This is a genomic window from Parapedobacter sp. 2B3, from assembly GCF_041925275.1.
In the GTDB taxonomy this organism is placed as follows: Bacteria; Bacteroidota; Bacteroidia; order Sphingobacteriales; family Sphingobacteriaceae; genus Parapedobacter; species Parapedobacter pyrenivorans_A.
In genome coordinates this window covers 115,344-173,014 of sequence record NZ_JBHEUZ010000001.1, presented here as the reverse complement: position 1 = coordinate 173,014, position 57,671 = coordinate 115,344, and the positions used below count along the sequence as shown (strand labels likewise).

Sequence of the window (57,671 nt, the reverse complement as noted above, 5' to 3'; positions counted from 1 at the left end):
AATTTGGCGAAAGCGTATACAAGCGCTTCCTGATTCTGTATCGCCAAGGCTTGCCGCACATACGTCGAAAAATCATATGAATACTTGGCGGGAAAGTAATATAATAAGCCCATGGCCACATAAATAACGCCAATCATGCCGGTAAAAGCAACTGGTGTGGGTAGCTGGACGGTAAACGCCGATCCAAAAAGCATGAATGCGATACCTATCAAAATGATCAGGGCGGCCATTACAAAACCAACAATTGCTAAAAATTTACTCCATTTACTGATTTCGGACAAAAAAAGACGGATTTCGTTGCTTATCACCAACGATGGTTCCGGCGGTACATTTGCGATGGACGTTACATGGTTGTTCTCTTCCATAATATTAGGCGTTGTTTGTGATAAAGGTACTAATTTATGGAGAACCCGCGAACCATGATGACAAAAAATCAGCAGTTCACCTACTTAGCTTTTCGAGTACCCATTTGCCATGGTTAACCAGTGCAGCAGTGGTCGAGTCGGGCGCTGCTTTGATACGGAACTTGGCTAACTCGTCTTCGAGCATCTTCAAGTTATCCATATCAGATGCCAGTACGAATTTTTCCCGTAGTATCCTTATCTTCTCGGCATCCTGAACACCTTCACGTATGCGCTCAAACCGGATTGAGCTCCGTCCGTCGGGGTAGATTACATAGGTATCGCCAGCCGGCCATGTACGGAACCGCGAATCGATCAGTGGGTTTTCCGTCCACGAATTATACGACCAGTGTAAATAACCATCTAGACCGGAAGCACGCGTATACCATCCCATGAAGACGGCTTCGGAGGGGTCGGAGAACGTGAACACATTCGGAAATTCGTCGGCGCAGCATACGTAATACGTACTTGTGAGTCCGTTTTCTTTTCTGAAGGCCAGATCTTTTTCGTCAAAGTCGGCACCGAATGCCACACAGATGTCGTTGAGCATGGGGTATTGTTTGTAACTCTTGTGGTTGTCGGCCAGCGCTACACCTAGTTCCGGCACAACTTTTTCCAGCAGAGCCAGTGCAATCTTCATTTCTTCGGGCGAGCGCTCATCCATGGCGATGTTGGTAAACGCCAGCCAGCCCTTCGTTTCCAGATGGTGACGGAATGACGTAAGGAAGGGCGTCCAAAGCTCCGTGAATTCGGTGCTTCCCGGTTTTGCACTGATGTTGACCGTGTCGCCCGATGCTTCGTCGATATAATGGATTTCGTGGTTCCAGGGAAGCAACGAATAGCAATTGATGAGTTTGTTTACCCCCAGGTCCAGCATGAAATTGACCCAGCGGTCAAAGATGGCATAGTCATATTCCCATTGGCCGTCCGCTTTCTTCGTCCAGCGGATCATGTCTTCATAAGGATCGAAGCATTGGTTGTTCCATGGGTCCTTGTTCAAATTGGCTGTGATGACTTTCTGTCCCGCGTCGGCGAGCATTTTCATCGGCGTCTTCATCAGCTCCCAATGTTCCTCGGACCATACTTCCACGCCATGTACCCGTGCTACGGCCGACGGATGCTGCCAGAAGTCCAAGTGGAACGCCCATTCGTTTGGTGGCGGGAGGGTCTGTGGGAGCACTTCGATGGAAAGAGGTAGCTCAGCGGTCTTTTCACCCCGTGCTTTCAACTGCACGGTGCCATTGTATATGCCCGGCGAAGCATTTGAAGGGATATCGAAGCTCAGCCAGACGGGGAGTGTGGTGCCACCTGCCATGTCGAAACGTTCTACGTTGTCCAGCACGTCGGCGGCTAAGGATACCGGAAAGTCTTCCGGTTTACGATGACCGCATCCAGGTGCGAAAATGTCGGTAAGTACATATCGGACAAACCGCGCCGTGCCTATAGGTCCTTCCATGGTCGATCCGTCTTCGGCGGTGAAAGGGGAAAATTCAAATTCAATTTCATTTACCGGCTGGCCTGACCAAAGGACCAGCTGCGCCGATATGCGTTCGCCGCGCCAACCGCTGCCCCGCCACGCGGTAGACGGCGCGAGTGTGGGGATAGCGGATTTTGCATACCGCTTATCGATGGAACCGAACGCGTAGTTCAAACCGTTTATGGCCGACCAATCGACAAATGCGGTGTCGGGGTCGGGCGCTTCCGCATAAGTGTCAACAGATTTCGCAGGTTGCGAATGGCTACATGCCGTTAGCAACGCCAAGCTGGATAGCAATAGGAGATAATTCTTGTTCATTTGGTCCAATAATCTCCTCAATACTACGGAATGCATGTGGGTTTTGCAACGTCTTCGGGCATGCAATCGATTGTGTGATTTTCGCCGATGGGCTAACCGCGCAAGGAGGCAATTGCATGGGGCAACTCGGTAATGGCCCGCGTTGCTGGCACGACCGCCATTCCGGCCGCAAACAGTCGGTCGCCTGCCAATCCATGCAAATAACAGCCCAGTATTGCGGCCTCCTGTGGTGTGTAGCCCTGCGCCAGCAAGGACACCACCACACCGGTTAATACGTCGCCCATGCCGCCACTGGCCATCGCCGGATTGCCGGTAGGGTTGATAAGGACGTTGCCATCGGGTAATACGATGAAAGTGTATCGATTTTTCAGTACAATGATTAACTGGAGTGCCGAGGCCTGCTTGCGCGCGCGCTGTACCCGGTCCCACCAGCTACTGCTCGGACCGAACAATCGGTCAAACTCTTTCATGTGGGGTGTAAGGATGCTCAGCTTCGGTAATTTTCGAAGTAGCTTTGGGTTTTCGCTAAGAAAGGAGAGGGCATCTGCATCTACAACGAGGGGTTTTGAAGGGTATGTAAGCATGGCGGGCAAATGGATACTTGCGCTGCCGAGACCGGGCCCTATCGCTACAGCATCAAACCGATTCCATGCTTCGGGCAGCCTTTCCCGGGAACAATACATGACTTCGGGATGACGAGCATTCAACGCAACCAGGCCTTCCGGGGGGATGCATGCCGAAGTGAGCCCCGCCCCCACATATACGCTGGCGCCGGAAGCCAGTATCGCTGCACCCATGGTATTCACCGACCCTGCTACGATCAACGCATGGCCGTACGTGCCTTTGTGGGAGAATCGCTCCCGGTGACGATACATATCTTGGATATCGGCGGTTTCCACCACCCGGTAGTTGCTTGGTAAACGTTCGATGAAACCTTCGTCCAGCCCGATATCGACCACATGGAAGTCGGCCATCGCCTTGGCCGATTCAGGGAAAAAGAAGCTGAGTTTGGGGCGTTGGAACGTAATCACATCGTCAGCGTGGATAGCCTCCTCCTGTTCGGACACGATCCCGTCGGCCCGCAGGCCGGATGGGATATCTACCGAAACCGTGCTGCGATGGGCTTGGTTGAGGTGTTGAACCAGCCGTAGCCAATCGCCTTCGAGTGGTCTGTTCAATCCCGACCCCAATAGTGCGTCGATGACGACGTGTTGTTGGATTTCCGGAAACTCATCCGCTGGAAAGAATTCAGTAACGGGGATGGGTGTGTGGTGCAGCCGGGCGATGTTTGCAGCGAAATCGTCACTTTCCCGATCGGCGAACCGTGCAACCCACACAGCGATATCGTCATAACCCCCCGCTTGCAACAGCCGGGCGATTGCCAGGCCATCGCCGCCATTGTTTCCTGTGCCGCAACATACCAATATGCGGGTATGCCTGTTCGGATGGCGCTGAATGAATGCCGTAACGAAAGCCGTTGATGCATTTTCCATCAAGTCGACGGACGCTATCGGTAAATGTTCGATAGTGTAACGGTCAGCATCGCGCGTTTGCGCTGCAGTCATGATTGTTTTCATCTTTCCAGCTCTTCGCTCGGTTAAAGATACGGTTTTATGGGGTGAATGTCAAGAATGGCGGGCGATGCGATGAAGTCACAGGAATATGTTAAATTTGTTGTCTTACAACAGGAGGAGAGCCATGATTGTCAATGACCCGTTACAGTTGGCCCCGGCCATCACCGCTGCGTTGGAAACCGTTTTCGACCCGGAAATACCCGTTAACATTGTTGAACTGGGGCTGGTGTATGAGCTGATTACCAAAGAGGGCGGTATAGCCAAGGTGGTGATGACGCTTACCGCGCCGGGATGCCCCGTAGCCGGTGATATTATCGACGAAGTGCAGCGTAAGGTTGGCGATGTGGAAGGTGTGAGCCAAGCCTTGGTGGAACTCACGTTTGATCCCGCTTGGGATAAAAGCATGATGAGCGAGGTGGCCCGCTTGGAACTTGGGTTTATGTAGCCTGATGTCGTGCACTCACGCGGCTAGTCGCCCAACGAGTGGACAATCTGTGAGCGGTATTGCGTATCTTTTTCCTGGAACTCGATGGTCTTCTTGTACGTATCGTACGTGAAAAAAACTTCCCCGGGCACCTTTGCATCTGGGGCAAAGAATAGTTTGAAGCTATAGGTAAACGGCTTGTCGTGATCTACCGCAGCACGGTTGGACGAGAATACCAGCGGTTCAACCGGACCCGGTTTCATCTGGGTTACATCGCCAACGTTCCACAATGCTCCCAATGCCGCCACGAAACGATCGCTCTCGGGACCGGACCGCGTAAAGGTAATCAGGCCGGTAGTGAATCCCGTTTCGTTATTTACCGAGCCATCCGGATTGATTCCGGCGGCGATTTGATGGTTCAACTCGATGTGAAAGCCTACGGTATCCCCCTTGTACAATCCCTGCGCAACGTAGGATACGGATGTGTCGTTATCCGTACGGCCCACCAGCCGTAGGGCAACATGCTTTGGGTGTTCAGGGTTGTTGACGATTTCGAACAACGGAATGGCATCCGATTTTTTATCGCCTGAATTGGATGTGTTACCGCAGGAAGCGAGTAAGATCGCTGCCAATGAAAGGATGGAAATATGTTTCATGACGATGATGGTTTATTTTCGTTATCGGAAGCTTGCCTTTCCAAGTCACTCAATGTCTTGACTGGTTTTTTCTCCACATTGCCTTTGCCAAACAAGGCGTTCCAGATAGTGCGCGACTCTTTGGTGAGCAACGGGGCAACGATGGATAATATGAGTACATAGACGACCACGAACGATTGGATAACGGGCAGCAGTTTGCCCGCTTTGCCAATATTGGCCATAATGATCGAAAATTCGCCGCGAGCGGCGAGGGTGAAGCCGATATCGACCGAATTCCGCTTCTTCAGGCCCGAGAAACGGGAAGCGAAATAACCCGAGGCTACGTTGCAGATGACGGTTACCACCGCAGCAATGGACGCCCATAGCACCGCACCGCTCAAGGTGGTCGGATCGATGGAAAGCCCGAAACTGAAGAAGAACATGGCGCCGAAGAAATCTTTGAAGGGGAGGACGAGCTGTTCGATACGTTTGATGTATTGCGAATCAGCTAGGACCAGGCCGGCCATCAACGCTCCGATGGCCTCTGCCACATGGATGGTCTCAGAGAACCCGGCAACAATAAATAGGAGTGCAAATATGACGAGTACAAACAGTTCGGACGTTTTGTCTTGGAGAACCCTGTCTATAGCCGGCACCAATTTACGACCGAGGATGAGGAAGGCAAGGATGAACCCGAGTGCCAACAGCGAGGTGCCGGCCACTGTCCAAAAAGAGCTGCTACCTGTCAATATCAACCCCGAAAGGAACGAAATATGCATGGCGATAAACAGGTCGTCAAACATGATCATACCCATAATCACCTCCGTTTCGGGATTGGCTGTCCGTTTCAGGTCTGTCAGTACTTTGGCCACGATGGCCGTTGACGAGCTGGTCATGATACCGCAGAGCACCATCACCTCCTTGAAAGGCAGCCCCATCAGCCACCCGATCAGTAAACCCGAACAAAAATTGAGCGCCACGTAGAAGCTGCCCCCGGTTACGATGGATTTCCCCGACTTGATGAGCCTTCCCACTGAAAACTCCAATCCGAGGTAAAACAGGAGGAATAGCACGCCCAAACGACCCATGAAGTCGATAAACGGCTTGCTTTCCGTAAAGGTAAGGTCGATGTTCCCAAATGTTGGTGCGTGTTGTCCGAGCACCATCCCGATCAATATGAAAAAGGGGATAACCGAAAATCGGAGCCTGTTGGAAATCAATCCGACAAGTGCTACCAAACCTACGGCAATGCCAATTTCAAATATCAGGGTGTGTGACGTCATCCGTTTTTCTTATGCTATAGTATCTCCTTTATCAGCTTAATATGGTTTCGCTTGCCCGCCACCACCATGGTGGTATCTGCACTCATCACATAGTCTGGCCCCGGGTTAATGATGCTATCCCCTTCTTTTATCGCGGCGATAATCGAAGCGCCTGTACGTTTGCGGACTTCTAGTTCACCGATCGACTTGCCAATACTCGGTGAATCCCTGCGCACTTTTATCCATTCGATGCTGAGGTCATCTAGTGCAACCTCGATGGTCTCGAGCGCCTTGGGTTTGTAGGATAATCCGCCGATGATGCCAGCTACTTGGCGCGACTCTTCGTCAGAAAGCGTCATTACACACTTGGACTCACTTTCTTCTTGGTCGTAGCGATAGAGTTCCCGCCGGCCATCGTCATGGATGACCACCACCATGTTATCTCCAGCTTCCGTTTCGATCTGATATTTTTTGCCGATACCGATCAGGTCTGATTCTCTTACAATTGACATAGTTGTCTCTCCCTAAGTTAAAAAATCATACAAAGATACGATTTTATTGGATAACCGATTCAGTTGCTCATCAGCACTTCGCACCGTAATGCCGAGTGATTTTTCTGGCTTTGATTGCTAGTGACGTTATGACAGGTTTTTTCTTCGTAAGTCATTGATTATTAATGGGTAATGTTTGTTGTATGAAGCTTGATGGCCATCCTTTAGGTAAATGATATAATCATTTTATAATCAATTTTTTATTAACTATTATATGAACTTATTCTTCTTAACGGATTATTGCGTATCGGCCGTTCGATCGACCGGTGGTGGTGGGCATAAAGAACGAGCTGTGTGCCGAGGGCGGTTTATTGATTTTCCGGGTGGTCCGCTGCTTCTTTCTCGTCTTTTTCGTTCCGGATGGTAACGAGTCGCCTAAAGAATTCATGGAAGGTGTAGAACTCTTGCCGATAGACCAAGCCGAGTGCACTGACGTAATTTTCATTGATTGTGAGCGGGAGGAAATTCCGGCTATTCAGTCGGTTGGAGCCTCGTAGCACAAGCCTCCCGTCTTTGCGGATCAAGTACCGCAGTTCCGCGTCGGTGACAATGCGGTCGCTGAATACATTGAGGTCGTTGACATTTCGCATATCGGCGACGCCGCCTGTGAAAATCAATCGATCATTGAAAAGGCGGAGCGATGCGCTGGCATCGTTGAGCGACCGGATATTTAAATCGACGAACTTGATATTCAAGGATTGGGAGATCAAGTTATTCAATTGATTGAACGCCAGTTCGGTGCCCGCGCTGAGTAATGTGTTGTTTAATTCGCGGCTGAAATCGGTTGCCGAACCCGGTGCGAAACTCCGTCGGACAATCAAGCTCAATGCCTGTTGGTTTACGTTGTTTGCATCGCTCAGGTAGCTTTGTAGCTCATCGTTTACATAGGGATCGTTCGGGAAGTTGAGTCCGAACGTGATGTCGGGCCGCATAAGGTTGCCGTTGAGGTTCATGACTGCATGGGCAAGCACTCGCTGTTCGACGGTTTCCCGCCCAGCCGCGTTGTACAAAGCAGCAAGGCTGGTGCGTTGGCCGTATACGGCCGCCAGGTTGATCGTGGCGTCGGTAGGCTGTCCTGTCCAACGGATGGTTCCCCCTTCGTTGATCTCGAATATCTTGTTGATGAAATCCTGTGCGGTGAATGTGAACTTACCGGTATTGATTGTATAATCACCGAACATCTCGAAATCACCTAAACTCGACATACGCAGGGAGAGCGTACTTTCCCCACGGCCAGTAAGCTCACCCAGATCGGTATAAAGGCTAGTTTCCGCATCGGGTGTAATCTGCAGGTCCATGTTCATGCTCAGCCCTTGGAATAGGCGTGGGCGTGCTTGCGGCGCATCCAAGGTGTCATGGCTGACGAACCGGATGAAATCGTTGTCGCTCACCGTGCCGACGGCGTTGAGCGGTATATGGAATCGCGTGCCTGCATCGGTGCGCGCCTGGATGTTGATCTGCATCGCATTCGTAGGGCCGTTGAAGGAAAACCTACCGGTTCCATAGGCTGTGCCGTAGTAGGATGGGTTGTCCCGAAAAGTCGTGTTTAGTACGAGGAAGTCAGCAGCATCCACAGTCACCTGGACGTCTGGAATCAACGGGTTGCGCATGTCCACATGCCCATTGGCGGTGGCGTTGCGGTTCCGTGGATCGGTGATGACCAAGCCGTCCAGGTGGATGGTGCTGTTGGTCAGTACGAACTCGTCGTCTATCCGATAAGGTGCCTGTAGGTAGTTGACGGTGAACCCAGCGTTATGCAACCGGCAACGGCCATTTATTTGGGGCGCTAATACGGAGCCGGTAACCTGCAGGTCGGCGGAGACCGTTCCGCTGACATCGGATACGAGTTTGCCGAGCAGTGGCTGGAAGAGAATCAACTCACTGTGATTGAAATGCGCGTTTACGTTGAGCTTGTCGTTCTCGGCCGTCGCATCGTACGTACCCACGGCGCTGAGGGTTTTCCTCCCCCCGCGTTCGGCTTCCACGTTGACGTTGACCAGTTCGCTGACACGATCAAAGTCTGCCCGTAGTATGGCGTCGCCTATCGGCGTTTGGTTGAGGCGTACGTTGGTTGCAACCATATCGGCTACCGCAAAGGGACTCTTCAGTAGCGACGATACCTCCATATGGCCATCGAGGATGCCATCGAGTTTAATCGATGACGATGCCATCAATGGATTAAACGTGCTGAGGTTAAAGTTCTGGAACGTAAACGAGACCTCGCGGTCGCTTTTGTCCGAAACAATGCCTTCCAAACGAGCCGTTTGCCCTCGATTGGATATCTCTAGGCCGTGGATATCGATTTCGCCATCGCTTACATAAGCCAGGGCATTGTCATCGAGTTCCCACCGCTCATCATTGAGCACCAATGCAGAGGGGAGCATGTGTATCCGTGTGGGCAACCCCCGTTGGAAATTCACCATGCCATTCAGGTCTAATTGGTTGCTTGCCGTGATATCCGACAATTTCAAATTGAAATGCAGGCTATCGCCCGCCATTACATTAGACAAGTTTACGTTATTGATGTACAGGCTATCCGTCACACTGATCCGGTCTGCTGTGACCAAAAGGCGCAAAGCACCGTCGTTGGCCGATTCATCCACGATCAAGCGGTTTAAACGGATCATGCCGTACGAGAGATCCGGCACGATAAGGTTGATGGCTGCCGTCCCGTCTGCCGAAGAGAACCGGGCATTCACCATCGCTCCATCGCCCAGCGCAAGCTTGGGAACTACCAACGCCGCGACCGGTTCGATGTCTTTGAGCTGCAAACTGAAGTCGAAGGCTTGTTTGCCCGTTGGCCCGATTGCCAGCGCGAGGGAAGGGGCATACTGCATGGCTACCGATTTGAAATAGTTGTGCAGGGTAGTTAGATCCATTTCACCGTTTACCGTGGCATCTGCAAGGTCCGAGCGTAGCGTAACTGTGCGGTGCGCCTCGTTGCCGCTGGCTTCGAGAACCAGTGAGTCAACGGCATAACGCAACGAATCGCTTAAAAAGCCAATCTTATAAAGTGCCAGATTGCCCTGCATATTATTTAGCGCATTGCCATTGAAGTTGGTTGCAATCGTTGCACCTTCTATGATGACTGGCGTTTTGCTGTACAGGTGGAGGTTGTGTAGGTGTGCATAACCCACGGTGGCGTCAAACGCATACTCGGGGCGCTCCGGATTGAAGTTGATGCCACCGTCAAAAAGTAACTGTAAATTGGGATCATCGACCTCAATATTTCCGGTAAACTGCATTTCAGAAAACTCGCCGGCTAAATCGATGTTGGTGTAGCGATACCCCTTTACGTCCAGGTAAGCTACGTTGCCCGCCACGTGGCTGTTGAGGCCGCGGGGCGTGAAGCCGTCTCCGGCAATATCGATGTCGAAACCGCCATGCCCGATTTGGGGATATTGCAGCAACGTGCCCAGGTCGAACTGGGGGGTCGTGATTTTTCCCGAGTAATGGCCGCCATCACGGATGCTTAGGTTGACGGCGGTATGGGCCGCACCGAGGGTGGTTTCGAGTACGCCGATGGCCTCGAAGTTATAGTATGTGCCCACCAGCGTACCTTCGTAAGCAAGGTCACCCATCCGGTCGAATATCGCCGGTAACGCAAGTTGGCGGTTATTTCCCAATTGGCCTACTAGTGATTCAATGTCTGCACGGTTCGTGGCTAGCCGATGCAGCTTCATGTCGAAGATGGTGTGTTCGATGTCGGGCAAGCCACGGATATCGAAATTACCCGATAAGCGTGTACGGTCGCCTATCCTGAGCACGGCGTCTCGTGCCGAAATATCCGATACGTTTCCGGTGAATAAGCCTGATAGCACAACGTCAAACTGCGTTATCGCCACTTCGGGTGCGAAGAACTCGATATCGCGGGAGTTGACCCGGGCACGGTCGAGCTTCAGCTCGATGGTCACTGCTTCCATGAAGTTTGCGAACGCGGAAAAATCCGTATATCCGAACCGGAGATAGTCACCTAGTTGGCTCCGATTGGTTTCGAGGTAGAGGTCTTCCAACTCGAGGTAATTGGTATCTATCACGGCGACCGCACGCATTTCGCGAAGATGGAAACCACTCTTTTCGCGGAAGGTAAGGCCCTCGATAGTGGATTTAAAGAGATGGCTGCCAAGGTCGATATCGCTAAAATGGCCGCTAAGCCCGGTCAGGCGGATATCGCGGTAGTCGATACCCTTGGTCGGACGGCTTTCGCCGTACCGGTAACGGAATGAAATATCGGCCAAGTCGACCGTGCCAACATCGAGTACGATCTGCTTTCCTTCCTTTGATGCCTTGGGGGCAGTGGCCGGCCGGAAATAGTCGACGATAAACGCGAGGTTGCTGCTGTCTCCCTGCCGGTTGAGGAAAAACGACCCGCCAGAGAGCGCCAGTTTATTGATGGTAACCTGGCCGTCACGTATTTTCCAAAGGTTTACCGACGCCGTCAATTCACTAGCGTAGAGCAGGGTATCGCCCGTTAAGTCGGCCACATACAGACCGCGGAGTACCAGTGAGGAAAACGGTTTGAAATAAACGCCATCCAACGATACGGTGGTACGGAGTTTATCCGATAGGTAATTGGCGGCACGTTTTGCAAAAAAGGTTTGGACAGGCTGGTATTGGAGGGTATAGATGAGCCCTATTAGCAAAAGTAACAGGGTGACCAGTGTCCACAACGATATTTTTACTATTTTTTTGATATCCTTCCGCAATAAAATTTTTCGCTCAGTTTTTTATCCGGCGCAATTTTAGTTTGTATTTCGGAGCAACTTTATCTAAGTTTGCTTTCGTTAAAAACGCGAAATATTGACTGCCATGCCCATCATCCTCGGCATTGAATCTTCCTGTGACGAAACGTCGGCTGCTATCAGCGTGAACGGAACAATCTGTTCAAACATCATTGCAAACCAGACCGTCCATGAAAAATTCGGCGGTGTGGTACCCGAACTGGCATCACGTGCCCATCAACAGCATATCATTCCGGCCGTCGAACAGGCCATCCGCGATGCAAAAGTACATAAAAATGATATAGATGCAGTGGCGTTTACGCGGGGACCCGGACTGCTCGGGTCGTTATTGGTGGGTACATCCTTTGCCAAGGCATTTGCGCTTGCCCGGAATATCCCGCTTATTGAAGTGAATCATATGCAAGCGCATATTCTCGCGCATTTCATCGACGAACCTGTGCCCGAGTTCCCCTTCTTGTGCCTCACGGTCTCGGGGGGGCATACGCAGTTGGTATTGGTGAAAAGCCACTTCGAGATGGAACTGCTGGGGCAAACGCTCGACGATGCCGCGGGGGAGGCGTTCGACAAGACCGCTAAAATCCTGGGGCTCCCTTACCCCGGTGGGCCGTTGATCGACCGCCACGCCCAGCATGGAAACCCCGATGCATTTTCGTTTCCCGAACCGCAGATCCCACGCCTTGATTTCAGCTTCAGCGGATTGAAAACAGCCATCCTCTATTTCGTGCAGCAAAAGCAACGCGAGCAAGCCGATTTCCTTGAATTGCACCTGGACGATGTATGCGCATCGGTACAGTCGCGCATTGTTTCCATTTTGCTCAATAAGCTGCGGCGGGCAGCCCGTGAAACAGGTGTGACCCAGGTGGCGATCGCGGGCGGTGTATCGGCCAATTCCGGCTTACGGAACGGATTGGTAGCGTTGGGTAAGCAGGAGGGGTGGCAGGTATTTATCCCACGTTTCGAATACTGTACAGACAACGCGGCGATGATTGCCATTGCCGGCCACCATAAATACCTTGCCCATGAATTCGTAGGGCAGGATGTAGCCCCGATGGCGAGGTATGCGATTTGAATTACGGATGCAAACATACGATACTATGAATTGGAAACCCGATCCTAACCGTTACAATAGCATGGTCTATAACCGCTGTGGTAATAGTGGGCTGAAATTGCCCGCCATCTCCCTTGGTTTGTGGAATAACTTTGGACACGACATACCGCATGGCACCAAGCAACAGATATGCCGCCAGGCATTTGACCTGGGCATTACCCACTTCGACCTTGCCAATAACTACGGCCCGCCACCAGGTAGTGCGGAATCGGCTTTTGGCCGCATACTGAGAGAAGATTTCGCGGGCTACCGGGACGAGTTGGTCATCTCTTCGAAAGCCGGGTACGACATGTGGCCGGGACCTTACGGCGAATGGGGAAGCCGTAAATATTTGGTGTCCAGCTGCGACCAAAGCCTCAAGCGGATGGGGCTCGATTATGTAGACATTTTTTATTCCCATCGGTTTGACCCGCAGACCCCGTTGGAAGAAACCATGATGGCATTGGATCACATTGTCCGGTCGGGTAGGGCATTATATGTGGGCATTTCCTCCTACAATACGAAGCGTACGCGGGAGGCGGAGGCTATTTTGCGTGAGTTGGGTACACCCTGCCTGATTCACCAGCCGAGCTATTCCATGCTCAACCGGTGGGTGGAAACGGATGGCCTGCTCGATACGCTGGCCAATCTGGGTATGGGATCGATCGTATTCTCGCCGCTGGCCCAAGGGATGCTCACCGACAAATACCTGCAGGGTGTCCCGGCCGATAGCCGGGCAAAAAAGAGGCCTTCTTTCCGTTCCGGTTTCTTGAATGACGAAAACATGGAGCGTATCCGTGCATTGCACGCCATTGCACAGCGGCGGGGGCAGACATTGGCCCAAATGGCGATTGCTTGGGTACTGCGGCGCGGCCGTGTAACCTCGGCATTGATTGGCGCGAGCAGGCCCGAGCAGGTGGTTGATTGCGCCGGCGCGCTAGCCAACCTTGATTTTTCCGAAACGGAACTGGCAGAAATCGACAATTACGCAAAAGACGGCTCGATCAACATATGGGCAAAATCGGCAGAACTCGAGTGATTACTTGCTTTGCTCTTTCCATTGCTGGCTGAATGATTTCTCAGCGACGTGTGGAAGTTGGCGTTGCTTGCCCCATGCTTTCCTGAAAAAAGTCCGTAGTAAAAAATTCTTGAACTTGCCACCGAAAAAATCAACGAGCCTACGCTTGGTGATGGCGTAGGTAAAGCCTTTCCACGCAAGCCGTTCCGTTTTGGAGGGAAGTCGGGCAGCTACGGCATCACGTCTGTTGAGCAGGAGCATTTTGTGGATATCGATTTTGACCGGGCATACTTCGGAACATTTGCCGCAAAGGCTCGATGCGTAGCTGAGATGTTTAAATTCAGCCATGCCCCGGAGGTGCGGCGTGATGAGCGATCCGATGGGGCCGCTGTAAGTGGTGTTGTATGTATGGCCACCTACATTTTTGTAGATGGGGCACGCATTGAGGCAGGCGCCGCAGCGGATACAGTATAGTCCCTGGCGTTGGTCTTTCTGGGCCAATAGCTCGGTGCGGCCGTTGTCTAGCAGTACCACATACATTTCCTCGGGCCCGTCCGTTTCACCCTCTTGCCGTGGCCCACTGACGATGCTGTTGTACACCGTGAGGCGTTGTCCGGTACCATGGGTCGAAAGCAGTGGCCAAAACAGGTCCAAGTCGTTCAGTGAGGGGACGATCTTCTCGATGCCCACGATGGCGATATGGATTTTCGGAAAAGTGGTGGAAAGCCGGGCATTGCCTTCATTTTCTGTGATCGCCACGCTACCGGTTTCCGCGATCAGGAAATTCCCGCCTGTGATGCCTACATCGGCTGTGGTATATTGTTCCCGAAGGAGTTCGCGGGCCTTCAGCGTCAGCTCTTGGGCCGTAGACTCGGGCGGCGTGCCGAAATGCTGGTGGAATAGCGCCTGTATATCTGCCAGGCTTAGGTGCATGGCGGGTGTGACGATATGGTAGGGCTTTTGCCCCAGCAATTGCACAATATATTCGCCAAGATCCGTCTCGATGGCTTTGATGTTGTTTTCTGCAAGAAATTCGTTGAGCTCGATTTCTTCCGTGGTCATTGATTTGGATTTGACCACCGTTTTGGCACCGGCTTGGGCTAGGATCTTGCCGATTTCTTCACGTGCTTCCGCGGCATCGTTCGCCCAGATAACCTTGCCCCCCTTCCGTAGGAAATTCGACTCGAACTCGGGCAGCAGCTTATCCAGGTTTTCCATCACCCGCCACTTGATGATATGGGCCTTCCGTTTTGAGTTTTCGAGGTGGTTGAACAGCGGAAGCCCCCGGTTGACCGCGTCGTCGTACTTATCTATATTGTAATTAATGATTTCCCGGTGACGGGGTTCAAAAGCCTTGGCGGCACTTTCTTTGAGGAAGGTGGCTTCTTGTGCAGACGACATACGCAACGTGTTATTATATCAATAACGCAGAAATAGCTGAACTGTTGTGGCGCTAGCGCAGCGCGATGCTCAATTCGGCCAGCTGTGCTTCCGCGATTGCCGACGGTGAATCGATCATCACATCGCGCCCGGCATTGTTCTTCGGAAACGCGATTACATCGCGGATGCTGTCCAACCCAGCGAAAACAGCGGCCAACCGGTCAAAGCCGAAAGCAATGCCGCCATGGGGAGGGGCACCGTACGTAAATGCTTCTAGCAGGAATCCGAATTGCTTCTGCGCTTCCTCGGCTGTAAAGCCCAGGTGTTTGAACATCAGCGATTGGAGGTCGCGGTCATGTATCCGTATGGAGCCACCGCCAATTTCGGTGCCGTTGATGACCAGGTCATAAGCATTGGCGCGGACACTGCCCGGCTGTGTCTCCAGTGAAGGGATGTCTTCCGCTTTCGGCGATGTAAAGGGGTGGTGCATTGCGTGGTAGCGCCCCGACTCCTCATCCCATTCCAGTAAGGGAAAATCCGTTACCCATAGGGGGGCATACGTGTTTTTATCGCGCAGGCCCAATTGTGAAGCAACTTCCAGCCGGAGTTCACTCAATTGCTTTCGTGCGCGGTCCGTATTGCCGGCCATGACCAGCATGAGGTCGCCCGGCTTGGCATCAAAAGCCTGCGCCCACGCCGCCAGTTGCTCGGGGCTGTAGAATTTGTCGACAGACGACTTCAATGTGCCGTCTTCGTTGTATCGTAGGTATACCAAGCCCGATGCTCCTACCTGGGGTCGTTTCACGAAGTCCGTCAATGCATCGAGTTGCTTACGGGTGTACGAAGCGCAACCCTCGGCATTGATGCCTACCACGAGCGCCGCTTGGTCAAATACCGGGAAGCCAGCACCTTGGAGTACCGCATTGAGTTCGACGAACGGCATGCCGAAGCGGATGTCGGGTTTGTCTGAGCCGTATAGGCGCATGGCCTCGTCGTAAGGTAGGCGGGGTACTTCCCCTAGATCGATGTTTTTTATTTGCTTGAATAGGTGTTTTATGAGGCCTTCGAAGAGTTGGAGGATGTCTTCCTGTTCCACAAAGGCCATTTCGCAGTCTATCTGTGTGAATTCCGGCTGTCGGTCTGCCCGCAAATCCTCATCGCGGAAACATTTGACCAACTGGAAATAGCGGTCAAAGCCCGATACCATCAAGAGTTGTTTGAACGTCTGCGGTGATTGGGGGAGCGCATAGAACTCGCCTGGATTCATCCGGCTTGGTACCACGAAATCGCGGGCACCCTCCGGTGTGGACTTGATGAGTACCGGTGTTTCCACTTCGAGGAAATGGTGGCGATCCAGGTAATTGCGAGTTTCCTGCGCAAGCCGATGCCGTAAAACGAGGTTGTTCCGCACCGGGTTGCGGCGGAGGTCGAGGTAGCGGTATTTCATTCGCAAATCGTCGCCACCGTCCGTATCGTCTTCAATGGTGAAGGGGGGGAGCTTCGCGGAGTTGAGCACTTCGAGTCGTACCACTTTTATTTCAATCTCGCCCGTGGACAGCTTCGGATTCTTGCTCTCGCGTTCAATCACCTTGCCTGTCACTTTGATCACGTACTCCCGGCCAAGGGCGCGGGCTTCGGCCCGCAACGACTCGTCGTCGGCCGGATCGAACACCAGTTGGGTGACACCGTACCGATCCCGTACATCGATAAATGTCATCCCGCCCAAATCACGGGATTTCTGTACCCAACCACTAAGTACAACCGTTTTACCCAAGTCCGAGAGGGTCAGCTCTCCGCAAGTATGTGTTCTATGCATGCTCTTTTATCTAGAACGGCAAAAATAGCGGTTTTTTCCGAACTAAGGAGAGCGGTTTAGGGAGTTTTTCCAAACTGATCCACTAGCACAGGCTTCCCATATAAGCGCGGCCCAACGGTAGATTATCACCGTTGTTTAGCAAGATGTTGGAAGCGCTGCGGGCCCGGATAGCGTCTGTGTTGATCAGGTAAGATTTGTGAATCCTGACAAACTTCTTGTTGTTTAGGATGGTTTCCGCCACCTCCTTGAGGCATTTGCGGAGCACGATTTTCTTGGTTGTTGTAATGAAGGTGGTATAGTTGCCCTCCGCATGTGCGTATATCATGTCATCCATCGGTATTTTCGTCTTATGCTTGCCGTCGGGGAGAAAAATGCTCTGACTCTCTTCCTTTGTTTCGACTTGGTTGAGCGCAATTTCGATAGACGCATATACGTCGTTCCTATTGAAAGGTTTTACGATGTAGCCGGCCGGATTCGTTGATTTTGCGGCTTCGATGGTGCTGCGGTCCGCATGTGACGTGAGGAAAATAAATGGGGTATGGAAAGAGGCGTTGATTTCGTGGGCGAGATCGATACCTGTTTTTTCACCATATAAGATGATGTCTACCAAAATAAGGTCGGGCCGGTTGGTTCTGATGGCCGATACGGCATCGTCATAATTCGTACAAATGCCGCAAACGTCATACCCCAATTCCTGAAGCATGTACTCCAAATCCATGGTGATGATAAGCTGATCTTCTACGATGAGTATTTTTTTCTTTTTCATCCGACTGACAGTGTTATGGTGAATTTACATTCCAGATTCAATACGAACCAGTGATGACGGAACAAAAGTAGTACGATTGGTTTGAACGGGATGTAGTAATATGTCTACATCCTTGTAATTGACTTGTAATTAGTGTATTGTATGTGAGTGTCGTCGTTTGTTATTGACAGATGCCGTTTTCTAAAACCCACACTTTCGACACGCTGCTACTCGATATATTGGGCGTATGTGGACCGTTGTTGGTCTCGTAAGTCAATACGATGGTTCCTGTGCCCGGATTGCCCTTAACTTGTAGGGCAATGGTTTCACCTTTTGCCAGTTGAACGGTTGTACTGAAGGGGAGGGAAGGATGGTTGGTGGTTACAAGGCCATCGTTCGTGTGGTAGGTGACCGAAGATACGAAGGCTTCCTCGTACGCGGCCACCTGATAAGTAACCAAACTCTGTTCGGATAGTTGCAGGCCATCGATGTCGCAATCGCATTGCGTAGGAGTTAACTCCATGCGCTCTTCGCATGACTGCAAGGGAGTCAATGAAATCAGAAATGCACTGGTGATAATGGCTAAACGCATAATCGATTATAGACGTGAATCATCCTATCCATGCAAAGATGCCTATAATAGGAGCGGCGAGGCCATAAAGCCCGCTTGATTTTTTGATTTTGTAGCCGTTCTACTACATGTTCCGCGGTGCTTTCCGGAAGGAGCGACGGCGCATGGGGGTGAATACCCGCAGGGAAAGAAACGGCGTTGAGTGTGGAAAACTTTTTTGTGGGAAAAAGTGGGGGAAAGTGGAGTAAATTCCTACTTTTACATCGTATTTATTGCGAGAAGTGTATCTATGGGCCATTTAATCGGCGAATTTGATTGTAAGCTAGACACCAAAGGAAGGATGGTGTTGCCAGCTGCGCTCAAAAGGCAAATGCCTGATGCTGAGCGTTCTGGGCTTGTTATCAATCGTGGATTTGAGAAGCATCTCGTTATATATTCAAGGAGTGAGTGGGATAAGATTACCGAAAAGCTGGCAAAGTTGAATACCTATAAGGCCAGGAACCGAAAGTTTATCCGCGACTTTACCCGCGGTGCTACCGAATTGTCGTTGGATTCGGCGGGGCGCGTCTTGTTGCCGAAGTCGTTGCTTGAATATGGTCAGATTGAAACAGAGATTGTGTTATCATGCCAATTTAACAAGATAGAAGTTTGGTCTAAAGAGGCATACCATAAATTGTGGGAAGACGATGAGGACGATGATTTTGCGGCGTTGGCAGAGGAGGTGATGGGGGGCGATGGCTTAACGGATACGGATGATGAATAGCGGATACCACGTGCCGGTTATGTTGCGCGAATGCATAGAAGCATTGGCAATCGAACCTAGCGGCACCTATGTGGATGTTACGTTCGGAGGCGGGGGGCATGCAAGAGAAATCATGAAATATTTGGGGGCAGATGGCAGGCTGTATGCCTTCGATCAGGATCCCGATGCGTTGCGAAACGCAATAGATGATGAGCGGTTCGTGCTCATACACCAGAACTTCCGGTTCCTGAAAAACAACCTGCGGTTTCACGGGGTAGGTGCCGTTGACGGCATTCTTGCGGATCTAGGGGTGTCGTCGCACCAGTTTGACGATGCCCAACGCGGATTTTCCACCCGCTTTGAAGCGGAATTGGACATGCGTATGGACCAGGCTGGACAACTGGATGCCAAACAGGTGCTGAATACTTATTCGGAAGCCGAGCTGCATCGCATCTTTGGGATGTATGGGGAACTTCACAATGCGCGCACGTTGGCAAAGACCATTGTCACGGCGCGGCTCGTACAGCCCATCAATACCGTAGGGAAGCTGAAGGAGGTTGTAAAGAAAGTGGTGCCCCGCGGCAAGGAACACAAATACCATGCGCAGTTGTTTCAGGCGCTTCGCATCGAGGTGAATGGCGAGCTGGAGGCTTTGCAACAGTTTTTGCAGCAAACCGTTGCCATGTTGAAGCCCGGAGGGAGACTGGTGGTGATGTCTTACCATTCGTTGGAAGACCGGCTGGTGAAGAACTTCATAGCTACCGGCAAATTCAAGGGTACGGTAGAGAAGGATTTCTACGGCAATGAGATGAAGCCGTTGAAAGCGATAAGCCGCAAAGCAATCGTAGCGGGGGATGGGGAAGTGGCCCATAATAGCAGGGCGCGTAGCGCTAAGCTGCGGATAGCAGAGAAAGTTTAGATACCATGGCAGGAAACGCATACAAACGACGGCCGCTGAGCGAAGAACAACAAGCCGAACTGCAGGAAACGGTGGAAGAGAAAGCGGATGCTACCCGCAATTTTTTTCAGTCGTTGTTTTCCACGGAGCGGTTTTCATCGTCGGCGTTCGTGGGGTACATCCCTTTCATTGCTTTCGTAGGGTTGCTGGCCATTCTCTATATCGCCAATCGGCATTATGCCGAGCGGACCGTGCGCCAAATTGACCATTTGAGCAAAGAGGTGAAAGAGATGAACTGGGATTATAAGTCGCTTTCGGCCGACCTGATGAAGCTCACCACCCAAACCGAGATTGCCAAGCGGGTGGACAGCATGGGGTTGAAGGAGCGGACAGCGCCGCCTAAAAAAATAGTGGTGGTGAGAAAAGAAAAATGAATAGAGGTTAGCTAAATCATAAAAGGCATGAACATCAGAACCGACATATTGCTAAGAGTCTACCTGTCATTCGGGCTGATTGTACTTTTCGCCATCGCGGTGTTGGTGAAACTCTTCCACCTACAGTATGTGGAAGGGGCGGAGTGGCGTGAGATGGCAGACAGCCTTTCTACCCGGTACGTGGATGTGGAGGCGGTCCGTGGCAATATCTATTCGAATGATGGCAGCTTGCTGGCCACGTCGGTTCCCGAATACGACCTCCGAATGGATTTGCTTGCCCCGGGTATCGTAGCGGACGATGTTTTTTATGCCAAAGTCGATTCCCTGGCCACCCGATTGGCTGCCTTCTTTAAAGACAAATCGTCTGCCCAATATTCGCAGTTGCTCAAAAAGGCACGCAAAGACGGAAACAGGTATTACCTGCTAAAGCGCGATGTGGGCCATCAGGAATTGAAGGAAGTGAAGCAATTTCCGATTTTCAATCTGGGTAAATACAAAGGCGGTTTGATTGCCGAACGGAAAAACAAACGTATCCTCCCTTTTACCAACCTTGCTGCGCGTACCATTGGCTACAAGGTGGCCGAGGAAGAGGTGCATGTTGGCTTGGAAGGTGCGTATGGTGAATATATCGACGGCAAGAGCGGCAAACGCTTAGTACGTCGCATAGCCGGCGGGGTATGGATGCCGGTAAACCGGGAGATTGAAGTGGCGCCGGTAGATGGTGCGGATATCATTTCCACCATCGACGTAAATATGCAGGATATGGCGCAGCGGGCACTCGAAAAGCAACTGATAGCCAGCAATGCCGATAATGGCTGCGTCATTTTGATGGAAGTCGCCACGGGAGAAATACGCGCAGTGGCCAATTTTACACGGGTTGAAGAAGGTGTATACCGGGAAAAGTTCAACTATGCCATCGCCCAAAGCGCCGAGCCGGGTTCCACCTTCAAGTTGGCGTCCTACCTCGTGGCACTTGACGACGGCAAGATCGATACGAATACCATCGTTGAAACCGGGAACGGCACCTATCAGGTGCATCGGCACACCATCCGCGACACCCATTCCTACGGCACGGTAACCGTGAAAAAGGCGTTTGAGGTGTCGTCGAATGTGGCTATTACCAAAATCATCAACACGTACTATAAAAATAATCCGGCCGCTTTCACGAAACGGCTGCATGAGCTGCACCTCAATGAACCGTTGGGGCTGCAAATACCGGGCGAAGGCAATCCGCTGATCAAGACACCCGATAGCAAAAGTTGGAGCGGTCTATCCCTGGTACAGATGGCCTACGGGTACGAATTGAAATTGACCCCATTGCAAACACTCAGCCTATACAACGCAGTTGCAAATGACGGCAAGATGGTAGCACCGCTTTTCGTGAAGGAGATCCGGCGACTGGGCAATACCGTGGAACATTTCGATACCCGTGTCATCAACGAACAAATCGCCTCGGCCAGTACCATCGCCAAACTGCAGGACATGCTGGCGGGGGTAATGACCGAAGGCACTGGCAAGCGGCTACGTAATCCACAGCTGTCTATGGCCGGTAAAACCGGGACCGCGCAAATGGCAGACGGCGCGGCGGGTTACCGCAATCGCAAATACCAGTCGTCGTTTGCCGGTTATTTCCCTGCCGATCATCCGAAATATTCGATGATTGTGGTGGTACAGAACCCCCGTAACGGGTATTATGGAGCATCGATAGCGGGGCCGGTGTTCCGCGAGCTGGCCGATATGGTGTATGCCAATGACCTCGACCTCCAAGATGATTTCGACCGCATGCGCTATGTCGGAAACACCGAACTACCCCCCTCACTTAAAGGGTCTAAAGCCGCTACCCTCCGTGTATACGATGCGTTGGGTGTAAAAGCCACCTATGCTTCTGCAGAGCCGGTACAACATATTGATACCGTGAAAGGGATTGCCTTTTCGGATAACGCGATAACGGCGGGCGTGGTGCCCGACGTAGCGGGAATGGGCCTTATCGATGCGTTGTATGCCCTCGAAAATTCGGGCTACCGCACCACCGTAAAAGGAAAGGGAAAAGTAATCGCCCAATCCCTAGCGGCGGGTCAGAAGGTCAATGTTGGGGCATCCATATCGATTGAATTGAAATGACAGCGCTCAAGGACATACTTCATGGCATTCCGGTACGTCACGTGGTCGGCAACCTGCACGTGGCTATAGGCGGCCTGTGCTTTGACTCGCGCAAAGCCACCGATGGCAGTATGTTTGTGGCGGTGGTAGGCACACAGGTAGATGGCCACCATTATATTGACGATGCGGTTGCACGCGGTGCTTCCGTGGTGCTTTGCGAACAACTGCCTAAAGCTACCAACGATGAGGTGACCTATATCCAGGTGGAAGACACGGCCTTCGCTTTGGGCGTGTCGGCAGCCAATTATTTCGGAAACCCATCCACTAAACTAAAGCTCGTGGGGGTTACGGGAACCAATGGAAAAACCACCATTACCACCCTACTTTATAGGCTTTTCATGCAATTGGGGTATGAAGCGGGCCTGGTTTCCACGGTGCAGAATCAAGTAGGGAAACTGACGGTGGCCGCCACGCATACCACGCCGGATCCGATTGCGTTGAATGGATTGCTGCAGGAAATGGTTGATGCGGGGTGCGATTATTGTTTCATGGAAGTGAGTTCGCACGCCATCGTGCAGCAGCGGATAGCCGGCCTCAATTTCGCAGGCGGCATTTTTTCCAATATCACGCACGACCATTTGGATTTCCATAAGACGTTCGACGCCTATATACGGGCAAAAAAGCGGTTTTTCGATGACCTCAACCCCTTTGCATTCGCACTCTCCAATGCCGATGATAAAAATGGGGCCGTGATGTTGCAGAATACCTTTGCACATAAAAAAACGTATGGGCTCAAGCGCATGGCCGACTTTAAAGCAAAGGTAATTGAGAGTCATTTTGATGGTATGCTACTCCAACTGGATGGGCACGAAGTATGGGTGAAGTTGGTCGGAGGGTTCAATGCTTACAACATGGCGGCAGTTTATGGTGCGGCCATCCTCTTGGAGCAAGAGACGATGAAGGTGCTTACGGCACTTAGTAATATCTCGGGTGCTGAGGGGCGTTTTGATACCGTCATCTCCAAAGGAGGGGTTATCGGCATTGTGGACTATGCGCACACCCCGGATGCTGTACGGAATGTGTTGGAAACTATCCGCGCCCTTCGCAAAGAGAGTCAACAGATCATTACGGTGCTTGGATGCGGCGGGGACAGGGACCGGGCAAAGCGCCCTAAAATGGCTGCGGTAGCCGTTGAAAATAGTGATAAGGTAATCATCACATCAGATAATCCGCGCACGGAAGACCCCTTGGAAATTATCAAGGACATGGAGGCTGGTATCCCCCGTGATAGAAAACGGAATACGTTCTCCATTGCCGATAGGCGGGAGGCCATCCGGGCGGCATGCCATCTCGCCCAGGCGGGCGATATTGTACTGGTAGCAGGCAAGGGGCATGAAAAATACCAGGAAATCAACGGTCAACGGGTTGACTTCGATGATCGTGAAACATTAACTAATGCATTGGACGAACGGTAATAAGCTATGTTGTACTATTTGTTTACTTGGCTAGAAGACTACATCCACGTGCCCGGATCGGGGTTGTGGCAATACATCTCGTTCCGTACGGCCATAGCCGTTATCGTATCGTTGATTATAACCACGGGCTATGGTAGCCGGCTCATCCGTTTGTTGCGTGCCAAGCAGGTAGGGGAAACTATCCGCGACCTGGGGCTCGAAGGTGAAAAGCAAAAGCAAGGTACGCCAACGATGGGCGGGCTGATTATACTTGCCGGGATTTTGGTGCCAACGCTTCTTTTTGCCAAACTTGAGAATATTTATGTCATCCTGATGCTGGTCACCACCGTATGGATGGGAACGATCGGTTTTTTAGATGACTACATCAAGGTGTTCCGTAAAAATAAAGAAGGGTTGGCGGGTAGGTTCAAGATTGTTGGCCAAGTGGGATTGGGTATCATCATTGCGTGCACCATGTATTTCCATCCGGATATCGTGGTAAGGGAGACAGTGGCCAACCCTACGCCGGGAGCAACCGTTGAGAGGCACATTCAAGGCGATACCGGGCAGACCTACTATACAAAGGATGTGAAGTCTACAAAAACCAATATTCCTTTCTATAAGAACAACGAGTTCGATTATGCCAAGGTATTAAGCCTATTCGGTGCCAATGGGTCCCTGTTGACGTTTATGGTATTTTTGGTTGTCGTTGTTTTCATTGTGGCGGCCGTATCCAATGGGGCCAACATCACGGATGGCATCGACGGACTCGCCACGGGCACTTCGGCCACCATAGGGGGTACCCTTGCCATTCTGGCCTACGTGTCGGGCAACGTGATTTTTTCCGATTACCTCAACATCATGTACATACCCAACTCGGGCGAGTTGGTGATATTCGCAGGTGCATTTGTGGGGGCTTGCACGGGATTCCTTTGGTACAACTCCTACCCGGCACAAGTATTCATGGGCGATACGGGTAGCCTGGCCATCGGCGGTATCATTGCCGCTTTTGCGGTATTGATCAGGAAAGAATTGCTCATTCCTATTTTATGCGGGGTCTTCCTTGTCGAAAATCTATCGGTCATCATCCAGGTGTCGTACTTCAAATATACCAAACGGAAGTATGGCGAGGGCCGCCGGATTTTCAGGATGTCGCCCCTCCACCATCACTACCAGAAGAAGGGATACCACGAGGCTAAAATCGTGACCCGTTTTTGGATATTGAGTATCCTCCTTGCTATCCTGACCATCGTGACATTGAAAGTGAGATAATAAATGGCAGCCATACCCACATATCACTATCCGCAACAGGGGAAACTCGTGGTGCTCGGTGCCGGTGAGAGCGGTGTGGGCACGGCCATACTCGCCCGGCAAAAGGGGTTTGACGTATGGGTGTCAGATAGTGGGACGATTGCCGATAACTATAAAAAGCAGCTCCATGATGCAGGCATACCGTTCGAAGAGGGCATGCATACGGAGTCCATCGTACTGGATGCGGCCCTTGTTGTGAAGAGCCCGGGCATCCCCGCAACCGTGCCGATCGTTCAAAAGCTGAAGGCCCAGCAAACGCCAGTGATTGCCGAAATCGAGTTCGCTGCACAATATACCGATGCCAAGCTGATTGGTATCACCGGTTCCAACGGGAAGTCTACCACTACGATGCTAACGTGGCACCTTTTAAGCCAAGCCGGCCTCAACGTGGGGTTGGCCGGTAATATTGGGCGGAGCTTCGCCTTGCAGGTGGCCCGCGAGCAACATGATTACTATGTGTTGGAGCTGAGTAGCTTCATGTTGGATGATATGGTCTATTTCCGTGCTGACGTAGCGGTGTTGCTTAACATCACCCCGGACCACCTAGACCGGTATGACCATAAGTTGGAAAACTATACAGAGTCAAAATTCCGTATCGTCAGGAACCAGCAACCCGACGACCTATTTATCTACTGTACGGATGACCCCGTTACCAAGGCGGCGCTGGGGAAGTACCCCACCGCGGCACAGATGCTTCCGTTTAGCCTTCATGAACAGGTAGAGCCGGGCGCTTACCTAAACAATAACGAACTTGTAATTAACGTACCAAACCAAGATATTTTTACGATGGATATCAATGAACTTTCCCTCCAGGGTAAACACAATGTGTACAACAACATGGCTTCCGGATTGGTAGCCAAGGCACAAGAACTACGCAACGCTTCGATGAAGGAGAGTATGGGTTCGTTCAAGAACATTCCGCACCGACTGGAATTTGTGGCGTGCATTGCCGGCGTCAACTACATCAACGATTCCAAGGCAACCAATGTAAATGCCGTTTGGTATGCACTGGAAAGTTTTGCACCCCATGTCGTATTGATTATGGGCGGTGTAGACAAGGGCAACGACTATGAGATGCTGCGCGAGCTGGTGAGAACAAAAGTGCGGGCAATCGTATGTATTGGTAAAGACAATTCCCGCATATATGAGTCGCTGGAAGACGACGCACAGATCATCGTCAATAGCTCAAGTATGCGCGATGCCGTTGAGATGGCTTCGCATTTGGCCCAGAAAGGCGATACGGTATTGTTATCGCCGGCCTGCGCGAGTTTCGACTGGTTCAGGAATTTCGAGGACCGCGGCAACCAATTCAAAGAAGCTGTAATGGATTTGTGATCAATGAAACGTGGACTGCTGAATGCAGGAAGCTGAGAGTTAACCAAAGAGAAATGGAACAAGCATTTTCAAAATTAAAAGGAGACCGATGGTTGTGGATCATTATCATCGTGCTATCGGTATGGTCGCTACTAGCCGTGTATAGTTCTGTGGGGACCTTGGCCTATAAAGAGGGAAAGGGTACGGAAGTATACCTCATCAAGCATACATTGCTCATATTCGGCGGTTTTGCGTTGATGTACTTCTCCCACCTTCTCGACTACCGTTGGTACGCCGGCATATCTAAAATCCTGATGGCTATTACCATTCCATTGCTGCTCTATACGTTATTGTTTGGCAATACGGTAAATGAAGCTAGCCGTTGGGTGACGATCCCGGTGATTAACCAAACGTTCCAAACCTCCGATTTGGCGAAACTGGCCCTGATTACCTTTCTCGCACGGACATTGACACGCAAACAGGAAAATATCAAAGATGTCAAAAAAGCCTTCCTGCCCATTATGGGGTCGGTCTGCGCGATATTCGTCCTTATAGCACCGGCAAACCTATCCACGGCGCTGATGTTATTCGGTGTAAGCGTACTATTGTTGATCATCGGTCGCATCAGTATCAAGCAGATCGCTTATGTCTGCCTAGGGGTATTCGTATTGTTGGTATTGGTCGTATCGTTAGGGCCACGGCGGGAAACCTACATGTCGCGGGTGGAAACCTACCTGAGCGGCGAGCAAGCGGATTCCGAAAAATCCTTTCAGGCAGACCATGCGAAGATTGCCATCGCCTCCGGCGGGCTGTTCGGCAAAGGTCCGGGCAATAGCACACAGCGGAACGTATTGCCACACCCGTATTCCGACTTTATTTTTGCCATCATCATTGAGGAATACGGCGCGATTGGAGGCGTTATCCTGGTTTGCCTATACGTGGCATTGATGTTCCGGTGCATCCGGATCGTCACGCTGAGCCCCAAGGCATTCGGTGCCTTGTTGGCGGCGGGGCTAGGCTTCAGTCTGGCGCTGCAGGCGTTGGGCAACATGGCCGTGGCGGTTGGTCTGGGCCCCGTAACGGGGATTCCGCTGCCGCTCGTGAGCATGGGTGGAACATCCATATTATTCACCAGTTTAGCCTTCGGTATCATCCTGAGCGTAAGCCGCAATATCGACGAGATGAAAGGGGTGGGCAAACAAAACGAACAAAGCAAGAAAGTGATTGTAGGCGAAATCCCGGCAATGGGATAGTGAGGAGCAAAGAGCAAAAAGCAAAGTTAACGACAATGGCAAAGCGGATTATCATAAGCGGAGGCGGTACCGGGGGGCATATCTTCCCAGCCATCGCCATTGCCAATGCGTTGAAACGGTTGGCGCCCGACACCGCGGTGTTGTTTGTGGGGGCCAATGGCAAAATGGAAATGGAAAAGGTGCCTGCCGCGGGTTATGAGATCATCGGTCTCGACATCCAGGGTATTAACAGGAAGTCGCTTTGGAAAAACCTGGCCCTGCCTTTCAAACTGTACAGAAGTATCCGCAAAGCGCGGCAGATTATCCGTGATTTCCGGCCGGATGTCGCCGTGGGCGTGGGCGGCTATGCCTCCGGACCATTGCTCCATTCCGCCGTGCGGATGGGGGTGCCGGCTCTCATCCAGGAGCAGAATTCATATGCCGGGATCACAAACAAACGGTTGGCCGGCAAGGTGGCAACGGTATGTGTGGCATTCGAAGGCATGGACAGGTTCTTCCCCAAAGAGAAAATCTTATTTACCGGAAACCCGATTCGGCGCGAGGCGGTAACCATAGCCGATAAACGGCCCGAGGCGACGGCGGCATTGGGGCTTTCTCCGGAAAGGAAAACTATCCTCCTCACCGGTGGCAGCCTTGGCGCACGTACATTGAATGAAAGTATGCGTGATGGGTTGGACCGTTTGGTTGCCGCCAATATACAGGTAGTTTGGCAGTGCGGTGCATATTATTACGATTCACTGCGCGAATCCGTTAACGCGGAATATGGCGAGCATGTAAAACTGACCCCCTTCCTGCAGCGCATGGATTTTGCCTATGCGGCTGCTGATGCCATCATCGCGAGGGCCGGCGCGGGCACCATTGCCGAACTCTGCGTGGTGGGCAAGCCAACGATCTTGGTGCCTTCGCCCAATGTGGCAGAAGACCACCAAACGAAGAATGCACAGGCGCTGGTCAACCGCTCAGCGGCATTGATGGTAACGGATGCCGAGGCTCCGCGGAAACTGATAACCGAAGCATTGGCTTTACTGGATGACCAGCGGCAATGTGAGATGCTATGTGCAAATTTGAAGGAGTTGGCCATCGTTGATGCCGACGAAGTCATTGCACGGGAAGTGTTGAGGTTGGCTGGGGATGATAAACGATAGGCAAATAGCAAAAAGCAAAATAGCAAAAAAACAGCATGAATATAAGCGACATCAGACAAGTTTACCTCATCGGAATCGGTGGCATTGGCATGAGCGCCCTGGCACGTTATTTTCGCCATATGGGTTGTCTGGTGGGCGGGTATGACAAAACGGAAACCGAACTGACACGGCAGCTGGTGGCGGAAGGTATTGCCGTAAACTATGCCGATGACTTCGACGTGGTCAACGACGCTTTTAAAACCGCCGATGAGCATACCTTAATTATCTACACCCCGGCCGTGCCGGGCGAATTGGGCATCCTCAACCAATTCCAGGTGTTGGGCCACGCGCTATTCAAACGGTCGCAGGTGCTGGGACTGATCAGCCAGCGTAAGTTTACCATCGCTGTTGCGGGTACCCATGGCAAGACCACCACCACGGCACTCATCACCCATATCCTAACGGATAGCGGCGTCGGTTGTTCGGCCTTTTTGGGAGGGTTGAGTACGAACTACCATACCAATGTGCTTTTTTCCGACAACGACATCATGGTGGTGGAGGCCGATGAATTCGACCGGTCTTTCCTCACGTTGTATCCGGATATTGCCGTCGTAACGTCGGCTGATGCCGACCACCTGGATATTTACGGTGATAAAGATCAACTCCATGAGTCGTTCCGGTTGTTTTTGGGCCAATTGCATAGCGACGGTAAGCGTATAGTCAAGGGGGGGCTACCATTCGAAGCTGATATCCACTATTCGGCCACCGAGGTGGCCGACGCTTACGCCGATCAAGTCCGCGTCAAAAAGGGGGAGTTTTATTTTGACTACGTGCGCGGCGGGGAACGCGTAGCAGACATACGCCTCGGTGTGCCTGGACGGCACAACATTGAAAACGCCGTTGCTGCAACCGTCGTGGCGCAACTGCTGGAAATCCCCATAGCCAAAATCACCAAAGCACTCTCGTCATTTGCGGGTGTGAAACGGCGGTTTGAGTATGTCGTAAGGACCGAAGATGCCGTTTATATTGATGACTATGCCCATCACCCCGAGGAGTTGAAGGCATTTTTTTCGGCTGTCAGGCAACTATACCCTGAAAAGAAACTGACGGCTATCTTCCAGCCGCATCTATTTAGCCGGACCCGCGATTTTGCCGCCGGATTCGCCGAAGCGTTGGGTATGGTAGATGCCCTGTTGCTGATGGAAATCTATCCGGCACGGGAAATGCCTATAAAAGGTGTGGATGCGCAGATGCTGCTCGAAAAAATCGTCCTTGTCGACAAGCATGTCGCGAGCCCGGACAACATAAAGGAATATGTGCGCAACGTGCGGCCGGAACTGCTCGTGACCGTGGGTGCCGGAGATATCGATTTATTGGTCAAACCATTGAAAGCCATATTGGAACATGGGTAGCATCACATCATATCGGTTTAATTGGCGCAACCTGCTGTACGGTGCAACAGGGGTGGTGTTGCTCGCGGGACTCATCTTGTTGATGGGTTTTATCGGTACCAAAAGCAATGAGCAGGCATGTACAGCGATGCGGGTCATCTTGTTGGGCAATGAATCCTTCATCGAGCAGAAAGATATCGCTGCATTGCTCGTAGAGAAATTCGGCGAATTGGAAGGCCGGACACTGGAAAGCATTCCCATCCATCAAATCGAACAAGAGCTGAAGCAGATTCCCTATGTGTTTTCTGCGGTTGTGACCATGGATATGGACGGATTGTTGACCGTACGGGTTAAACAACGGGAAGCGGTGGTGCGGATCATAAACCGCGATGGCCCCGACTTTTACATCGATCTACAGGGGCATAAAATGCCCGTTTCATTGAAGTACGTGCCGCGTGTGCCGGTGGTCAATGGGTTTGTTTCGGAACCGTATGATGGTACGCTCGACACTACAAAAAGCCAATTGGTAGACGATGTTTTCAAAACGGCCCAATACATCAGCAGCGATAGCTTGTGGAGCAGCCAGGTGGTGCAGCTTTATGTGAATGAACAACATGACATCGAGCTGGTGCCTCGCGTAGGGGGGCAACGGATCATTTTGGGCAATGCCGACTCGCTTGATCGTAAATTCGAAAAATTAATGCTGTTTTACAGTAAGATCGTTCCCAAAACGGGTGTAAGGGCGTATAGCTCCGTAAACCTCAAGTTTGCTGGGCAGATCATCTGCGAGCGCAGTGCGCATTTCGACCCGGAAGATATAGTGATTATACCGGATTCAACTCATAGTTCAATAAATAGCAACAATACTCAATAATTATGAACCCGGCATGATTAAAATAATGTTATTCACTCTCGCGCTTATTATAAGAGGCGTTCATGAATGCTTCGCATTTAAGCACATAAGGCAATGACTATTTTAATCATCAAAGGTTCCATCTGACAACAAAAAAACAAATTATACACAGATGAAAGCAAAAATAACAGCGGAAAAGGACTCGCCAATCATCGTGGGGCTTGACATTGGTACGACGAAAATATGCGTCACCGTGGGCCGCCGGAGTGGCACGAACAAAATCGAAATCCTCGGCGTGGGCAAAGCAGAGTCGTCCGGCGTGAGCCGGGGGGTTGTAGCCAACATCCAGAAAACGGTAAGCAGCATCAAGCAGGCGGTGGAGGAGGCCGCCGGACAGTCCAATGTGGATATCAAGGTGGTCAATGTGGGCATCGCCGGCCAGCACATCAAAAGCATCCAGCATCGCGGTATCCTTACGCGCAAGGACGACAGCGAAATCAACCGACTGGATATAGAACGGCTCATCGAAGATATGTACAAATTGGTGCTCCCTCCGGGCGAAGAGATCATCCACGTGCTGCCGCAGGAATTTACCATTGACAACGAGCCGGGGATAAAAGATCCCATTGGCATGGCAGGACGCCGGATGGAAGCAAACTTCCATATCATTTCGGGGTTGGTGAGTGCTGTTAAAAACATCAAGAAATGTATCGTCAACGCCTCTTTGGAGGTGCAGGACCTGATCCTTGAGCCGCTAGCGTCTTCCGAGGCCGTACTTGACGAGGCCGACAAGGACGCGGGCGTGGTACTGGTGGATATCGGTGGTGGTACAACCGATGTCGCCATCTTCCATGAAGGTATCATCCGCCATACGGCGGTAATCCCATTGGGTGGCAATATCGTAACCGAGGACATCAAACAAGGGTGTTCCGTACTGCGCAACCAGGCCGAACTATTGAAGATCCGGTTCGGGTCGGCACTTGCCGACGAGAACAAGGAAAACGAAGTTATCAGTGTCCCCGGGCTGCGCGGGCGCGACGCAAAGGAAATCTCGGTCAAGAATCTGGCCTACATCATCCAGGCGCGGATGGAGGAGATTATCGAACACGTTTACTATGAAATTAAATCGTCGGGCTACGAAAACAAGCTGATCGGAGGGATCGTTATCACCGGTGGCGGCGCCCAATTGAAGCACCTTGTTCAGTTGGTTGAATACATCACGGGTATCGATTGCCGCGTCGGCTTCCCCAATGAGCACCTCGCGAAAAATGAAGTGTTGCCCAAAAACAGTTATGACGAACTGAAGAGCCCGTTATACGCCACAGGCATCGGTTTGCTGATCAAGGGCATCCAGGCAGAAGAAGAACAGGAAGAAATGAGCGAGGACAAAGAAAAAGATCGCCTGTCCATCGGGAGAATTGTCCAAGGCGAAAGCAAAGAAAAGGGATTGTTCAAGTGGTTCCGCGATATCATCAAAGACGGGAATGAGATCGATGACGCGTCGTACCTAGGCAAGAAATAGTTTTCAACAACCGCTATTTTTTCCACATTACCAACAATTGTGGAAAACCATTGTGTAAAAAGTGCTATTATTACACTACGAATATTGAGTCGGAATGAGTTTTGTATCACGCTCTATTGGAGCAAAATACGATTGAGATATGTCTTTCAAATTTGAAATGTTAAAGGAGCAATCGGCAATTATCAAGGTAATTGGCGTAGGTGGAGGTGGCGGAAACGCGGTGAACCACATGTATAAGCAGGGAATCAGCGGCGTGGATTTCATCGTTTGCAACACAGACGCGCAGGCGTTGGAGCTGAGTTCCATACCGAACAAGGTACAGTTGGGGGCCAGCCTCACGGAAGGGATGGGAGCCGGTGCCGATCCCACTGTCGGCGAAAACTCGGCCATCGAGAGTATTGAAGACATCAAGCGGATGTTGGGTTCCAATACCAAGATGCTTTTTATCACCGCCGGGATGGGCGGCGGAACAGGAACGGGTGCAAGCCCGGTGCTGGCCAAAGCAGCCAGGGAATTGGGCATCCTTACGGTTGCCATCGTTACCACCCCGTTTGCATTCGAAGGTAAAAGGCGCCGCATGCAGGCCGAGGACGGGTTGGGTGAACTGACGAAATACGTCGATTCATACTTGGTTATCTCAAACGACCGGCTGCGTGATATTTTCGGTAACCTGACGATGACCGCTGCCTTTGCAAAGGCAGACGATATTTTGACCACGGCAGCAAAAGGCATCGCCGAGATCATCACGATTCCGGGATACGTGAATGTCGATTTCAAGGATGTGCGGACCGTGATGAATGACAGTGGTGTAGCAATTATGGGCAATGCCGTTGCCGAAGGGGAAGATCGCGCATTGCGTGCCGTCGAAGGAGCGTTGGCTTCGCCGTTGCTCAAGGATAACGAGATCGAGGGTGCCCGTTACATCCTCCTCAACATCACGTCCGGGAAACAGGAAGTGACCATGGATGAAGTAACCATCATTACAGACTATATCCAAGAGAAGGCAGGTTTGTCGGCCGATCTGATTTGGGGCAATTGTATCAACGAATCGTTTGAAAGTGAATTGTCGGTGACCATTATCGCTACGGGTTTCCAGACATCCGAGGAACGCATAAAAGAAAAAGCGAATGAGCGGATAGAAATTCCACTCACGCCCGAAGAACCCAAAGTGCCGTACGTAAAACCCATCAATCAATTCGTGCAAAAGGACGCACCCAATCCGCCCGAGCCGATAATCAAGCCGGTTGCCGAACGGAGTGGTACCATGCAGCAGGCCGACTTGTTCAGCACATCGCCGTCTAAGCCGCAATTGCGCAATAATACGCCCGACCGCGACGGGATCATACGGCATACGCTGACCCCGGAAGGCGAGCAACTTGATCAAGCGGAAGAGAAAAGCATGGACGATGGATACGAAGTGAAGACAACACCGTCGGCATTCCATTTTGAACTTCCAAGCAACTTCGGTGAAGAAATATCCGAAGAGGCGGCCGCACCCGATGATACCCCTCACGCACACGGTCAGTTCGATGCGGATATCCAACCCGACGAAATCTACCGCAGTGCTGACGAGCATAAGACGCCCGAACACGTGGAGAAGGAATTGTTGAAAACCAAAGAGCGTATTTTAAGGCTCAAAGAGTTGAGTATGAAGCTGAAATCGGCAAATGGCTTGCAAGAGTTGGAAACCGAACCCGCGTATCGGCGTAAGCAGATGGCGTTGGACGACGTGCCGCATTCCTCCGAGTCGCAGGTATCGAGATTTACCCTTTCAACAGAGGAAGGTATCACGGAGATCAGGCCCAATAACTCGTTTTTGCACGATAACGTGGACTAGTACCTCAACTGCCCGGTCTTTATAATCAGCATAGGAGAACTGCTTGGTGGGGGGAAGCCTGATCAAGCAGTTTTTTTGTTTGTTTAGTTGCGGATAATGTAAATTTTGTGTCAATTACAGTTGGCGGCAAGTACCTCGGCTACTCCGATCTGTTGGTGGCTGTTGATTTATAGTTTATCTTTGCATCGATTTTTGTCTCATTATATACACAACATAGATATTGGACTTATTTGATAAAATAGCGAAAAACCTAGGGCCAATCGGCCAACATTACGAGTGGTCACATGGTTATTTTTCGTTTCCGAAACTAGAAGGTGAGATTGCACCCCGCATGCTATTCAATGGGAAAGAGCACCTGGTTTGGAGTCTTAACAACTACCTGGGGTTGGCGAACCATCCGGAGGTGAGGGCTGAGGATGCCCGGGCCGCGGCTGATTTTGGTATGGCCTATCCCATGGGCGCGCGTATGATGTCCGGCAATAGCAGCCACCATGAAGAGCTGGAACAGGATCTAGCGGCTTTCGTGGGCAAGGAAGATGCTTTTCTGCTCAACTATGGTTACCAGGGCATGGTATCCATTATCGATGCGCTGGTAGATCGCAACGACATCATCGTATACGATGCCGAGTCGCACGCCTGCATCGTAGATGGCGTACGGTTACATATGGGGAAACGCTTCGTTTACCAGCACAATGACATTGATAGCTGCGAACGGCAGCTCATCAGGGCCACTAAACTGGCCCGCATCAGTGGTGGTTCGGTGTTGCTGATTACGGAAGGTGTGTTCGGTATGTCGGGTGCGCAGGGCAAATTGAAAGAGATTGCTGCCCTGAAAGAAAAATATGCATTCCGGATATTGGTCGATGATGCGCACGGTTTCGGCACCATGGGCCCCTCTGGCGCCGGCACGCATGAAGCGCAACACTGCATATCGGATATCGACATCTATTTTGGGACATTCGCCAAGTCAATGGCCGGTATCGGTGCATTCGTTGCATCTACCAACGAGGTGGTTACCTACTTGCGGTACAACATGCGGTCGCAGACGTTCGCAAAGTCGCTTCCCATGCCCATGGTAATAGGCTTGAAAAAGCGATTCGAACTATTGAAGAACAGCCCCGAACTACGTGAGCGGCTTTGGGTGGTGGCGCGTACGCTGCAGCATGGACTGCAGGAACGTGGATTTGACATCGGAGCCACCAATACCATGGTAACCCCGGTCTTTCTAAAGGGCGATCTACATGAAGCAACTGCGCTTACGCGCGATTTGCGAGAAACCCATGGGATATTTTGCTCGATCGTGGTCTATCCGGTTATTCCGAAAGGCCTGATCGAGTTACGGCTTATCCCAACGGCCACGCATACGCAAGAAGACGTCGAATACACCTTGGAGGCATTTACGGCGGTCAGTGAAAAGCTGCAAGTGGGCGCCTATAAGCAAACCGTTTCTTTACAATCCGAGTAATTGCGGGCATTGCGTGCACTAAAAAAGTGAATTTTTACCGCGCTTGGCGGGGGTAAGGTTTCATTCATGTGATTCCCGTTATTCGTCTGTTTATCAATTACATGGAAGGCCGGCTAATGGCCGGGTTCTTTTGCTGGAAGGGGAGGTGTGGAAAAAAAAGTGCGTTTAAAGCCTGTTTTGGGTGTTTTAAAGTTTTTTTTTTCCGAAAAAAGATTCTACTTTTAACGCACTGTAGATTATTAACTTATTTAAATTAAAAACTAAAAGGAGTATTTATTATGGCAAGTATCCAAAAATTTAATGAGCTTAAGAGTTTGATCGAGGGGTTAGATGGAGATGCAGACAAATTCTTCAACAAAGGTAACAATGCAGCTGGTACTCGGGTGAGAAAGGGCCTGCAAGATGTTAAGAATCTGGCTCAGGCAATCCGCTTGGAAATTCAAGACGCAAAAAATGCAAAATAAGCATATTGTTTGATCTGTTCAAACAACTAAAAAGCCCTCTCGCGCATCAGGCGAGGGGGCTTTTTTTATGAGATAAATTCCTTAAATTCGTATTCCAATTAATTGACGCGGTGGTAAATTATGGAAAAGTACTGTTGCTGATCTTAGCCGGTCTGCCGATGGCCCTGGTAGCCCAACAGCAACCGCATTACACCATGTACGTGGCAAACAACTTCGTGCTCAACCCCGCGGTGGCGGGGATCGAGGACTACGTGGACTTGAAATTGTCCGCTCGTTCGCAATGGGTGGGGCTTACCGATGCGCCCAAGACGTTGTATGCCACCATGAATGCACCGTTGCATAGGGGCGGAGGCCGGAAAAGCAATCTCGGGATCGGTGGTAAGGTCTTCGTGGATCAGACCGGCCCTATCTTGTTGTCCGCCGCAGAGTTGAATGGTGCCTACCATTTGCCACTCAACGAAACCTATCGGTTGTCATTCGGGTTGGGTGTGGGCGTGAATTATCAGCGGGTTGATTTTTCCAAAGTGCACTTAGAAGATCCCAATGACCCGGTTTATGGAACGGACGATTTCAGGCAAGCAGCCCCGACGGCGAGCGCCGGATTGTGGTTGTATGCCAACGATCTGTATGTGGGCATATCGGCCCAAAACCTATTGGGAGTGGGGTTCGGGTCTTCACCCGTGGGGATACCAACCATGGCGATGGAGCGGCATTATTTTGCAACGGCAGGTTATCGTTTCCGGTTTGGTGACTTTTACCTTACCCCGTCTGCGATGTTGAAATTCGTCCAACCCGCGCCGGTGGCCTACGACATCAACCTGAAAGGGCAGGTGGCCGATGCTTTTTGGGCGGGATTGAGCTGGCGCCGCCGTGACGGCATTGCGGCAATGGCCGGATTTTTCATTAGCTCCACCCTGAACGTTGCGTATGCCTATGATTTCATCAACTCCGACCTTCGGCGGCATTCACTGGGTTCGCATGAAATCATCCTGGGCATTAATCTCAATAACCAAAAAGGTCCGAAATGCCCAACGATTGCGTGGTAATCGATATAAAGAAGATGCGGAAGAAGGTTCCCATCATGCGCGTGGCCGGGTGGGCACTGCTGGTAGTGACCCTGCCCGAAGTTGCCTCCGGGCAGCAGGGCTGCACCAACTTCGGCGATCCCATTATCCACATTACGTTCGGTAATGCAGAAATGCCCTTGATACAGCTTCCAAACGGCGTTACCACGTATAATTTCTATCAGGGTGGCGGGTTTTTCATGATGCCCAATCACTATACCATTACTTCCAACTCGCAAACGGCTGGCGCGGCTGTTTTCCATTCGTTTTCGGACCATACGGGCGATCCCGGCGGGAGGATGTTGTTGGTGAATGCCGACTATGCACCGGGCATATTCTATACGGAAACGCAACCCGATTTGTGCCCGAATACCGATTTCACATTCAGTGCGTGGATAGCAAATGCCAGTCCGCCCGACCTCAGTTGTGGTGAAGACAGCCCGCAATGGAATCCAAACGTGCAATTTGAAATATGGACCACATCCGGCGAGTTGATAGTGAGTAAGCCGACGGGGGAGATCCCTAGCAAGTCTAACGCCGAATGGCTATCCTTCAGTCTTTCTTTCAATACCGGCAACCATACTGAGGTGATGTTGATCATGCGCAATATCGGCCCGGGAGGATGTGGGAATAACCTGGCCATCGACGATATCCAGTTCAGGCCATGTGGCCCTGAACTGCGATTGCGGCCCTCTGTAGCGGTAACGCAAGGCAACACCATATTCCTGTGCCACGAAGCCAACGAGGTGACTTTCCAAAGCGACATTGCCGCAGGTTATGGTAGGCCGGCATACCAGTGGCAGGAGTGGACGGACATCCATGCTGAGTGGGTAGATATACCCGGCGCGCACCATTCGTCGCTAACGGTGGGACCAATGCAGAGCACATCGTATCGACTAACCGTTGCCGCCAACGAGGTCAGTCTCCAAAACCCGAAGTGCCGGGTCGTTTCCGATGCTATCCGAGTTACCCATGCGCAGGTACCAACCACACCGCCTGAAACCGAACAGCTGCAACTTTGCGTGGGTGATAGCAGGCTGCTCAGCCCCGATGATCCGCAATGGCCAGACAGCGGACCGCTCACTTATCAATGGTACGAATGGAAAGGCAGTGATTGGCACATGTTGCCCGATGCGGCGACGAGCTCGTATGCCGTCCAAATCGGCCAAACAGGTAACTATGGATTCCAGCGCCGGGCGGTCAATGTATGTGGAACCAGTTTCCCGGTCGATACCTATCAATTTGAAGTGCTCCCTTTAACGGAGACTTCCCTAAACCTCCCTGCAGTTGTCTTCTGCGTAAACAGTCCCGAAGTCCGGTTAACGGGGGGCTTCCCCGCGAGTTTCGGGGCTTCGGATGAGCCCGGCGTGTATAGCGGTCGGGGTGTCGATATGGGGGTGTTCTACCCGGGCTTGGCCGGAGTAGGGGAGCACCGGATCACCTACTCTCCGCCTATGGGTACGACCTGTCCGGTGGCCTCCACAGCCATCGTTACGGTATTGGAGGCGGTCTATGTGGAACCGATGGCGGATCATGTGGTCATAGCCGGGCAACGCATCCGATTGACCCCGCAAACGAATGGAACGGATTTCGAGTGGGATCGCGCAAATCCCGGGTTAAGCGATTATTCGGACCCGGCGCCCTTTGCCGCTCCCGAATCGACCACGACTTACCACTTGACCGTCCGTGACGATGCGGGATGCGCGGACTTCACCTCGGTTACGGTGCGGGTACTGCCCACGCTCGGCATACCCAATAGTTTTACACCCAACGGAGACGGGGTGAATGATACCTGGGTAATCGATGGGTTAGCCAATTATCCGAATGTGACTGTCCATGTGTTTAACCGCTGGGGAGCGGTGGTGCATACTTTCAAAGAAGGGGAGCCCGCTTGGGATGGATACACAAAGGGACGGATACTACCGGCTGCGACCTACTATTACACCCTGTCTTCTGACGTGCTGCCACAACCGTTGAGTGGTTCGATAACGATTTTACGATGATAAGAGTGACATTTCTTTTTCAGCTATTTCTCGCACCACTGGTGATGTGTACGTTGTTAATGTCGGGGATACAGATCGTATGCGCCCAATGTGGCTCGTCAGGAGACCCCATTATCGATATCACGTTCGGAACCGTATCAGCCCCGGATTTCGGAGATGGAAAAACAACGTATGATGCGATCGCGCCGGGGCAGACCCCCAATGGCGAGGGCTGGTACAAACTGGTATCCAATATCAACGACGGACTTGCCTCTTGGCATAACCTGAGGGATCACACCGGTGATGTTGGCGGCCTGATGGCCATTTTCAATGCCGATGATTATCCAGGGGAGTTCTACCGCATTCGGGTCTCCGGATTGTGCGAAAACACACGTTTCCGTTTCAGTGCGTGGATTGCGAATGCCAATCGTGCGGAAGAATGCGGTGGAAACCCGATACCTCCCAATGTGCGTTTTGTAATCGAAGATTTGGATGGGAACCAGGTGAACTCATCCGCCGATGTGACAGGGAATATTTACGCTACCGCGCAGCCACAATGGTTACCATACGGTTTCGAATTTGACACGGGCAACCGGACCGAGTTTGACCTGGTGTTGATCAACGACAATCCCGGCGGTTGCGGCAATGACCTGGCTATCGACGACATCCGATTCACGCCCTGCGGGCCGCCGATCGCGTTGGAGACGGATGAAACATTGAAACAAGCAGATACCTTGTTCTTTTGTGAAGGGGATGCGGCGCCTATTGTGCTGAGCGGTAACATCGCGGTGGACGATAGCTATGCAGCAGCGCCAGTATTCCAGTGGCAAACTCGCCGGGGTGAGGACGGCGAATGGACGGATATGAACGGTGAACAACAGGAAGAGCTAACCATTTCGCCTACCCATGACCAATGGTATCGACTTACCGCGGCCGGAAGCACAGGTAATCTCGACAAACCCCTATGCCGGATTTCGTCCGGTCCTATCCGCATCGCCCGGCTTGTCCCCCAGCAAGATGCTGACAACGTGGACGAACGGGGTCCGATATGCGAAGACGGATCCATTTTATTGAATCCGCGCCCGTACGTAGGTGCCGGTGTCGGCCCCATCACTTACCAGTGGCAACTGTACACTGCTGCCGGACCCGTTGATATACCAGACGCCACCTCACTTTCGTATGAGTTCGAGGCCCCCGGACCCGGTATCTTCCGCCTACACCGCCAGGCGATCAATGGTTGTGGCGATCGGTTTGTTACCCATGCCTTCGCGGTGGAGGTACCCGAAACGATTCGAACGACATTGGTATTGCCCTTGGCCACGCTATGCGCGGACGACGCGCCACTGACCCTATCGGGAGGCGAGATTGAGAATGGGGATGCCGGGATGGTGGGTGTATACAGCGGGCCCGGTGTAGTCGGAGGTGTTTTCTACCCGGCCAGTGCGGGTGTAGGGCAACATACCATCACCTTTTCACCACCCCCGGGTACACATTGCGCACTTGTGTCACAAGCCACCATCACCGTGCATGACACGGTATACCTCGACCCGATGCTGGATATCGTCATGCTTCGGGGCCAGCGTGTCACGCTGCGCCCCCAAACCGATGCCTCGCAATTCAATTGGAGCAATGAGCCTGGTCTAGATAATTATCACGCGCAATATCCGGTCGCATCGCCGGAGGAAACGACGACATATACATTGACGGCCAGCAATGCGGTTGGTTGCGAAAAAGTAGGAACCGTTACTGTCACCGTGCTAACCGACCTGATTTTACCCAACAGTTTTACCCCCAATGGAGATAACGTCAATGATACATGGGAAATCGGAGGACTGGGCAACTATCCGAATGTGTTCTTGCAGGTGTTCAATCGGTGGGGTACCCCGGTATTTTCGTCGAAGGGGTATACACGGCCATGGGACGGACAGCACAATGGAACGCCCTTACCCACCGGTCCGTACTACTACACGCTGTCTTCCGATGTATTGGTACGGCCGCTCTCCGGATCGGTGACCATTTTAAGGTAGCCTGCAGCTTTACCATCTCTTTTATTTTTTGTATTATCGCTGCAAGCAAACGTATGATGAAATGAAGGCTCACAAACGAAATAATCCCATCTGGGTGATGAGTTCCGCGTTCGAAAAATTGACGTTACCCGAATTGGTGGATACGACCCTGAGAATCGGTGCGCAGGGGGTCGACCTATGTGTTTTCCGTCGGGACGGAACCCGCCAGGATCACACCGCCACGCATTTGGACTACGATCATTTTACGGCGGATATGGCAAAAGCACTGATCGATCGTTTTAATACGGCCAACTTGCGGTTGTCGCTCGGCGCTTTCGAAAACATGATCGGAGGGGACCCTGGAGAACGTATAAAAAACCAAAACCATTTACTTAAATTGATACGGATAGCCCACCTGTTGGGGGGTGACGGCAATGATGTGAAAGTAGGGACGTTCGTAGGTTACAACCATGAACTCGGCGTGCAGGCCGATGGTTTCCAAAAGAACCTGGATGAATATAAAAGGGTATTTGCGCCGATTATACGGTACGCCGAAGACCTGGGGGTGACCATATTATATGAGAATTGCCCAATGGAAGGATGGCGTCCATCGTCGTATACGGCAACATACAACAACCTGCCGGGGGTGCTTGCCGCACGCAAATTGATGTATGCGCTTATACCCAGCGCGGCACATGGTGAGATATACGACCCTTCACACGATGTATGGCAGCACACGGATCCGGTCGACGTGATGGCGCAAACCGACATATCACGCGTACACCGCATCCACGTGAAAGCAACGCGTAACCTGAAAACCGATGCCCGCACGGATTGGGGCGGTATGTACCCCATGCAACTCGTGGATGCGGGTCTGGCCGAAAGGGCGGGGGTAGCGATCCCCGCGAATGATTGGGACCGACACCATTATGAAGCCATGTTGCCTGGATTTGGTGGTTCGGACAGCATGGACTGGCGGGCATTTGTCGACCTGCTGGTAACGAAAGGGTTTAGCGGTCCTTATGAAATCGAGAACGAGGCCAAAAACTCAAAGGACACCGGCAACCTTGCGGCTACTATACAAGGATATGAAGCGGCTGTGAAGTTTTTGGCACCGATGGTGTGGGAACTCCAGGAAGACTTCGGTTATGCGTACCGGAACGGTCCGGCGCTGGTGCAGCCAGCGGTGCGCGATATCCCGGTTACCACCATTGATAAGCTGTAACAGCTTATGCACCCGAATGTAAACGGAACTTTTCAATCAGTTCCGCGATGTTTTCCACCTGGAGTTTTTCGAAAATCCGCGTCTTATAGGTGCTTACTGTAGACGTGCTGAGGTTCAATGCTTTGGAAACATCCATGATGCCCAACCCCTGCACGAGGTATTTCGCCACATCGACCTCCCGGTTGGAAAGGTGGTTTAAGGGATTGTCTGCCTTCAGTATGGACTTACCCATCGTGAGCGTGTTGTAATACAGTTCGCGAACTTCGGGGCTCATGTATTTGCCGCGCTGGATGACGGAAAGGATGGCCTCTTTCAAGTCTGCTTTTGACGTGTTTTTATTGAGGTAGCCCGCGGCGCCCGCTTGGAGGTAACGTAGTGCATAGAGTGTTTCATCATAGGATGAAAAGACCAAGATCTTGATGTTCGGCTGGATAACCAGTACCTTTTCGATCATTTTGATATTGTTGCCTCCGGGCATATTGATATCGAGCAGTACCAAATCGTAGGGCTTTTCAGATAACAGGTTGACCATCTCATCAAAGTCTTCAGCCTGGGTGACCCGTGCAAGCGGCAATGCCTCTTTCACCACGATCGATGTACCCAGCCTAACGATTCCATGATCATCTGCTATCAATATCTCTGTCATTTGTTAATGTTTATCATAGATGCCCCCTATCCAGGCATTTGGTTTTTCATAAGTAAGCTACGTAACTAATGCAAATATAAGTTAAAATATAATTGCTACAGTGTTTTAGATTAAATTTAATGATAAGCGGCCGGAAACAATATGCCCAAAAGATGAAAAAAAAAATTTGTTTAGCCGTTTAAAATTTCCAAATTAGACGTTGAGAAATATTAATTAACAAATTAACCTTATTGTTTTATGGGATTTATGAAAGAATTCAAGGAATTTGCCATGCGCGGCAGTGTGGTAGACCTTGCTGTCGGTGTGGTCATCGGCGGGGCCTTTGGCAAAATCGTTACCTCGTTGGTCAATGATGTGATCATGCCCCCCATCGGTTTCCTAACGGGAGGCATCGATTTCTCAGAAATGAAATATGTGATCCAATCGGGAGATGAAGCCAACGGAATTGCCGAAACCGCCATAGCCTATGGCAATTTCATCAATGTCGTCATCGAATTCCTGATCATTGCGTTCTGTATTTTTCTCGTAATCAAAGGTCTCAATTCCCTGAAACGGAAGGAGGAGGAACCACCGGCGGCGGCGCCCGAACCCTCGAAAGAAGAAGTGCTGCTCACCGAAATCAGGGATCTCTTGAGGGCAAAACAGTAAAAAGTAGTTAAAAACCAAAGAAAGGGGCGTGTAAACGCCCCTTTAAAATGTCTTGGGTGTTGCCGGGTTGGTAAGGATGATAAAATCCCCAAGGTGGGCGAATGACGCCCAGTCGGGTTGGTCGAAGCGCTCATCGGGGAAACAAGAAATATTGGCAATGGATGTTCGTCGCGGTACATACGTACGCAGGTGTGCCACCGTGCCCAAATGCTCGTCGCTGTGGAACCGGCCGTTGAGATGGAGGATTTTCCTTACGTTTTTTTCCTTGGAGAACCTGCTTATCCGGTAAGCCATCGTAGCGTCCCAAAGATTCTGGCTCTGGTATATTTTCATGCTGCCCATTCCCTCGTGGCCGCCCATCAGGCCGGCAAACTTCTCATGGTAACGGCCGGTGAGCGTGTCTATGGGTAGGGGGGCAAGCAGGCGTTTGGCCGGTTTGTCCAACACCTCCAAACTCCCCAGCCCTGCCCGGGTCACACGGTTGGTATACCGGCTTGGGGCGTTCGCCGCCAATACGGGGATTCCTTCTTCCTTGGCGTATTCCACTAGGGGGCGGTAATCGTCATAGTTGGCCCATAGCACCGCATCCTTGCTGAGGTTCTGTTCCGTAATGAGATCGGCCAAATATTCGTTCAGTACCAGTTGGTCGTCGCTAACGAACATTTCCATCGAAAGCGCCATACCGTCGTACCGCTCATTCATCGCTTTTAGTAATTCATATTGCAAAACATGGGCTACTGAATCGTTGTGTTCTTCGCCGAAGAACGCAACATCGACTTCGCCAAGCGCGTTGGCCAATTCCTGTAGCGTGATTTCCGTTTTTTTCTGGGTGTCATATATGGTGTACAGTGAGTCGTCCACTTGGGCGGATAGCGTGCCAAGCTGAATAAACAGCGCAACGCAAAACAGGGTGGGTTTCATGATGTTCATACCGCAAACTTAGAAAAATCATTTTGCATGCAATGTATAGTTAGCAGTTAGCGCCTGCATAAGTTTGAATGGTCGTATTGACTTAGCTACGGAAAACCACCCGGATTAAAGCCGAAATCGGTTTTGAAAACGGGGAGTTTTCCGTTTCTTTACATCGATTGGAACGTGAATAGAAATTTATAGATGATGAGATATATCAAAACCCTTTCCCTGTGTTTGTTGTTTGCCGTGGGCGTTTATGCATACGCCCGGGCCGAAGGTATCCCCACTGCGGACTCGACCGCCCGGCTGAAGGTCCTTTCTTACAACCTACGCTTCGGCGAGCTCGCATCGTTGGAAGAGTTGGCTGCTTTCATCGCCGCAGAAGATCCCGATATCGTGGCATTGCAAGAGGTCGATTGCCGTACCTACCGTGACCGGGCACCGGCGCAGCACGGCAAAGATTTCGCCACGGAATTGGCGTTCCGTACAGGAATGATCCCAGCATACGGCAAAACCATTCCGTATGCCGGGGGATATTACGGGATTGCGATCCTGTCAAAATATCCGTTGGCCAAGGTGGAACGTATTTATTTGCCAAAGACCGTAAACGGGAAGGAGCAACGGGCCGTATTGGTCGCCGATGTCGAATACCGGGAGGGCGAATACATCACTTTTGCAAGTACACATCTGGATTACACCCATACCGACGAGCGGCAGGTGCAGGTCGAAAAATTGAACGGCGTATTGTTGAACCGTCCCTATCCGGTTATCGTAGCCGGCGATTTCAACGCAAGGCCAGATGCCAAAGAGATTGGCGAGGGGATGGCCGCTTGGAAAACGGTATCCGACTTGGCACCCACCGTGCCTGCCAGTGCGCCGCGCAATACAATCGATTATATTTTCTGTTACCCAAAAGATAGGTGGGACGTAGGGGCTTCGACCACCCATCGGGTGGAACTTTCCGACCACCTGCCGATCAGTGCGGTCGTCGAATTGAAACCGAGCGCTCATCGGCCGAAAAAGGAAAAGTAATCGGGATGAAACCTGCCATATCAATGTCTGGTGGTTTTCGGATGAAATAATTACCCACATATATTTGATAATTATCCGATTTACCCGTACATTTGCGCTTTCATTTTTGAGATAACAATAAAAAAAGATATCAAGCGTCATGAAGAGAACATTTCAGCCGTCGCAACGGAAAAGAAGGAATAAGCATGGGTTTAGGGAGCGCATGAGCTCTGCCAATGGCCGTCGCGTATTGGCCGCAAGACGGGCAAAAGGGCGGAAACGCCTTTCGGTATCAGACGAAGGTCGCCACAAAGCCTAGGCGTCTACATTGCCGGTGACCGCTCGCACCCGGGGCTTTCAGCCGGATACGGGGGTATGTCATCGATGATGAAAAGAAAAACATTCTCAAAGGAAGAGCGATTGTGTAGTAAAAGGTTGATCGATGACCTTTTCCACAAGGGTTCTTCTTTTTTTATTTATCCTTACCGGGTTGTGTTCATGCAAGTGGAGGGGGCGCCAACGGTGCAAGTATTGCTGTCTGCTTCCAAACGCCGCTTCCGGCATGCTGTCCACCGAAACCTGCTGAAGCGCCGCATGCGGGAAAGCTACCGGCAACAGAAAGGCGCGCTGCTGTATCCCGCTTTGGAAGGGAAGCCGTATGGGCTCGCAATCGCTATTCAATACGTGGGCGGCGAGCTGTTGGACTTTTCCTTTATGAGCGAACGGATGGCCGCCGTATTGAAGAAATTACACGGTGAGGCGTGATGAATGTGCTGCGTTACATTTGGGACCACGTAGTTAAGGCTGCAATCAAGGGCATTTTCCTTTTGCTGATCCGAGGGTACCAACTGCTGCTTTCGCCCATGTTGGGCGCTTCCTGCCGTTACACCCCTACCTGTTCCCAATATGCCATCGAAGCCATCCGTAAGCATGGGCCGTTCAAGGGTGGGTGGCTCGCAGCGAAGCGGATTGCCCGTTGCCATCCGTGGGGCGGCCATGGCCACGACCCCGTGCCCTGAGCCCGCCCGTTGGCCACCGATAAAAATCGTTAACTTTACCGCCCATGACGTCCACCCATTACATTTTACAGATCGAGACCGCCACCCAAGTGTGTTCGGTGGCCCTGTCGGCCAATGGCGAAACAGTCGCGTTTATCGATCTCGACGAGCCGAATGTACATGCGTCGCGGCTCACACTTTTGGTAACGGAGCTCCTGCAGAAAACCGGGCTCTCGTTCGGCAACTTGTCGGCCGTGGCCGTAAGCAAAGGTCCGGGCTCTTATACCGGGTTACGTATCGGTGTTTCCACGGCCAAAGGTCTATGTTACGCTGCCGATTTGCCGCTTATTGGCATTGACACCCTCGAAGGGATGACCGCGGGATTTATTGCCAATTATAGCCCGATTGCAGGGAACGCGAAGTTATGCCCGATGGTAGATGCACGCAGAATGGAGGTGTTTACCGCTGTTTATGACGGTCAGCTTCAACCCATTTCATCCCCGGCCGCTGCCATCATCGACGCACAGTCGTTTGGATATCTCGATGCTGGCCAACGGATAATCCTTTTTGGGAGCGGCGCGGATAAGTTGGATGCATTATTTGTTGCTAATGAGCAGGTCGAGGTGGTTGCAGGATTTAGAAATTCGGCTGCGCACTTCAGCCTACCGGCCTACCAGGCATTCTTGGCGGAGGAGTTTGCCGATGTAGCGTACTTCGAGCCTTACTACCTGAAAGATTTCGTGGCTACCACGCCCAAAAAGGCGGGACGATCCTCATAGCCACCCTTTACGCTTGAACCAGAAATAAATGCCTATTGAAATGCCGGCCATGGATAACATCACGGCCGGATAACCATAAGGCCAGTTTAGCTCGGGCATAAACCTGAAATTCATCCCGTAGATACCTACGATAAATGTGAGCGGCATAAAGAATACCGAAAAGACAGTCAGTATCCGCATGGTCTCATTGGTGCGTTGCGAGGCGATCGAGAAGTAGATGGACAGTAATTGTGCTGTATTTTCCGATAGGTTGTCGAAGAGGGTCTGCGTACGGATATACAGATCGCGCAAATCACGGCTATAGACATCGCTGTGTTCTTTTGAATCGAGGTTGTCGATAATCTCGTACGACAGGAGCATCAGCCTGCGGATGACATCGATCTTACGTTTCACAAAATATAGTCCACGGAGTATCGGCGACTTCCGTTGCCGCAGAAATACGCGCTCTTCGTAATAATCCAATGATTCGGACAGTTTTATGCCCGGTTGTTCAAAGGTTAGTATCGACTCGCGGATTAATGAATTGAGCAGGTGAAATGTCGAATCACATCTGCCTGTGTCGATACGTTTGGCTTTAACCAGATCGATCAGATCTCCCTCAGCGCGATGCACCGTAATGAGGTAGTTTTCGGTGAAGAATATGGAAACCTTATTGGTCAGTTCCTGTATGGTATCGGCCTCGTGGGTATGATCGGTGGCAAACACCCTCAGAATCACAAATGTATAGTTATCAAACAGTTCATATTTCGGAAGGTGGTCGGGCTGCATGCAGTCTTTGATAGATGCCTCGTGCAGGGCATACTGCTCGGCTACGTGCCTGATTTCCTCATCAGTCGGAGCGGATAAGTCGACCCAATCGAATCCATTTTGGTTCTTGGATGCCAGCAACTGAATCATGGCTTGTCAGTGAATCATTAATTGGATGAATAATTAGATGAATCGAATGTCGAAAAAAAACTTGGCAAAAAAAAAAGCTGCCGTATAGGCAGCTCTGGCTTTCGCATTGTTTTTCACTATTTTTTCTCTTTGGCGTATTCCGCATTCAGGGCGCTCAATACTTCACCGGTGATTTCGAGGCTTTCGTCGGCGTATAGTACACCCGGGCTCGCCGCAGAATATGTGAGCACGAATTTAAATCCGTTTTCTTTCGCGTGTTTTTTCAGGTAATCCGTAATCCGCCCATACAGCTTTTCATTTTCGGAAGCTTCTTCCTGCGCGAATGACGTGCTTGCATTTTGGTTGTGGCGGGCGAGCTCATCTTGTTTGCGGGCAAGGCGCTCTTCTGTGGTTTGGCGGTCAGACGCGCTCATCGTAGCTGCTTTCTGCTGGTAATCCGCTACCTCGCGCTGGAAAGCATTGCTCCGTGATTGGAGGTCCGCCTGCGCTTTCTTCGCCTTGTCTTCCAATTTGATCCTTATGTCCTTGAAATATTCATATTTTTCAAGAAGTGTGTCTACGTTGACATAGACGATTTTCTCTGCGTTTGCCTGTGTGGAGTCCGCGGTCGATGAAACTGAAGCCGGCTTTGTTCCCTGTTGGTTGCATGACATCACTGCCACGACCAACGCACCCATACCAGCTTTTGCAATCCATGCGAATGCTTTGTTCATAGTTTTTATAGTTTTCTTTTCAATCAAAGCGCAAACCTAAGATAAAAATTTCATATTTCCGTGCTCCACCCTCTTATATGGTACTTTTTTCGTACCTTTGGGCGACGAATTTAAAACGATAATGAGCGAAGAAAACAAGCAGCATTCAACGTATTCCGCAGATAACATTCAGGTATTGGAAGGATTGGAGGCCGTTCGCAAGCGGCCTTCCATGTATATTGGCGATACCGGTGTCAAAGGGCTTCACCACTTGGTGTATGAAGTGGTGGATAACTCCATCGATGAGGCCGTGGCTGGTTTCTGCGACGATATCCAGGTCATTATCCATAAAGACAATTCCATTTCGGTGCTAGACAATGGCCGGGGTATTCCTACGGGCATCAATAAAAAGGAGAATAAATCGGCGCTCGAACTGGTCATGACCGTATTGCACGCCGGTGGCAAGTTTGATAAAGACACCTACAAGGTGTCAGGCGGTCTCCATGGGGTGGGTGTATCCTGCGTAAACGCCCTCTCCACGGTATTGACGGCCGAAGTCCATCGCGAGGGGAAAGTATTCGTGCAGGAGTATCGCCAAGGGAAACCACAATTCGACGTGAAGACCATCGGTGAAAGCGAGCGTACGGGTACAACGGTTACGTTTCTTCCCGACCCCGAAATCTTCACTACCACCACCGTATATAACTACGATACGCTGGCCAGCCGGCTACGCGAGTTGGCATTTCTAAATAAGGGGATACGGCTTAGCCTGCTCGACGAACGTGAGGACCTGGAAGGTGGGTCGTTACGGCAGGAAACGTTTTTTTCCGAAGGCGGATTGAAGGAGTTTGTACGGTTTCTGGATGGCACACGCCAACCACTCATCCCCGACCCCATCCACGTGGAAGGTGTGAAGCAAGGGATACCTGTTGAGCTTGCCCTGCAATATAACGACACATACTCCGAAAATGTACACTCGTACGTCAACAATATAAACACCATCGAAGGGGGAACCCACGTGGCGGGTTTCCGCCGCGGCCTTACCCGTACATTGAAGGCGTATGCCGATAAATCGGGTCTGTTGAAAAACATGAAGGTGGAAATCACGGGCGATGACTTCCGCGAAGGGCTCACGGCCGTGATTTCGGTGAAGGTGGCCGAACCGCAGTTCGAGGGGCAAACCAAAACGAAGCTGGGCAATAGCGAAGTGATGGGTGCGGTGGATGTGGCGGTGGGGGAAATCCTGAACAACTACCTCGAGGAAAACCCCAAGGAAGCGAAGACCATCGTACAAAAGGTAATCATCGCAGCCCAAGCACGCGCTGCAGCGCGCAAGGCCCGCGATTTGGTGCAACGCAAAAACGTGATGGGTGGAAGCGGCCTGCCCGGTAAATTGGCCGACTGCTCCAACAACGATCCCGCAAAATGTGAGATATACCTTGTGGAAGGTGACTCTGCGGGTGGAACGGCCAAGCAAGGACGCGACCGCGAATTCCAGGCCATCTTGCCGCTGCGTGGTAAAATCCTCAACGTGGAAAAGGCCATGGAGCATAAAATCTACGAAAACGAGGAAATCAAGAACATGTTTACCGCCTTGGGTGTAAGTGTGGGTACCGAAGATGACGCCAAAGCGCTGAACCTTGATAAACTACGCTACCACCGGGTGATCATCATGACGGATGCCGACGTTGACGGCTCCCATATCACCACGTTGATCCTCACGTTCTACTTCCGGTATATGAAAGAACTGATCGAGAACGGATACGTGTATATCGCTACGCCACCACTATACCTCGTAAAGAAAGGCAAAGAACAGCAATATGCATGGAATGAGGACCAGCGCGATGCGGCCATCCAACGGCTTAAAGGAGCCGGTAAGGAAGATAGTGTGCATGTGCAACGTTACAAGGGGCTTGGCGAAATGAATGCCGAGCAGCTGTGGGATACCACGATGAATCCCGATACCCGGACGCTGCGGCGGGTCACCATTGAAAATGCGGCTGAATGCGATCGGATTTTCTCCATGCTGATGGGCGATGAAGTGGCACCACGCCGCGAATTCATTGAACGCAATGCGAAATACGCCAAGATCGATACGTAGGATTAAAACCCAACGGCGACCTTGCTGTAAAGGTACTTCTTCTTGTATTCCAGTGGGGTCATGTCGGTCACTTTCTTGAAGTGGCGGTAAAAGTTGGATACGTTATTGAACCCGCACTCGAAGCAGATCACTTCGGTGGGCAACAGATCTTCCACCAGCAACCTGCATGCGTGGCTGATGCGTATTTCGATGAGGAAATCATAATAGGTTTTCTTGGTCATCACTTTGAAATACCGGCAAAATGAGGTGACGCTCAAGTTGGCGATGGCCGCGATTTCTTCCAGATTGATTTCCTTTTTATAATTGCTCAGCGTGTAGGTGCATACTTTGTTGATGCGAACGGCGTCCATTTCATTTGACTTGTAGAACGCATGGGCCGAGGCGATTGACTGGTACTCATCCGTTTCGGCCATCGTTCTGAGAATAGACAACAATAGAATCAGTCGTTCGATTTCCGTAGCCTGGGTGGCCTTATACATCAACTCAACAATCCTTGCGCGTGTTCTTCCGGTGAACTTCATTCCTTTCCGGGCATTCTCAAAGAGTTTCGGCAATTGGTACATCTCGGGGAGGTTCATGAAATCCCGGCCCATGCAATCCGGCAGAAACTGGATAACGATCGCCTCCACTTTCCGAGTGGCGTGGTTTTGGTAATATTCTTCGTTGCACTGCCACATATGGGGGAGGTTGCCACCCAAGAGGATGACTTCACCAGCTGAAAAGTTGCCGATATTATCACCAATAAGCCGTACACCTTTACCCCTAATCACATGATGGAGTTCCAATTCTGGATGGTAGTGCCAAAGCGAACCGAAGTTGGGCTGTACGTCATGCCGCGTACTGAATGACGCCTGGATCTGGGTAGGTACTTTATGAAATAGTGGTTTCATAATTCATAATCGTTGTTTTTCTTTTCCGTGGTTATTGGGAAAGAAATGGTTTATAATCTGTTTTATCCCTCGTGACCCTGCCTGGGGAATATACTATTCCCATTACGAGTACTAAATTATGTAATAGAAATCCGATCTCCAAGGAAATGATAAGATTGTATAGTATGAAGGCAAGAAGTTCAAATAAAGACCCGTCCTTTCCCTACACCTTTGTATCGGCCGGTCCGTATGTTCCGGCGGCAAAGTTTGTAAACCAAGTAGACCATGGATAGTAAAAATAATAAAAAGGAAATCTGGTTGATAGCAAGTGGCGATTTGCGCTTGGCGGCCAATCAATTGTGTTGGACCGCGCAGGAATCGATGGAAATGAAGTTAGCCGACGCTGTTGAGCGCCAAGGATGGCGGATTAGGCGGGCACATGCCTATGACACGACGAAGAAGCACGGATTTATCGATTCCCAGCGGATGGGGATTGATGTATTTAAGAACATTCCACCGAACGCTCCGGTGATTGCTGCCGAAAGCGTGTGGCAATATACCCACCACGTGCTGGCTGGACTCACTACCCACCGTGGCCCCATACTCACCGTGGCCAACTGGAGTGGGCAGTGGCCCGGTTTGGTGGGCATGCTCAACCTCAACGGCTCGCTTACCAAGGCGGGGGTCGCTTATAGCACACTATGGAGTGTTGATTTTAATGACGATCTTTTTAATAATGGCCTCAAGGAATGGCTCGAGAAAGGATGCGTAAAGCATGATGTCAGCCATGTGAAGCCCCTCGACTTGGTTAAAATCCCCACGGAAGACGACGATACGGGTCGGTTATTTGCACGTCGCCTCCGTGAGGCGAAGGCGATCATGGGTGTTTTTGACGAGGGCTGCATGGGCATGTACAACGCCATTGTGCCGGACGAGCTGCTCCATGCCATGGGTATATTCAAGGAGAGGCTTAGCCAGTCAGCATTGTATGCACGTATGCGTTTGGTGACGGATGCCGACGCCGACGCCGTGCTGGCGTGGTTGTTGGAACGGGGAATGACTTTCAAGTGGGGCGACAATGAAGAAACCGAATTGACTCGCAGGCAAACGCTGGAACAATGCAAAATGTATATCGCAGCCGTTCGTATCGCAGCTGAATTTGGGTGCGATACCATCGGTATCCAATATCAGCAAGGGTTGAAGGACCTGACCGTAGCCAGTGACCTCGTGGAGGGGTTGCTCAACAATCGAGAGCGGCCGCCCGTCTATTCGGAAAACGGAGAAGAACTTTTTGCCGGGCAAGCGATTCCACACTTCAACGAAGTGGACGAATGTGCGGGCATCGATGCGTTGGTGACCTATCACCTGTGGAACGAGCTGGGGATGGACGGCGAGAACACACTGCATGATATCCGTTGGGGCGAACATTACAAGGACGATGGCATCGATGATTTTGTATGGGTATTCCTCATCTCGGGGGCCGTTCCTGTAGCACATTTCGATGGGGGCTACGCTGCTGCCAGTAGCTGGCGGCAATCGCCTATGTATTTCAGGCTCGGCGGCGGCACCCTGCGCGGTGTGAGTAGGCCCGGCCCAATCGTATGGAGCCGCATTTATATTAAAGAAGGCCGGCTACATGCCGATCTCGGAGTGGGTAGGGCCGTAAGTCTGCCCGAAGCAGAAACGCGACGGCGGTGGCAGTCTACATCACCTGAATGGCCCATCATGCACGCCGTGTTGGATGGAGTAGGGCGCGACCAACTTATGGCCCGCCATCAAGCCAACCACATCCATGTGGTATATGCCGATAGTGCATCGTTGGCACATCGGGCATGCCGCATTAAGGCAGCGGCGTTGGATGAACTCGGTATCGAAGTTCATTTCTGTGGGGGCGTAAATGTAGCAGGCGAATGAGCGGATCGGGTGAAAATTATGTGATTGGGCTCGATTTTGGCACAGACTCCGTACGGGCACTGTTGGTCAACGCGGCAACCGGTTCCGAAATTAACGGCGCCACAGCGTATTACCGTCGATGGGCTGATGGATTATATTGCGATAGCGCACGTTCGCAGTTCCGCCAGCACCCGCTGGACTATATCGAAGCCATGGAAGCAGTTATTCAGGAAGTGCTTATCGGTATTTCTGAAGACGTAGTGGCTCGTATCGGCGCGTTGTCGGTCGATACAACTGGTTCAACCCCTGTGGCGGTGAACCGCCAGGGTACCCCATTGGCGTTGTTGCCCGGATTTGGCGATAATCCCAACGCGATGTTCGTCCTTTGGAAAGACCATACGGCCATTGCCGAAGCCGAAGAAATTAATCGGCTTGCGCACAGATGGAAAACCGATTACACACTGTATTCCGGCGGCAGCTATTCATCGGAGTGGTTCTGGGCCAAAATGCTACATATTATCCGAAACGACCATACCGTGGCCGAAAGCGCTTATTCCTGGCTGGAACATTGCGACTGGATACCGGCGTTGTTATGCGGTGCTACCGATGTCTCGTCTATCAAGCGCAGCCGATGTGCGGCGGGGCATAAGGCCATGTGGCATGCTGAATTCGGCGGGTTGCCGTCGCAGGATTTCCTTATGGCCCTCGATTCTCGCCTGGGCGGAATCCGGGAGCGCCTCTACGACCAGACCCATACCGCAGCCGAAGTGGCCGGTACCATTACACCTGAATGGGCCAATCGGACAGGTTTGCCCCGGCATACCAAAATCGGCGTGGGTGCCCTGGATGCGCACATGGGGGCCGTGGGCGCTACGATCAGGCCATATACGTTGGTGAAGGTCATCGGTACATCCACCTGCGACATGCTGGTAGCGCCGATGGAGCAGCATCGAAACCACTTGATAAGCGGTATATGCGGCCAGGTGGATGGGTCCATCATACCCGGCATGCTGGGCATGGAAGCCGGGCAATCCGCGTTCGGCGATCTTTACCAGTGGTTCGCCCGCTTTGTATCCTATCCGATGACGAGCTTGTTGGGCAATACATTCAACCGACACGAACAACAGATATTGATTAATCGCATATTGGCGGGATTGAGCCGGGAAGCAGCGGAGCTCCCCGTGGCCGTTACAGATGAGGTGGCGTTGGACTGGGTGAATGGCCGGCGAACACCCGACGTGGACCCAACACTTACCGGTTGGATTACCGGTATTCGGTTGGGTACCGATGCGCCGCGGTTGTTCAAGGCATTGGTTGAAGCCACGGCCTTTGGCTCCAAAGCCATCGTCGATCGTTTTGAGGCCGAGGGTATCCCCGTGAGGGAAATCATCGCCACTGGCGGGATTAGCAAAAAGTCGCCTTACGTGATGCAGGTATTGGCAGATGTGCTGGATCGGCCCATTAAGACCGTGAAAACTGAACAAGCCTGTGCGTTGGGGGCCGCCATGTGTGCTGCGGTCGTAATGGGTACACATCCGGATATCGGTCAGGCCCAGCGTGCTATGTCGCCCGGGTTTGAGGGTGAATACCGCCCTGACCCGAGGCGCGTTGCGGTTTATAGTCAGTTGTATCGCCGTTATCAGCAGTTGGGTGAATTGCAGGCGGCGTCAACATTGTATAATGAGCAGCAAAAATAGTAGAGAGACTTATGCTTTCGGGCTGTTACCTTTGCCTTTTTGAGAGGAATAACCAAAATAAATCCAAATGAACAATCTTCCCGTTATTGATATTTCCGTCATCATTGTCTACCTATTGGCCATGTTATTCGTTGGCATTTGGTTTTCCCGCAAGAACAAAAGTTCCGAACAATTCACAAAGGCCTCCGGGATGATTCCCGGTTGGGCGGTGGGGATTTCACTGTATGCCACGTTTCTAAGCAGCAACACCTTCCTTGGTGTACCCGGAAAAGCATTCGGTGCAAATTGGAATTCTTTTGTGTTTAGCTTGTCCATGCCGCTAGCAGCGTGGGCTGCCGTAAAGTATTTCGTTCCGTTTTACCGTACCATCGGCGGTATTTCTGCCTATAGCCATCTGGAGCACCGATTTGGGGCGTGGGCCCGTACATATGCTGTTGTATGCTTCTTGCTTACGCAATTGGCACGGATGGGGTCCATTTTTTTCGGTATCGCGCTCAGCCTGCAGGCACTTACCGGATTCGATATGACTACCATTATGATCGTTACGGGTATCTGTATTGTTGTCTACACCGTTATGGGCGGCATGGAGGCGGTAATTTGGACCGAAGTCGTGCAGGGTGTTCTACTCACGTTTGGCGGTTTGTCGGTTCTATACCTAGTGCTAACCAATATCGATGGTGGAGTTTCGAGTATGGTGGATATTGGGATGGCCGACGGGAAATTCAGCCTAGGTAGTTTCCATGCGGACTTTATAGGGCCATCGTTCTGGGTTATCCTGCTGTATGGTTTTTTTATCAACCTCAACAATTTCGGTATGGACCAGAACTATGTGCAGCGTTACCATACCGCTACGTCGGCAAAGGAGGCGGCAAAATCGGTATGGTTGTGCGTAAAGATATACATCCCTATTTCTTTGCTGTTTTTCATTATCGGCTCGGCGCTATATGCCTACTATGCGCAGCACCCCGAATTGACAGAGACCATCCGGATGCAGGCAGCCGCAGAGCGACTACCTGCGGGCGCGGCGCACAGCGAAGTCAGCGCACTCGCAGCTACACTGCATGCGGAAGATTATGGCGACAAGGTCATGCCCCATTTCATGGTTAATATGGTGCCGGTGGGGCTTTTAGGACTAGTCATCTCCGCCATCCTCGCTGCGGCCATGAGTACCATCAGTTCCGGTATGAACGCTTCAGCCACTGTATTTACCGAAGATGTGTATAAACGGTATATCCGGCCGCGCAGCACCAATAAGCAGTCACTGCGGATGTTGTTTATCGCCACGGGCGTATTCGGTGTACTCGGTATGGTGGCCGGTGTGGGCATGATCGGCGTCCAGAGCATTCTGGATGTATGGTGGGAACTCTCGGGGATATTTGCGGGCGGCATGCTCGGTCTTTTCCTATTGGGGCTCATCAGTAAAAAGGCCAATAACAACGATGCAATCATTGCCGTGGTTGCGGGAGTATTGGCTATCCTTTGGATGACTTTTTCTTACCTCATTCCTGACCAGTTTAGCTACCTGCGTTATCCCTTGCATGCAAACATGATCATCGTGGTGGGTACGTTGGTGATTTCGTTGGTGGGTGGGAGCTTGGGTTCCAAAAGGCAATAGACGGCCGATTGTTACGTAACAATGGCTTATCCCCGGATCGTTTTACCACGTAACCGATCGGGAAAGGCCCGGACCCGTCGCAATCTGTTCATTACCTGGTGTATTGCTAGTCATCACGCCCTGATTGAGATGTATACGCGGGCGACATCCCACCCATTACGGCCGGGTCCGGTCCGATGATGTTTTCCTTTAGAGCAATAACGTTGTCTTTTAGGTTAACACCGGTCGGGTAGGGAGCTACCTTGAACGATGATAAGCCGTTACAGGGCATATATAGGCCATTACGCGGCTTCAATAGTCCATTTCCGATCGATTGCGACTTTCGATTCATCGGTTTTAGTGCTTATTCAACCGTCTCCAGTTTATAACCGAACCACTTTCGACCGACAGGAAGCAGTTTCCCGTGAGGCTGATACCATTCCGGAACCTTCCATATTTTCTTTTGACGATCGTTACGTAGCGATACCTTAAAT

At 51.4% G+C, this 57,671-nt stretch carries 49 protein-coding genes (1 of these 49 only partly in view); 32 read left to right on the top strand and 17 right to left on the bottom strand.

The annotated features are described in order from the left end of the window. The 3 genes from ACEVG1_RS00670 to ACEVG1_RS00660 form a co-directional block, all read right to left on the bottom strand. On the bottom strand, positions 1 to 365 hold the 5' portion of the coding sequence (locus tag ACEVG1_RS00670; RefSeq protein ID WP_374741597.1) for a hypothetical protein. The gene continues 115 nt to the left of window position 1, outside the view; the window shows 365 of its 480 coding nt (coding positions 1-365); the start codon lies at positions 363 to 365; the stop codon falls past the left edge of the window. A gap of 76 nt (positions 366 to 441) precedes the next feature. Then, the gene (locus tag ACEVG1_RS00665; RefSeq protein ID WP_374741596.1) at positions 442 to 2,196 is read right to left on the bottom strand and encodes a glycoside hydrolase domain-containing protein; all 1,755 of its coding nucleotides are present in this window, start codon (positions 2,194 to 2,196) and stop codon (positions 442 to 444) included. 92 nt (positions 2,197 to 2,288) lie between these two features. Next, on the bottom strand, positions 2,289 to 3,773 hold the full coding sequence (locus tag ACEVG1_RS00660) for an NAD(P)H-hydrate dehydratase (protein WP_374741595.1): 1,485 nt from the start codon (positions 3,771 to 3,773) through the stop codon (positions 2,289 to 2,291). A 121-nt stretch (positions 3,774 to 3,894) separates the two neighbouring features. Between ACEVG1_RS00660 and ACEVG1_RS00655 the strand changes: the two genes are divergently transcribed. Beyond that, complete coding sequence (locus tag ACEVG1_RS00655; RefSeq protein ID WP_374741594.1) at positions 3,895 to 4,215, top strand: iron-sulfur cluster assembly protein; 321 nt, start codon at positions 3,895 to 3,897, stop codon at positions 4,213 to 4,215. Positions 4,216 to 4,238: 23 nt separating this feature from the next. On the opposite strand, the gene ACEVG1_RS00650 is transcribed toward ACEVG1_RS00655, so the two are convergent. From ACEVG1_RS00650 to ACEVG1_RS00635, 4 genes are all read right to left on the bottom strand, one after another. After that, positions 4,239 to 4,850: a hypothetical protein gene (locus ACEVG1_RS00650; protein WP_374741593.1), complete on the bottom strand. Its 612-nt coding sequence runs from the start codon at positions 4,848 to 4,850 to the stop codon at positions 4,239 to 4,241. Beyond that, a complete protein-coding gene (locus ACEVG1_RS00645; RefSeq protein ID WP_374741592.1) occupies positions 4,847 to 6,112 on the bottom strand; it encodes a cation:proton antiporter in 1,266 nt (421 codons plus the stop codon). The genes ACEVG1_RS00650 and ACEVG1_RS00645 overlap by 4 nt, the downstream gene beginning before the upstream one ends. 14 nt (positions 6,113 to 6,126) lie before the next feature. Continuing rightward, positions 6,127 to 6,603: a cation:proton antiporter regulatory subunit gene (locus ACEVG1_RS00640; RefSeq protein ID WP_374741591.1), complete on the bottom strand. Its 477-nt coding sequence runs from the start codon at positions 6,601 to 6,603 to the stop codon at positions 6,127 to 6,129. A gap of 347 nt (positions 6,604 to 6,950) precedes the next feature. After that, complete coding sequence (locus ACEVG1_RS00635) at positions 6,951 to 11,312, bottom strand: translocation/assembly module TamB domain-containing protein (protein ID WP_374741590.1); 4,362 nt, start codon at positions 11,310 to 11,312, stop codon at positions 6,951 to 6,953. A 139-nt stretch (positions 11,313 to 11,451) separates the two neighbouring features. Here ACEVG1_RS00635 and tsaD point away from each other — a divergent pair, with 139 nt between their 5' ends. Together tsaD and mgrA are read left to right on the top strand one after the other, a co-directional pair. Beyond that, positions 11,452 to 12,453 carry a tRNA (adenosine(37)-N6)-threonylcarbamoyltransferase complex transferase subunit TsaD gene (gene tsaD, locus ACEVG1_RS00630; protein WP_374741589.1) on the top strand — a complete coding sequence of 334 codons (1,002 nt, stop codon included), beginning with the start codon at positions 11,452 to 11,454 and terminating at the stop codon, positions 12,451 to 12,453. A gap of 25 nt (positions 12,454 to 12,478) precedes the next feature. Beyond that, the gene (gene mgrA / locus ACEVG1_RS00625; protein ID WP_374741588.1) at positions 12,479 to 13,510 is read left to right on the top strand and encodes an L-glyceraldehyde 3-phosphate reductase; all 1,032 of its coding nucleotides are present in this window, start codon (positions 12,479 to 12,481) and stop codon (positions 13,508 to 13,510) included. Here mgrA and ACEVG1_RS00620 read toward each other — a convergent pair whose 3' ends face one another. The 4 genes from ACEVG1_RS00620 to ACEVG1_RS00605 form a co-directional block, all read right to left on the bottom strand. Next, on the bottom strand, positions 13,511 to 14,890 hold the full coding sequence (locus ACEVG1_RS00620) for a lactate utilization protein B (protein WP_374741587.1): 1,380 nt from the start codon (positions 14,888 to 14,890) through the stop codon (positions 13,511 to 13,513). Between the two features lie 52 nt (positions 14,891 to 14,942). Further along, the gene (gene aspS, locus ACEVG1_RS00615; protein ID WP_374741586.1) at positions 14,943 to 16,685 is read right to left on the bottom strand and encodes an aspartate--tRNA ligase; all 1,743 of its coding nucleotides are present in this window, start codon (positions 16,683 to 16,685) and stop codon (positions 14,943 to 14,945) included. A gap of 82 nt (positions 16,686 to 16,767) precedes the next feature. Continuing rightward, positions 16,768 to 17,451: a response regulator gene (locus tag ACEVG1_RS00610; protein WP_374741585.1), complete on the bottom strand. Its 684-nt coding sequence runs from the start codon at positions 17,449 to 17,451 to the stop codon at positions 16,768 to 16,770. A gap of 160 nt (positions 17,452 to 17,611) precedes the next feature. After that, a complete protein-coding gene (locus ACEVG1_RS00605) occupies positions 17,612 to 18,022 on the bottom strand; it encodes a hypothetical protein (RefSeq protein ID WP_374741584.1) in 411 nt (136 codons plus the stop codon). A gap of 268 nt (positions 18,023 to 18,290) precedes the next feature. Here ACEVG1_RS00605 and mraZ point away from each other — a divergent pair, with 268 nt between their 5' ends. The 19 genes from mraZ (at position 18,291) to ACEVG1_RS00510 (ending at position 42,440) form a co-directional block, all read left to right on the top strand. Continuing rightward, the gene (mraZ, locus tag ACEVG1_RS00600) at positions 18,291 to 18,764 is read left to right on the top strand and encodes a division/cell wall cluster transcriptional repressor MraZ (protein ID WP_374741583.1); all 474 of its coding nucleotides are present in this window, start codon (positions 18,291 to 18,293) and stop codon (positions 18,762 to 18,764) included. Continuing rightward, positions 18,757 to 19,662, top strand: a complete 906-nt coding sequence (gene rsmH, locus ACEVG1_RS00595; protein WP_374741960.1) for a 16S rRNA (cytosine(1402)-N(4))-methyltransferase RsmH — start codon at positions 18,757 to 18,759, stop codon at positions 19,660 to 19,662. The genes mraZ and rsmH overlap by 8 nt, the downstream gene beginning before the upstream one ends. A gap of 5 nt (positions 19,663 to 19,667) precedes the next feature. Beyond that, positions 19,668 to 20,075: an FtsL-like putative cell division protein gene (locus ACEVG1_RS00590; RefSeq protein WP_374741582.1), complete on the top strand. Its 408-nt coding sequence runs from the start codon at positions 19,668 to 19,670 to the stop codon at positions 20,073 to 20,075. Between the two features lie 27 nt (positions 20,076 to 20,102). Then, a complete protein-coding gene (locus tag ACEVG1_RS00585; RefSeq protein ID WP_374741580.1) occupies positions 20,103 to 22,196 on the top strand; it encodes a penicillin-binding protein in 2,094 nt (697 codons plus the stop codon). Beyond that, positions 22,193 to 23,650, top strand: a complete 1,458-nt coding sequence (locus ACEVG1_RS00580) for a UDP-N-acetylmuramoyl-L-alanyl-D-glutamate--2,6-diaminopimelate ligase (RefSeq protein ID WP_374741578.1) — start codon at positions 22,193 to 22,195, stop codon at positions 23,648 to 23,650. Before ACEVG1_RS00585 ends, ACEVG1_RS00580 begins: the two co-directional genes overlap by 4 nt. A 6-nt stretch (positions 23,651 to 23,656) precedes the next feature. Beyond that, positions 23,657 to 24,901, top strand: coding sequence for a phospho-N-acetylmuramoyl-pentapeptide-transferase (gene mraY / locus ACEVG1_RS00575; protein ID WP_374741576.1), 1,245 nt, complete (start codon positions 23,657 to 23,659; stop codon positions 24,899 to 24,901). 3 nt (positions 24,902 to 24,904) lie between these two features. After that, positions 24,905 to 26,275, top strand: coding sequence for a UDP-N-acetylmuramoyl-L-alanine--D-glutamate ligase (gene murD, locus ACEVG1_RS00570; RefSeq protein WP_374741575.1), 1,371 nt, complete (start codon positions 24,905 to 24,907; stop codon positions 26,273 to 26,275). A 53-nt stretch (positions 26,276 to 26,328) separates the two neighbouring features. Then, the gene (locus ACEVG1_RS00565) at positions 26,329 to 27,507 is read left to right on the top strand and encodes an FtsW/RodA/SpoVE family cell cycle protein (RefSeq protein ID WP_374741573.1); all 1,179 of its coding nucleotides are present in this window, start codon (positions 26,329 to 26,331) and stop codon (positions 27,505 to 27,507) included. A gap of 35 nt (positions 27,508 to 27,542) precedes the next feature. Continuing rightward, positions 27,543 to 28,652: an undecaprenyldiphospho-muramoylpentapeptide beta-N-acetylglucosaminyltransferase gene (gene murG, locus ACEVG1_RS00560; RefSeq protein ID WP_374741572.1), complete on the top strand. Its 1,110-nt coding sequence runs from the start codon at positions 27,543 to 27,545 to the stop codon at positions 28,650 to 28,652. A 35-nt stretch (positions 28,653 to 28,687) separates the two neighbouring features. Continuing rightward, positions 28,688 to 30,043 (top strand): UDP-N-acetylmuramate--L-alanine ligase, encoded by a 1,356-nt coding sequence (gene murC / locus ACEVG1_RS00555; RefSeq protein ID WP_374741570.1) that lies wholly within the window; start codon positions 28,688 to 28,690, stop codon positions 30,041 to 30,043. After that, a complete protein-coding gene (locus ACEVG1_RS00550; RefSeq protein ID WP_374741569.1) occupies positions 30,036 to 30,896 on the top strand; it encodes a cell division protein FtsQ/DivIB in 861 nt (286 codons plus the stop codon). Before murC ends, ACEVG1_RS00550 begins: the two co-directional genes overlap by 8 nt. Positions 30,897 to 31,047: 151 nt before the next feature. Then, positions 31,048 to 32,397 (top strand): cell division protein FtsA, encoded by a 1,350-nt coding sequence (ftsA, locus tag ACEVG1_RS00545; protein WP_374741568.1) that lies wholly within the window; start codon positions 31,048 to 31,050, stop codon positions 32,395 to 32,397. Between the two features lie 139 nt (positions 32,398 to 32,536). Then, entirely contained in the window at positions 32,537 to 34,234 is a 1,698-nt protein-coding gene (gene ftsZ, locus ACEVG1_RS00540) for a cell division protein FtsZ (protein WP_374741567.1), read from the top strand. A 220-nt stretch (positions 34,235 to 34,454) separates the two neighbouring features. Next, positions 34,455 to 35,699 (top strand): aminotransferase class I/II-fold pyridoxal phosphate-dependent enzyme, encoded by a 1,245-nt coding sequence (locus ACEVG1_RS00535; protein ID WP_374741565.1) that lies wholly within the window; start codon positions 34,455 to 34,457, stop codon positions 35,697 to 35,699. A 278-nt stretch (positions 35,700 to 35,977) separates the two neighbouring features. Further along, positions 35,978 to 36,163, top strand: a complete 186-nt coding sequence (locus tag ACEVG1_RS00530) for a histone H1 (protein ID WP_090629460.1) — start codon at positions 35,978 to 35,980, stop codon at positions 36,161 to 36,163. Between the two features lie 110 nt (positions 36,164 to 36,273). Then, positions 36,274 to 37,209, top strand: a complete 936-nt coding sequence (locus ACEVG1_RS00525; protein ID WP_374741563.1) for a type IX secretion system membrane protein PorP/SprF — start codon at positions 36,274 to 36,276, stop codon at positions 37,207 to 37,209. After that, positions 37,188 to 39,230 carry a gliding motility-associated C-terminal domain-containing protein gene (locus ACEVG1_RS00520; protein ID WP_374741562.1) on the top strand — a complete coding sequence of 681 codons (2,043 nt, stop codon included), beginning with the start codon at positions 37,188 to 37,190 and terminating at the stop codon, positions 39,228 to 39,230. The genes ACEVG1_RS00525 and ACEVG1_RS00520 overlap by 22 nt, the downstream gene beginning before the upstream one ends. Further along, entirely contained in the window at positions 39,227 to 41,236 is a 2,010-nt protein-coding gene (locus ACEVG1_RS00515) for a gliding motility-associated C-terminal domain-containing protein (RefSeq protein WP_374741561.1), read from the top strand. The genes ACEVG1_RS00520 and ACEVG1_RS00515 overlap by 4 nt, the downstream gene beginning before the upstream one ends. Before the next feature lie 61 nt (positions 41,237 to 41,297). Further along, positions 41,298 to 42,440: a sugar phosphate isomerase/epimerase family protein gene (locus tag ACEVG1_RS00510; protein ID WP_374741560.1), complete on the top strand. Its 1,143-nt coding sequence runs from the start codon at positions 41,298 to 41,300 to the stop codon at positions 42,438 to 42,440. 4 nt (positions 42,441 to 42,444) lie between these two features. On the opposite strand, the gene ACEVG1_RS00505 is transcribed toward ACEVG1_RS00510, so the two are convergent. Then, entirely contained in the window at positions 42,445 to 43,086 is a 642-nt protein-coding gene (locus ACEVG1_RS00505; RefSeq protein ID WP_374741559.1) for a response regulator, read from the bottom strand. Between the two features lie 237 nt (positions 43,087 to 43,323). Between ACEVG1_RS00505 and mscL the strand changes: the two genes are divergently transcribed. Continuing rightward, positions 43,324 to 43,734, top strand: a complete 411-nt coding sequence (mscL, locus tag ACEVG1_RS00500; RefSeq protein WP_374741557.1) for a large-conductance mechanosensitive channel protein MscL — start codon at positions 43,324 to 43,326, stop codon at positions 43,732 to 43,734. A gap of 42 nt (positions 43,735 to 43,776) precedes the next feature. On the opposite strand, the gene ACEVG1_RS00495 is transcribed toward mscL, so the two are convergent. Further along, positions 43,777 to 44,664: a ChaN family lipoprotein gene (locus ACEVG1_RS00495; RefSeq protein WP_374741556.1), complete on the bottom strand. Its 888-nt coding sequence runs from the start codon at positions 44,662 to 44,664 to the stop codon at positions 43,777 to 43,779. A gap of 183 nt (positions 44,665 to 44,847) precedes the next feature. On the opposite strand from ACEVG1_RS00495, the gene ACEVG1_RS00490 reads away from it, so the two are divergent. From ACEVG1_RS00490 to tsaB, 5 genes are all read left to right on the top strand, one after another. Next, on the top strand, positions 44,848 to 45,678 hold the full coding sequence (locus ACEVG1_RS00490) for an endonuclease/exonuclease/phosphatase family protein (protein WP_374741555.1): 831 nt from the start codon (positions 44,848 to 44,850) through the stop codon (positions 45,676 to 45,678). 139 nt (positions 45,679 to 45,817) lie between these two features. Further along, entirely contained in the window at positions 45,818 to 45,976 is a 159-nt protein-coding gene (gene rpmH, locus ACEVG1_RS00485) for a 50S ribosomal protein L34 (RefSeq protein WP_374741554.1), read from the top strand. Between the two features lie 65 nt (positions 45,977 to 46,041). Then, positions 46,042 to 46,422, top strand: coding sequence for a ribonuclease P protein component (locus ACEVG1_RS00480; RefSeq protein WP_374741553.1), 381 nt, complete (start codon positions 46,042 to 46,044; stop codon positions 46,420 to 46,422). Then, a complete protein-coding gene (gene yidD, locus ACEVG1_RS00475; RefSeq protein WP_374741552.1) occupies positions 46,422 to 46,676 on the top strand; it encodes a membrane protein insertion efficiency factor YidD in 255 nt (84 codons plus the stop codon). The genes ACEVG1_RS00480 and yidD overlap by 1 nt, the downstream gene beginning before the upstream one ends. A 44-nt stretch (positions 46,677 to 46,720) precedes the next feature. After that, a complete protein-coding gene (gene tsaB, locus ACEVG1_RS00470; RefSeq protein WP_374741551.1) occupies positions 46,721 to 47,434 on the top strand; it encodes a tRNA (adenosine(37)-N6)-threonylcarbamoyltransferase complex dimerization subunit type 1 TsaB in 714 nt (237 codons plus the stop codon). Here the strand turns inward: tsaB and ACEVG1_RS00465 are convergent. Together ACEVG1_RS00465 and ACEVG1_RS00460 are read right to left on the bottom strand one after the other, a co-directional pair. Continuing rightward, positions 47,429 to 48,331 (bottom strand): CorA family divalent cation transporter, encoded by a 903-nt coding sequence (locus ACEVG1_RS00465; protein WP_374741550.1) that lies wholly within the window; start codon positions 48,329 to 48,331, stop codon positions 47,429 to 47,431. The genes tsaB and ACEVG1_RS00465 overlap by 6 nt on opposite strands. Positions 48,332 to 48,447: 116 nt before the next feature. After that, entirely contained in the window at positions 48,448 to 49,044 is a 597-nt protein-coding gene (locus tag ACEVG1_RS00460; RefSeq protein ID WP_374741549.1) for an OmpH family outer membrane protein, read from the bottom strand. Positions 49,045 to 49,165: 121 nt separating this feature from the next. Between ACEVG1_RS00460 and gyrB the strand changes: the two genes are divergently transcribed. Next, entirely contained in the window at positions 49,166 to 51,124 is a 1,959-nt protein-coding gene (gyrB, locus tag ACEVG1_RS00455) for a DNA topoisomerase (ATP-hydrolyzing) subunit B (protein WP_374741548.1), read from the top strand. Between the two features lie 2 nt (positions 51,125 to 51,126). Here the strand turns inward: gyrB and ACEVG1_RS00450 are convergent, their stop codons facing one another. Next, positions 51,127 to 52,014 (bottom strand): AraC family transcriptional regulator, encoded by an 888-nt coding sequence (locus ACEVG1_RS00450; RefSeq protein WP_374741547.1) that lies wholly within the window; start codon positions 52,012 to 52,014, stop codon positions 51,127 to 51,129. A gap of 264 nt (positions 52,015 to 52,278) precedes the next feature. Here ACEVG1_RS00450 and ACEVG1_RS00445 point away from each other — a divergent pair, with 264 nt between their 5' ends. The 3 genes from ACEVG1_RS00445 to ACEVG1_RS00435 all read left to right on the top strand — a co-directional run bounded on the left by ACEVG1_RS00445 (position 52,279) and on the right by ACEVG1_RS00435 (position 57,198). Next, positions 52,279 to 53,907, top strand: coding sequence for a fucose isomerase (locus ACEVG1_RS00445; RefSeq protein ID WP_374741546.1), 1,629 nt, complete (start codon positions 52,279 to 52,281; stop codon positions 53,905 to 53,907). Then, the gene (locus ACEVG1_RS00440; protein ID WP_374741545.1) at positions 53,904 to 55,583 is read left to right on the top strand and encodes a ribulokinase; all 1,680 of its coding nucleotides are present in this window, start codon (positions 53,904 to 53,906) and stop codon (positions 55,581 to 55,583) included. The genes ACEVG1_RS00445 and ACEVG1_RS00440 overlap by 4 nt, the downstream gene beginning before the upstream one ends. A 67-nt stretch (positions 55,584 to 55,650) precedes the next feature. Next, positions 55,651 to 57,198 (top strand): sodium:solute symporter, encoded by a 1,548-nt coding sequence (locus ACEVG1_RS00435; protein ID WP_374741544.1) that lies wholly within the window; start codon positions 55,651 to 55,653, stop codon positions 57,196 to 57,198. A 106-nt stretch (positions 57,199 to 57,304) separates the two neighbouring features. Here ACEVG1_RS00435 and ACEVG1_RS00430 read toward each other — a convergent pair whose 3' ends face one another. Further along, the gene (locus ACEVG1_RS00430) at positions 57,305 to 57,529 is read right to left on the bottom strand and encodes a hypothetical protein (RefSeq protein WP_374741543.1); all 225 of its coding nucleotides are present in this window, start codon (positions 57,527 to 57,529) and stop codon (positions 57,305 to 57,307) included. Positions 57,530 to 57,671: the final 142 nt, after the last annotated feature.

Coding starts and splice junctions, on each gene's coding strand:
- tsaB (WP_374741551.1), top strand. CDS start 46,721: ATGACGTCCACCCATTACATTTTACAGATCGAGACCGCCACCCAAGTG.
- ACEVG1_RS00605 (WP_374741584.1), bottom strand. CDS start 18,022: ATGCGTTTAGCCATTATCACCAGTGCATTTCTGATTTCATTGACTCCC.
- ACEVG1_RS00655 (WP_374741594.1), top strand. CDS start 3,895: ATGATTGTCAATGACCCGTTACAGTTGGCCCCGGCCATCACCGCTGCG.
- murG (WP_374741572.1), top strand. CDS start 27,543: ATGGCAAAGCGGATTATCATAAGCGGAGGCGGTACCGGGGGGCATATC.
- ACEVG1_RS00450 (WP_374741547.1), bottom strand. CDS start 52,014: ATGAAACCACTATTTCATAAAGTACCTACCCAGATCCAGGCGTCATTC.
- ftsZ (WP_374741567.1), top strand. CDS start 32,537: ATGTCTTTCAAATTTGAAATGTTAAAGGAGCAATCGGCAATTATCAAG.
- ACEVG1_RS00660 (WP_374741595.1), bottom strand. CDS start 3,773: ATGAAAACAATCATGACTGCAGCGCAAACGCGCGATGCTGACCGTTAC.
- ACEVG1_RS00580 (WP_374741578.1), top strand. CDS start 22,193: ATGACAGCGCTCAAGGACATACTTCATGGCATTCCGGTACGTCACGTG.
- ACEVG1_RS00435 (WP_374741544.1), top strand. CDS start 55,651: ATGAACAATCTTCCCGTTATTGATATTTCCGTCATCATTGTCTACCTA.
- ACEVG1_RS00430 (WP_374741543.1), bottom strand. CDS start 57,529: ATGAATCGAAAGTCGCAATCGATCGGAAATGGACTATTGAAGCCGCGT.
- ACEVG1_RS00665 (WP_374741596.1), bottom strand. CDS start 2,196: ATGAACAAGAATTATCTCCTATTGCTATCCAGCTTGGCGTTGCTAACG.
- ACEVG1_RS00440 (WP_374741545.1), top strand. CDS start 53,904: ATGAGCGGATCGGGTGAAAATTATGTGATTGGGCTCGATTTTGGCACA.
- ACEVG1_RS00565 (WP_374741573.1), top strand. CDS start 26,329: ATGGAACAAGCATTTTCAAAATTAAAAGGAGACCGATGGTTGTGGATC.
- tsaD (WP_374741589.1), top strand. CDS start 11,452: ATGCCCATCATCCTCGGCATTGAATCTTCCTGTGACGAAACGTCGGCT.
- ACEVG1_RS00590 (WP_374741582.1), top strand. CDS start 19,668: ATGGCAGGAAACGCATACAAACGACGGCCGCTGAGCGAAGAACAACAA.
- ftsA (WP_374741568.1), top strand. CDS start 31,048: ATGAAAGCAAAAATAACAGCGGAAAAGGACTCGCCAATCATCGTGGGG.
- ACEVG1_RS00515 (WP_374741561.1), top strand. CDS start 39,227: ATGATAAGAGTGACATTTCTTTTTCAGCTATTTCTCGCACCACTGGTG.
- ACEVG1_RS00645 (WP_374741592.1), bottom strand. CDS start 6,112: ATGACGTCACACACCCTGATATTTGAAATTGGCATTGCCGTAGGTTTG.
- mraY (WP_374741576.1), top strand. CDS start 23,657: ATGTTGTACTATTTGTTTACTTGGCTAGAAGACTACATCCACGTGCCC.
- mraZ (WP_374741583.1), top strand. CDS start 18,291: ATGGGCCATTTAATCGGCGAATTTGATTGTAAGCTAGACACCAAAGGA.
- murC (WP_374741570.1), top strand. CDS start 28,688: ATGAATATAAGCGACATCAGACAAGTTTACCTCATCGGAATCGGTGGC.
- ACEVG1_RS00650 (WP_374741593.1), bottom strand. CDS start 4,850: ATGAAACATATTTCCATCCTTTCATTGGCAGCGATCTTACTCGCTTCC.
- ACEVG1_RS00445 (WP_374741546.1), top strand. CDS start 52,279: ATGGATAGTAAAAATAATAAAAAGGAAATCTGGTTGATAGCAAGTGGC.
- gyrB (WP_374741548.1), top strand. CDS start 49,166: ATGAGCGAAGAAAACAAGCAGCATTCAACGTATTCCGCAGATAACATT.
- ACEVG1_RS00520 (WP_374741562.1), top strand. CDS start 37,188: ATGCCCAACGATTGCGTGGTAATCGATATAAAGAAGATGCGGAAGAAG.
- ACEVG1_RS00495 (WP_374741556.1), bottom strand. CDS start 44,664: ATGAACATCATGAAACCCACCCTGTTTTGCGTTGCGCTGTTTATTCAG.
- aspS (WP_374741586.1), bottom strand. CDS start 16,685: ATGCATAGAACACATACTTGCGGAGAGCTGACCCTCTCGGACTTGGGT.
- ACEVG1_RS00460 (WP_374741549.1), bottom strand. CDS start 49,044: ATGAACAAAGCATTCGCATGGATTGCAAAAGCTGGTATGGGTGCGTTG.
- ACEVG1_RS00505 (WP_374741559.1), bottom strand. CDS start 43,086: ATGACAGAGATATTGATAGCAGATGATCATGGAATCGTTAGGCTGGGT.
- ACEVG1_RS00550 (WP_374741569.1), top strand. CDS start 30,036: ATGGGTAGCATCACATCATATCGGTTTAATTGGCGCAACCTGCTGTAC.
- rsmH (WP_374741960.1), top strand. CDS start 18,757: ATGAATAGCGGATACCACGTGCCGGTTATGTTGCGCGAATGCATAGAA.
- yidD (WP_374741552.1), top strand. CDS start 46,422: ATGAATGTGCTGCGTTACATTTGGGACCACGTAGTTAAGGCTGCAATC.
- ACEVG1_RS00610 (WP_374741585.1), bottom strand. CDS start 17,451: ATGAAAAAGAAAAAAATACTCATCGTAGAAGATCAGCTTATCATCACC.
- ACEVG1_RS00530 (WP_090629460.1), top strand. CDS start 35,978: ATGGCAAGTATCCAAAAATTTAATGAGCTTAAGAGTTTGATCGAGGGG.
- ACEVG1_RS00640 (WP_374741591.1), bottom strand. CDS start 6,603: ATGTCAATTGTAAGAGAATCAGACCTGATCGGTATCGGCAAAAAATAT.
- ACEVG1_RS00490 (WP_374741555.1), top strand. CDS start 44,848: ATGATGAGATATATCAAAACCCTTTCCCTGTGTTTGTTGTTTGCCGTG.
- mgrA (WP_374741588.1), top strand. CDS start 12,479: ATGAATTGGAAACCCGATCCTAACCGTTACAATAGCATGGTCTATAAC.
- ACEVG1_RS00510 (WP_374741560.1), top strand. CDS start 41,298: ATGAAGGCTCACAAACGAAATAATCCCATCTGGGTGATGAGTTCCGCG.
- rpmH (WP_374741554.1), top strand. CDS start 45,818: ATGAAGAGAACATTTCAGCCGTCGCAACGGAAAAGAAGGAATAAGCAT.
- murD (WP_374741575.1), top strand. CDS start 24,905: ATGGCAGCCATACCCACATATCACTATCCGCAACAGGGGAAACTCGTG.
- ACEVG1_RS00620 (WP_374741587.1), bottom strand. CDS start 14,890: ATGTCGTCTGCACAAGAAGCCACCTTCCTCAAAGAAAGTGCCGCCAAG.
- ACEVG1_RS00480 (WP_374741553.1), top strand. CDS start 46,042: ATGATGAAAAGAAAAACATTCTCAAAGGAAGAGCGATTGTGTAGTAAA.
- ACEVG1_RS00465 (WP_374741550.1), bottom strand. CDS start 48,331: ATGATTCAGTTGCTGGCATCCAAGAACCAAAATGGATTCGATTGGGTC.
- ACEVG1_RS00585 (WP_374741580.1), top strand. CDS start 20,103: ATGAACATCAGAACCGACATATTGCTAAGAGTCTACCTGTCATTCGGG.
- mscL (WP_374741557.1), top strand. CDS start 43,324: ATGGGATTTATGAAAGAATTCAAGGAATTTGCCATGCGCGGCAGTGTG.